This is a genomic window from Aliivibrio sp. 1S175 (genome assembly GCF_001690985.1).
In the GTDB taxonomy this organism is placed as follows: domain Bacteria; phylum Pseudomonadota; class Gammaproteobacteria; order Enterobacterales; family Vibrionaceae; genus Aliivibrio.
Window position 1 is genome coordinate 576,715 of record NZ_MAJS01000079.1, and the last position, 57,671, is coordinate 634,385.

Annotated in this window: 51 protein-coding genes, 1 tRNA gene and 1 pseudogene (1 of these 53 running past the window's edge); 29 read left to right on the forward strand and 24 right to left on the reverse strand. The window is 38.8% G+C overall.

Annotated elements, in window-relative coordinates; genetic code table 11:
- Window positions 1-200: the 3' end of an acetyl-CoA C-acyltransferase FadI gene (gene fadI / locus A6E06_RS17910; RefSeq protein ID WP_065593760.1), read on the forward strand. Its footprint begins 1,129 nt before the window's first position; 200 of the gene's 1,329 nt are visible here — the last part of the coding sequence; its start codon lies beyond the left edge, outside the window; the stop codon is at window positions 198-200.
- Entirely contained in the window at window positions 200-2,299 is a 2,100-nt protein-coding gene (gene fadJ, locus A6E06_RS17915; protein WP_065593759.1) for a fatty acid oxidation complex subunit alpha FadJ, read from the forward strand. The genes fadI and fadJ overlap by 1 nt, the downstream gene beginning before the upstream one ends.
- Window positions 2,300-2,411: 112 nt before the next feature.
- Here the strand turns inward: fadJ and A6E06_RS17920 are convergent, their stop codons facing one another.
- Window positions 2,412-5,189 (reverse strand): insulinase family protein, encoded by a 2,778-nt coding sequence (locus tag A6E06_RS17920; RefSeq protein ID WP_065593758.1) that lies wholly within the window; start codon window positions 5,187-5,189, stop codon window positions 2,412-2,414.
- Between the two features lie 167 nt (window positions 5,190-5,356).
- On the opposite strand from A6E06_RS17920, the gene sixA reads away from it, so the two are divergent.
- The gene (sixA, locus tag A6E06_RS17925) at window positions 5,357-5,827 is read left to right on the forward strand and encodes a phosphohistidine phosphatase SixA (RefSeq protein ID WP_065593757.1); all 471 of its coding nucleotides are present in this window, start codon (window positions 5,357-5,359) and stop codon (window positions 5,825-5,827) included.
- Window positions 5,828-5,903: 76 nt separating this feature from the next.
- Here sixA and smrB read toward each other — a convergent pair whose 3' ends face one another.
- Entirely contained in the window at window positions 5,904-6,437 is a 534-nt protein-coding gene (gene smrB, locus A6E06_RS17930) for an endonuclease SmrB (RefSeq protein ID WP_065593756.1), read from the reverse strand.
- Window positions 6,438-6,489: 52 nt separating this feature from the next.
- Between smrB and prmB the strand changes: the two genes are divergently transcribed.
- Window positions 6,490-7,422: a 50S ribosomal protein L3 N(5)-glutamine methyltransferase gene (gene prmB, locus A6E06_RS17935; RefSeq protein WP_065593755.1), complete on the forward strand. Its 933-nt coding sequence runs from the start codon at window positions 6,490-6,492 to the stop codon at window positions 7,420-7,422.
- 568 nt (window positions 7,423-7,990) lie between these two features.
- A complete protein-coding gene (aroC, locus tag A6E06_RS17940; RefSeq protein WP_065593754.1) occupies window positions 7,991-9,076 on the forward strand; it encodes a chorismate synthase in 1,086 nt (361 codons plus the stop codon).
- A gap of 184 nt (window positions 9,077-9,260) precedes the next feature.
- On the opposite strand, the gene A6E06_RS17945 is transcribed toward aroC, so the two are convergent.
- Window positions 9,261-9,899, reverse strand: a complete 639-nt coding sequence (locus A6E06_RS17945) for a trimeric intracellular cation channel family protein (protein WP_065593753.1) — start codon at window positions 9,897-9,899, stop codon at window positions 9,261-9,263.
- Window positions 9,900-10,167: 268 nt separating this feature from the next.
- On the opposite strand from A6E06_RS17945, the gene A6E06_RS17950 reads away from it, so the two are divergent.
- Together A6E06_RS17950 and A6E06_RS17955 are read left to right on the forward strand one after the other, a co-directional pair.
- Window positions 10,168-10,698 carry an elongation factor P hydroxylase gene (locus A6E06_RS17950; RefSeq protein ID WP_065593752.1) on the forward strand — a complete coding sequence of 177 codons (531 nt, stop codon included), beginning with the start codon at window positions 10,168-10,170 and terminating at the stop codon, window positions 10,696-10,698.
- Window positions 10,699-10,705: 7 nt separating this feature from the next.
- On the forward strand, window positions 10,706-10,966 hold the full coding sequence (locus tag A6E06_RS17955) for a YfcL family protein (RefSeq protein WP_065593751.1): 261 nt from the start codon (window positions 10,706-10,708) through the stop codon (window positions 10,964-10,966).
- Between the two features lie 82 nt (window positions 10,967-11,048).
- Here the strand turns inward: A6E06_RS17955 and A6E06_RS17960 are convergent, their stop codons facing one another.
- Window positions 11,049-11,474: an HIT domain-containing protein gene (locus A6E06_RS17960; RefSeq protein ID WP_065593750.1), complete on the reverse strand. Its 426-nt coding sequence runs from the start codon at window positions 11,472-11,474 to the stop codon at window positions 11,049-11,051.
- 78 nt (window positions 11,475-11,552) lie between these two features.
- On the opposite strand from A6E06_RS17960, the gene lpxM reads away from it, so the two are divergent.
- Together lpxM and clcA are read left to right on the forward strand one after the other, a co-directional pair.
- Window positions 11,553-12,494: a lauroyl-Kdo(2)-lipid IV(A) myristoyltransferase gene (gene lpxM, locus A6E06_RS17965; RefSeq protein ID WP_065593749.1), complete on the forward strand. Its 942-nt coding sequence runs from the start codon at window positions 11,553-11,555 to the stop codon at window positions 12,492-12,494.
- Between the two features lie 238 nt (window positions 12,495-12,732).
- Entirely contained in the window at window positions 12,733-14,169 is a 1,437-nt protein-coding gene (clcA, locus tag A6E06_RS17970; RefSeq protein WP_065593748.1) for a H(+)/Cl(-) exchange transporter ClcA, read from the forward strand.
- Window positions 14,170-14,210: 41 nt separating this feature from the next.
- Here clcA and rlmA read toward each other — a convergent pair whose 3' ends face one another.
- A complete protein-coding gene (rlmA, locus tag A6E06_RS17975; protein ID WP_065593747.1) occupies window positions 14,211-15,023 on the reverse strand; it encodes a 23S rRNA (guanine(745)-N(1))-methyltransferase in 813 nt (270 codons plus the stop codon).
- Between the two features lie 498 nt (window positions 15,024-15,521).
- Between rlmA and A6E06_RS17980 the strand changes: the two genes are divergently transcribed.
- Complete coding sequence (locus A6E06_RS17980; RefSeq protein ID WP_065593746.1) at window positions 15,522-16,583, forward strand: porin; 1,062 nt, start codon at window positions 15,522-15,524, stop codon at window positions 16,581-16,583.
- A gap of 201 nt (window positions 16,584-16,784) precedes the next feature.
- On the opposite strand, the gene A6E06_RS17985 is transcribed toward A6E06_RS17980, so the two are convergent.
- The gene (locus tag A6E06_RS17985; protein WP_065593745.1) at window positions 16,785-17,285 is read right to left on the reverse strand and encodes a YfbU family protein; all 501 of its coding nucleotides are present in this window, start codon (window positions 17,283-17,285) and stop codon (window positions 16,785-16,787) included.
- A 103-nt stretch (window positions 17,286-17,388) separates the two neighbouring features.
- A complete protein-coding gene (locus tag A6E06_RS17990; protein ID WP_065593744.1) occupies window positions 17,389-19,143 on the reverse strand; it encodes a formate--tetrahydrofolate ligase in 1,755 nt (584 codons plus the stop codon).
- Between the two features lie 554 nt (window positions 19,144-19,697).
- On the opposite strand from A6E06_RS17990, the pseudogene A6E06_RS17995 reads away from it, so the two are divergent.
- From A6E06_RS17995 to A6E06_RS18005, 3 genes and pseudogenes are all read left to right on the forward strand, one after another.
- Window positions 19,698-20,294: pseudogene (locus tag A6E06_RS17995) on the forward strand (response regulator); the annotation flags it as partial.
- A gap of 41 nt (window positions 20,295-20,335) precedes the next feature.
- Entirely contained in the window at window positions 20,336-20,806 is a 471-nt protein-coding gene (ybaK, locus tag A6E06_RS18000) for a Cys-tRNA(Pro) deacylase (RefSeq protein WP_065593743.1), read from the forward strand.
- A 41-nt stretch (window positions 20,807-20,847) separates the two neighbouring features.
- The gene (locus tag A6E06_RS18005) at window positions 20,848-21,732 is read left to right on the forward strand and encodes a patatin-like phospholipase family protein (RefSeq protein WP_065593742.1); all 885 of its coding nucleotides are present in this window, start codon (window positions 20,848-20,850) and stop codon (window positions 21,730-21,732) included.
- A 91-nt stretch (window positions 21,733-21,823) separates the two neighbouring features.
- On the opposite strand, the gene A6E06_RS18010 is transcribed toward A6E06_RS18005, so the two are convergent.
- Window positions 21,824-23,020: a DEAD/DEAH box helicase gene (locus tag A6E06_RS18010; protein WP_065593741.1), complete on the reverse strand. Its 1,197-nt coding sequence runs from the start codon at window positions 23,018-23,020 to the stop codon at window positions 21,824-21,826.
- 736 nt (window positions 23,021-23,756) lie between these two features.
- Window positions 23,757-25,850: a methyl-accepting chemotaxis protein gene (locus A6E06_RS18015; protein WP_065593740.1), complete on the reverse strand. Its 2,094-nt coding sequence runs from the start codon at window positions 25,848-25,850 to the stop codon at window positions 23,757-23,759.
- Between the two features lie 234 nt (window positions 25,851-26,084).
- Between A6E06_RS18015 and A6E06_RS18020 the strand changes: the two genes are divergently transcribed.
- A complete protein-coding gene (locus tag A6E06_RS18020) occupies window positions 26,085-26,513 on the forward strand; it encodes a hypothetical protein (protein ID WP_065593739.1) in 429 nt (142 codons plus the stop codon).
- Between the two features lie 122 nt (window positions 26,514-26,635).
- On the opposite strand, the gene purB is transcribed toward A6E06_RS18020, so the two are convergent.
- From purB to norR, 4 genes are all read right to left on the reverse strand, one after another.
- On the reverse strand, window positions 26,636-28,006 hold the full coding sequence (purB, locus tag A6E06_RS18025) for an adenylosuccinate lyase (RefSeq protein ID WP_065593738.1): 1,371 nt from the start codon (window positions 28,004-28,006) through the stop codon (window positions 26,636-26,638).
- Window positions 28,007-28,076: 70 nt separating this feature from the next.
- The gene (gene hflD / locus A6E06_RS18030; protein WP_065593737.1) at window positions 28,077-28,694 is read right to left on the reverse strand and encodes a high frequency lysogenization protein HflD; all 618 of its coding nucleotides are present in this window, start codon (window positions 28,692-28,694) and stop codon (window positions 28,077-28,079) included.
- A 12-nt stretch (window positions 28,695-28,706) separates the two neighbouring features.
- Entirely contained in the window at window positions 28,707-29,831 is a 1,125-nt protein-coding gene (gene mnmA, locus A6E06_RS18035; RefSeq protein WP_065593736.1) for a tRNA 2-thiouridine(34) synthase MnmA, read from the reverse strand.
- 117 nt (window positions 29,832-29,948) lie between these two features.
- Entirely contained in the window at window positions 29,949-31,487 is a 1,539-nt protein-coding gene (norR, locus tag A6E06_RS18040; protein ID WP_065593735.1) for a nitric oxide reductase transcriptional regulator NorR, read from the reverse strand.
- 186 nt (window positions 31,488-31,673) lie between these two features.
- On the opposite strand from norR, the gene norV reads away from it, so the two are divergent.
- The 5 genes from norV (at window position 31,674) to A6E06_RS18065 (ending at window position 35,827) form a co-directional block, all read left to right on the forward strand.
- The gene (norV, locus tag A6E06_RS18045) at window positions 31,674-33,164 is read left to right on the forward strand and encodes an anaerobic nitric oxide reductase flavorubredoxin (protein ID WP_065593734.1); all 1,491 of its coding nucleotides are present in this window, start codon (window positions 31,674-31,676) and stop codon (window positions 33,162-33,164) included.
- Window positions 33,165-33,175: 11 nt separating this feature from the next.
- Window positions 33,176-34,321: an NADH:flavorubredoxin reductase NorW gene (norW, locus tag A6E06_RS18050; RefSeq protein ID WP_065593733.1), complete on the forward strand. Its 1,146-nt coding sequence runs from the start codon at window positions 33,176-33,178 to the stop codon at window positions 34,319-34,321.
- Between the two features lie 12 nt (window positions 34,322-34,333).
- On the forward strand, window positions 34,334-35,107 hold the full coding sequence (locus A6E06_RS18055; protein WP_065593732.1) for a ferredoxin--NADP reductase: 774 nt from the start codon (window positions 34,334-34,336) through the stop codon (window positions 35,105-35,107).
- Between the two features lie 50 nt (window positions 35,108-35,157).
- Complete coding sequence (locus A6E06_RS18060; RefSeq protein ID WP_065593731.1) at window positions 35,158-35,493, forward strand: DUF1971 domain-containing protein; 336 nt, start codon at window positions 35,158-35,160, stop codon at window positions 35,491-35,493.
- 61 nt (window positions 35,494-35,554) lie between these two features.
- A complete protein-coding gene (locus tag A6E06_RS18065) occupies window positions 35,555-35,827 on the forward strand; it encodes a hypothetical protein (RefSeq protein ID WP_065593730.1) in 273 nt (90 codons plus the stop codon).
- A gap of 92 nt (window positions 35,828-35,919) precedes the next feature.
- Here the strand turns inward: A6E06_RS18065 and A6E06_RS19910 are convergent, their stop codons facing one another.
- Complete coding sequence (locus tag A6E06_RS19910) at window positions 35,920-36,093, reverse strand: hypothetical protein (RefSeq protein WP_141676999.1); 174 nt, start codon at window positions 36,091-36,093, stop codon at window positions 35,920-35,922.
- Window positions 36,094-36,193: 100 nt separating this feature from the next.
- Window positions 36,194-36,814, reverse strand: a complete 621-nt coding sequence (locus A6E06_RS18070; RefSeq protein WP_065593729.1) for a pseudouridine synthase — start codon at window positions 36,812-36,814, stop codon at window positions 36,194-36,196.
- Window positions 36,815-36,984: 170 nt separating this feature from the next.
- On the opposite strand from A6E06_RS18070, the gene A6E06_RS18075 reads away from it, so the two are divergent.
- Window positions 36,985-39,213 (forward strand): NADP-dependent isocitrate dehydrogenase, encoded by a 2,229-nt coding sequence (locus A6E06_RS18075; protein WP_065593728.1) that lies wholly within the window; start codon window positions 36,985-36,987, stop codon window positions 39,211-39,213.
- 112 nt (window positions 39,214-39,325) lie between these two features.
- Here A6E06_RS18075 and A6E06_RS18080 read toward each other — a convergent pair whose 3' ends face one another.
- From A6E06_RS18080 to folD, 4 genes are all read right to left on the reverse strand, one after another.
- On the reverse strand, window positions 39,326-40,843 hold the full coding sequence (locus A6E06_RS18080; RefSeq protein ID WP_065593727.1) for a SpoVR family protein: 1,518 nt from the start codon (window positions 40,841-40,843) through the stop codon (window positions 39,326-39,328).
- A gap of 8 nt (window positions 40,844-40,851) precedes the next feature.
- Window positions 40,852-42,120, reverse strand: coding sequence for a YeaH/YhbH family protein (locus tag A6E06_RS18085; protein WP_065593726.1), 1,269 nt, complete (start codon window positions 42,118-42,120; stop codon window positions 40,852-40,854).
- A 77-nt stretch (window positions 42,121-42,197) separates the two neighbouring features.
- Window positions 42,198-44,132, reverse strand: coding sequence for a PrkA family serine protein kinase (locus tag A6E06_RS18090; RefSeq protein ID WP_065593725.1), 1,935 nt, complete (start codon window positions 44,130-44,132; stop codon window positions 42,198-42,200).
- A gap of 188 nt (window positions 44,133-44,320) precedes the next feature.
- Entirely contained in the window at window positions 44,321-45,178 is an 858-nt protein-coding gene (gene folD / locus A6E06_RS18095; protein ID WP_065593724.1) for a bifunctional methylenetetrahydrofolate dehydrogenase/methenyltetrahydrofolate cyclohydrolase FolD, read from the reverse strand.
- A 264-nt stretch (window positions 45,179-45,442) separates the two neighbouring features.
- Between folD and A6E06_RS18100 the strand changes: the two genes are divergently transcribed.
- Both A6E06_RS18100 and A6E06_RS18105 read left to right on the forward strand, forming a co-directional pair.
- Window positions 45,443-45,519 (forward strand) — tRNA-Arg (locus A6E06_RS18100).
- Between the two features lie 110 nt (window positions 45,520-45,629).
- Entirely contained in the window at window positions 45,630-47,087 is a 1,458-nt protein-coding gene (locus A6E06_RS18105) for a protein adenylyltransferase SelO (RefSeq protein ID WP_065593723.1), read from the forward strand.
- A 52-nt stretch (window positions 47,088-47,139) separates the two neighbouring features.
- On the opposite strand, the gene A6E06_RS18110 is transcribed toward A6E06_RS18105, so the two are convergent.
- On the reverse strand, window positions 47,140-47,676 hold the full coding sequence (locus tag A6E06_RS18110; RefSeq protein WP_065593722.1) for a DUF4136 domain-containing protein: 537 nt from the start codon (window positions 47,674-47,676) through the stop codon (window positions 47,140-47,142).
- Between the two features lie 116 nt (window positions 47,677-47,792).
- The gene (gene cspD / locus A6E06_RS18115) at window positions 47,793-48,014 is read right to left on the reverse strand and encodes a cold shock domain-containing protein CspD (protein ID WP_065593721.1); all 222 of its coding nucleotides are present in this window, start codon (window positions 48,012-48,014) and stop codon (window positions 47,793-47,795) included.
- A gap of 394 nt (window positions 48,015-48,408) precedes the next feature.
- Between cspD and clpS the strand changes: the two genes are divergently transcribed.
- Together clpS and clpA are read left to right on the forward strand one after the other, a co-directional pair.
- Complete coding sequence (gene clpS / locus A6E06_RS18120; protein WP_065593720.1) at window positions 48,409-48,729, forward strand: ATP-dependent Clp protease adapter ClpS; 321 nt, start codon at window positions 48,409-48,411, stop codon at window positions 48,727-48,729.
- A gap of 42 nt (window positions 48,730-48,771) precedes the next feature.
- Window positions 48,772-51,024, forward strand: coding sequence for an ATP-dependent Clp protease ATP-binding subunit ClpA (clpA, locus tag A6E06_RS18125; RefSeq protein WP_065593719.1), 2,253 nt, complete (start codon window positions 48,772-48,774; stop codon window positions 51,022-51,024).
- 90 nt (window positions 51,025-51,114) lie between these two features.
- Here clpA and infA read toward each other — a convergent pair whose 3' ends face one another.
- The 3 genes from infA to aat all read right to left on the reverse strand — a co-directional run bounded on the left by infA (window position 51,115) and on the right by aat (window position 52,831).
- Window positions 51,115-51,333, reverse strand: a complete 219-nt coding sequence (gene infA / locus A6E06_RS18130; RefSeq protein WP_005420180.1) for a translation initiation factor IF-1 — start codon at window positions 51,331-51,333, stop codon at window positions 51,115-51,117.
- A gap of 89 nt (window positions 51,334-51,422) precedes the next feature.
- The gene (locus A6E06_RS18135) at window positions 51,423-52,115 is read right to left on the reverse strand and encodes an arginyltransferase (RefSeq protein ID WP_065593718.1); all 693 of its coding nucleotides are present in this window, start codon (window positions 52,113-52,115) and stop codon (window positions 51,423-51,425) included.
- A 2-nt stretch (window positions 52,116-52,117) separates the two neighbouring features.
- A complete protein-coding gene (aat, locus tag A6E06_RS18140; protein ID WP_065593717.1) occupies window positions 52,118-52,831 on the reverse strand; it encodes a leucyl/phenylalanyl-tRNA--protein transferase in 714 nt (237 codons plus the stop codon).
- A 199-nt stretch (window positions 52,832-53,030) separates the two neighbouring features.
- On the opposite strand from aat, the gene aroA reads away from it, so the two are divergent.
- The 5 genes from aroA to A6E06_RS18165 all read left to right on the forward strand — a co-directional run bounded on the left by aroA (window position 53,031) and on the right by A6E06_RS18165 (window position 57,670).
- A complete protein-coding gene (gene aroA / locus A6E06_RS18145; RefSeq protein ID WP_065593716.1) occupies window positions 53,031-54,311 on the forward strand; it encodes a 3-phosphoshikimate 1-carboxyvinyltransferase in 1,281 nt (426 codons plus the stop codon).
- A gap of 155 nt (window positions 54,312-54,466) precedes the next feature.
- Complete coding sequence (gene cmk, locus A6E06_RS18150; protein ID WP_065593715.1) at window positions 54,467-55,141, forward strand: (d)CMP kinase; 675 nt, start codon at window positions 54,467-54,469, stop codon at window positions 55,139-55,141.
- A 96-nt stretch (window positions 55,142-55,237) separates the two neighbouring features.
- Window positions 55,238-56,911: a 30S ribosomal protein S1 gene (gene rpsA / locus A6E06_RS18155; RefSeq protein ID WP_065593714.1), complete on the forward strand. Its 1,674-nt coding sequence runs from the start codon at window positions 55,238-55,240 to the stop codon at window positions 56,909-56,911.
- A gap of 57 nt (window positions 56,912-56,968) precedes the next feature.
- A complete protein-coding gene (gene ihfB, locus A6E06_RS18160) occupies window positions 56,969-57,250 on the forward strand; it encodes an integration host factor subunit beta (RefSeq protein WP_065593713.1) in 282 nt (93 codons plus the stop codon).
- Window positions 57,251-57,385: 135 nt separating this feature from the next.
- Window positions 57,386-57,670: a LapA family protein gene (locus A6E06_RS18165; protein WP_065593712.1), complete on the forward strand. Its 285-nt coding sequence runs from the start codon at window positions 57,386-57,388 to the stop codon at window positions 57,668-57,670.
- The last annotated feature ends 1 nt before the right edge of the window (window position 57,671 follow it).

The window sequence follows — 57,671 nt, forward strand, 5'->3', positions numbered from 1 at the left end:
AAGCCATTGGTGAGATTGATATGGATAAATTCAACGTCCTTGGTGGATCTATTGCTTATGGTCATCCTTTTGCCGCGACGGGAGCAAGAATGATCATTCAAACATTACGAGAGCTAAAACGTCGTGGTGGTGGATTTGGGCTAAATACAGCGTGTGCCGCTGGTGGTCTAGGTGCGGCAATGGTATTGGAGGTTGAATAATGATCGTAGAAAAAGAAAATAACTCGATTGAGCTTGTTGAAAATACCAGTGCATTTGTCTGGCATAAAAATGATGATGGCATTGCCTGGCTGACGATTAATGTTCTCGATGAAAAAATGAATACGTTAAAAGCAGAGTTCGCAGAGCAAGTATCTCAAGTATTAGATGAAATTGAAGCGCAGAAAAAAGAGATCAAAGGCTTGGTTATTCAATCTGGTAAGCCTGATAATTTTATTGCCGGTGCAGATATCAGCATGATAGCCAATTGCCAAAGTTCAGCAGAGGCTCAAGCATTGGCTGAAAAAGGCCAGCAATTGTTTCAACGAATTGAAGATCTACCATTTGCCACGGTTGCCGCTATTCATGGTCCTTGCCTAGGTGGTGGATTGGAGTTGGCGTTAGCGTGTGATTATCGTATCTGTAGTGATGACAATAAAACCAAATTAGGTTTACCTGAAGTACAGTTAGGTTTACTTCCAGGATCTGGTGGAACACAACGACTGCCTCGATTAATCGGTTTGCTTGCAAGCTTAGATATTATTTTGACTGGCAAGCAATTAAGGCCTAAAAAAGCCCTAAAGCTAGGCGTTGTTAATGCATCAGTACCACAAACTATTTTATCTCGAACTGCCGCGGAGTTTGCGCTAAAGAAAAAATCAAAAACAAAATTAGCCGCGAAAGAATGGGCAGTATCAAGAAACCCCATTGGTCGTAATGTGATTTTTTCTCAGGCTGCAAAACAAGCCCAGAAAAAAGCGCGTGGTAACTATCCGGCCATTGCAGCGATTTTAGATAGCATTGAACATGGATTAGAAAAAGGCATTAAAAAAGGATTACAGCGAGAAGCCGAGCAGTTCGGCAAACTTGCCATGACACCAGAATCCGCCGCATTACGATCGCTATTTTTTGCTATGACAGAGATGAAGAAAGAAAAAGGCAGTGATGCTGAACCTAAGATTATTCATCGAGTCGGTGTACTAGGTGGTGGATTAATGGGGGGCGGTATTGCTCATGTCTCTATTGCTAAGGCTAAAAAGAACGTCACGATAAAAGACATCAGTAACGATGGGCTACTAAACGCTTACCAATATCATTATCAGCGTCTAGATAAATTAAGAAAACGTCGAATAATCAGTAAAGCTAAATTACAGCAACAAATGCTGCAATTAACGGGCGTGACGGATTTTAATGGGTTTAAAAAATTAGATGTTGTGATTGAGGCTGTTTTTGAAGATCTCACTTTAAAACAAGAGATGGTGAAAGCAGTACAAGAACAAGGAAAAGAAGACGTTATTTTTGCTACGAATACCTCTTCACTGCCAATAGGTCAAATAGCCGAAGGGGCTCAAAAGCCTGAAAACATTATTGGTCTGCACTATTTTAGCCCGGTAGAAAAAATGCCGTTGGTCGAAGTGATCCCTCATGAAACCACCAGTGATGAAACGATTTCTACCGTGGTTTCTTTAGCTAAGCAACAAGGTAAAACGCCTATTGTTGTTAAAGATTGCGCTGGTTTTTATGTTAATCGAATTTTAGCGCCATATATGAATGAAGCCGCTCGACTATTGTTAGCAGGTGAACCCATCGAAGTGATTGATGAAGCGTTATTAGATTTTGGTTTCCCTGTTGGTCCTATTTCCTTATTGGACGAAGTTGGGGTCGATATTGGTGCTAAGATCATGCCGATATTAGAAGCTGAATTAGGCGATAGATTTCGTAGCCCTGATGTATTTAAAACCTTAATAGACGATAAACGATTAGGTAAGAAAACTAAGCGTGGTTTCTATGTCTATAAAGGGAAGAAAAAAGAGCCCGATCAAGAAGTCTATTCGTTACTAAACATTAAACCTCAATCGCAACTAACTAAAGATGAAATTGCGATGCGTTGTGTATTGCCAATGTTAGCGGAAGCAAAGCGATGTTTAGATGAGGGCATTATTCGCTCTAAAAGGGATGGAAATATTGGTGCAATTTTCGGTATCGGTTTTCCTCCTTTCTTAGGAGGGCCATTTGCTTACATGGAAATGTTAGGTGAAGAAAAATTAGCGACGTTAATGCGGAAATATGCTGATAAATACGGAGATCGTTTTTCATTGTAAAAAGTGGCTTGATTTTTAATGAGTGACATAAAAAAGCCATCATAATTTAAGGATTATGATGGCTTTTAAGTTTTTATAACATCGACTTAATGACACGGGTATAAATAAAATGTTATCCGAGATTCACATCTTTTGCTCTAAGTTGAAATTCATCAATAGAGTCAATGTCTAACCCGACATCAAGGCGATCATATTGTTGGTGCTCAGTTCCTTGGCAATGCATGATTAATCGATTTGCGGTTCTAGGTTTCAATATTCCCACCACAAAACGTAGCATTTGAGTACGAGTTAAACCTTTAAGATCTTCGGTTACTCGTTCTTTATGATCAAAATTAAGATCTTTATTACCGATACAGGCCCAAAAACGCTGTGCTCGGCCACGTAAATTGGTGTCTGGATCTGATATTTGATCAATTAAGCCTTGTTTACTGCTCTGCCATTGGGCTTCATTTAACTCTAATAGCACCATATAAAAAGCATTTAAAAATTCATCAATTGAATCTAATAAAATAGCAGGAGGTGCCATTGGAGATTGTACGTATAAGATTAATCCGGGATGTTTATTTAGTGGGAGGTTTCCTGTTCCCACCATATAACCAAGTTGTTGCTTTGTTCGTATTTCGTGAAAGAAAGACGCCGACATTAAATGGTTTGCTAAGGTATACAAAGCAAAACTCTGAGGGTCTTCTTTTGGTGATTGGTAATAAACCAGTAAGGCTGAATCTGAGTGGTCACAAAACAACTCTCGTTGGAATGTACCTGAATTACCTAACATAATGAGAGGGCGGAAAGATTCCTCATACGTTTGATTTTGCATGCGTAATGCATTTTTCAGAGAATCTCCTAAATCAATCGCTTGCTCTTTTGACCAATCACCATAAACAAACATCTCAACATGTAATTCAGCAAACATTGATTGAACAAAGCTAGGCAGTTCGTCTACCTCAATACTTTCTAATGCTTCAAGAAGGACAGGATAAGGGGGGTTATTTGGCTGTAAAATTCCTGATAAGGCATTAAATAGCTGCGATATTGGACGTTCTTTTGAAGCGTTATTCCAATGTCTAATTAGTTGATTTTTAATGAACTCAAATCGCTCAGTCTTGAATTCTCGAGTCATAAAGCGAGTTAAAATGACATCAAGTAACAATGGTTGTTTTTGACTGAATCCCGATAGCGTTAATGTTACACCACCTTGATGACAATAAAGGTTATACCCCATTCCTGCAATTTCTGCTTGGTAGGTTTGTTCACTTAACGCATCCATAAGCATTTCCACACATAGACGCGTCTTTACTATTTTTCTAGGGTCAGATATCGAATGTGGGCTATCGATAGCAATGTAAACCATTCCTTTAGGTACGTGAAATTCTTCTTCCTGCTTATGCCACAAGCGAAATCCAGGTAAGTCTTCAACTAAGATTGGAAATTCGGTAACCCCTTCTAGTTCTTGAGGTTCGAGATCGTAACAAATGTATGGGTTTTTTTCTGGTAACTGTAATTCAGGGTGTAACTCTTTCGTATTCCAAGCCGTGATTTGTGTAGGGCTAAGAGGCTGAACAGAATAAGGGGTTTGATACCACTTATCTTCACGATCATACTCTAAGTCTTGCGCGACTAAAGTGACTCGCATTTGCTCTGGAGTGAATAAATCTAATAAATCATGAATTTGTTGTTCATGATAACCGTCCATCATGTAATCAGCGTACATGACATCTTCAGCATTGAAGCGTTGTAAATTCATTACTAAATGGCTAACTAAATCTAAAGGTTTACTTTTTTCTTGGAAGCGAAAAGCAGATTCTAAAACGGCTTTTTTCTCACTGTAGCGCCATTCATCAAGCCCTTGTTGCTTAATTAATTCAATATATTGGAAAGTGAGAGTGATAATTTCATCGGTCTTATCTATCCCTTTTTCCGTTAAATTATATGAAAGTGTGAACTCTCTGAAATTACTGCCACTGACACCGCCCCCAGCGGTTAATGAATTAATATAACCTAACTTTTTTAGGTATAGCATTAGGCTGCCATCACCTTCATAACCCAATAGATGACCAAGATAATTTAAAGGTTTAGTTTTATAGAGACGGTCTTGATTTGGTAAGTGAAAAGCTAAGCTCAGCTTACGTACTTCTTTTAATGGCTCAACATTTATCCAGCAGCCTTGTTCTTTATCGGTGACATAAGGTACATCAACGACTTTATGACCAAGGTTTTGATTTGGAATAGAACCAAAAGATTGAGTTGCAAGCAGTTCTAACTCACAAAGAGGGCGATTACCAAGAACAACAGCCGTCATTAAATCGGCTGAATAATGTTGTTGATAAAACGCGAGCATCTCATCTCGGATAGAAGAATGTTCTGTATCTGCAAGTGTATCAAGGCTGCCAACCGAAAATTTTGAAAAAGGATGGGCTTGATTGACGGTTTCTTTATGAACTTGATAAATTCGACGAACATCGTCTTTCAGTTTTAATTTATATTCTGAATCTACCGCTTTTCTTTCTTTATCTACGGCTTCTTCATTAAATAGAGAAGCGTAAAAAAACTGCCCAAATCGGTCTAAACCTTCCTCAAAAGCATGGTGAGAAATTTCAAAAAAGAAAGTGGTATTTTCGGTTCCAGTCCATGCGTTATTTGAACCGCCTTGTTGATTAATAAAAGAGTGAAATTCACCGACTTTTGGGTATTTTTCAGTACCAAGAAACAACATGTGTTCTAAGAAATGAGCAAGTCCTGGTCGATGTTCAGGATCATCAAAATGACCAACATTTACCGAAAGAGCAGCAGAAGAGCGAGGCGCTGCATCATCTTGAATAAGTAATATTGGCAGCTTGTTATCGAGTTCAATGAATCGATATTTTTTTTTATCATTTGGGCTGATATGCACAGGGTGCTCCTGTTTGAAGGCATAGAGGGGTGGTGTTTTCACCCTTATTTTTATATTTATTTTTTTAATTATGGCGCTGAACCCACAGAGTAGCAAACTCTCTCTTTCCTCTTTTTGGTTTTGCTTGCTACTATTGTGAGGTTAGTAATGATTTTGAGAATGAATAAATGAAAGTATTCATAATGCGTCACGGTGAAGCAGAAGCGTATGCCGCTTCTGATGAAGAACGTAATTTAACCCCACATGGTGAGAGTCAATCAGCAAAAATTGCTCAATGGTTGATGGCGGCGCATGGTGTTACGTTTGATTATGTTTTGGTGAGTCCCTATATTCGAGCTCAACAAACGTGGAATACAATCAAACCGATTTTGAATGTAGCAGATGCTAAGGTTGAGATTTCTGATGAAATAACCCCTTATGGTGATTCGGATGACGTTATCGAATATGTAAAGGCATTAGGCAGCGTAAAAGAGGTTGAGAATATTCTCATTGTTTCACACCTTCCGTTGGTTGGGTATTTAACGGCTGATTTTGTTCCGGGTATTATGCCTCCGATGTTTCCTACTTCAGCTATTTCTTGTGTTGAATTCTCTCATACTACAGGGAAAAGTAACTTTTTGTGGTTGCAGCAACCATAGGTAAAGCGATTGGAAAAGTAATACTCAATAAAAAAGATCCCCAAGTTTTGTGTACTTGTCGGGATCTTTTTTGTTTTTATCGATCGGGGATAGAAAGTAGAACTAAAATGGCTCCAGCACCACCAAACTCTAAAGGCGCTTGATGAAAAGCCATCACATCTGGGTGTTGAGCTAACCAAAGAGGCACTTTCTTTTTAAGAATATGCTTTCCGATGCCATGCATTATACTGGCACAAGAGACGTTCTCTTTTAGGCAATAGGCGATCATGGAACCTAATTCTCGCTTTGCCTCATCTTGCTTCATACCATGCATATCTAAAAAGACATCAGGCACATATACACCACGTCTGAGACGTTTTACTTCATATTTTGATACGCCATCACGGGCATAACGAACAGGGCCTTCTTCATCTAAAAGAGGGACAAATTCGTCAGAAAAGAAAAACTCTTCATTTTTCCCTTCTTTTAATGATTTTCTTTGCTTTTGTTGTTCGCTAAAGTTCTTACTCGGTTGATGGATTATGGTATCCTGTTGCAACTTTTTAGAGCCTTGTACTGCTTCACGGAACAGCGAAAGTTCGTCATCTGATAGGTGGTCGTTTTTGCTCATTTTTAAATTCCAATAATTAACAGCAGTATTATAACTTGTTTTGGGGGCAATTTTGGATAAGATTTTTGTAGAAGAGGCCGTTTCTGAGCTTCATACGTTACAGGATATGTTGCGTTGGACGGTAAGTCGTTTTAATGCTGCGGGCCTTTTTTATGGTCACGGTACTGATAATGCATGGGATGAGGCTGTTCAATTAGTTCTTCCTACTCTTTATTTACCGATTGATGTTCCTGCACACGTACGTGAATCACGTTTAACATCAACAGAACGTTTACGTATTGTTGAGCGTGTGGTTCGTCGTATTAACGAACGTATACCAACCGCTTATTTAACAAATAAAGCATGGTTTTGTGGTCTTGAATTCTTTGTTGATGAACGCGTACTTGTCCCTCGTTCACCAATTGCGGAATTGATTGAAACACAGTTCGAACCGTGGTTAAAAGAAGAACCAACTCGCATTATGGATCTTTGTACGGGCAGTGGTTGTATCGCTATCGCGTGTGCACATGCATTCCCAAATGCAGAAGTTGATGCGATTGATATCTCGACTGACGCGTTGATGGTTGCAGAGCAGAATGTTCAAGATCACGGCATGGAGCAACAAGTGTTCCCTATGCGTTCAGATCTTTTACGTGATATTCCTAAAGATCAGTACAATTTCATTGTGTCTAACCCACCGTATGTGGATGAAGAAGACATGAACAGTTTACCAGAAGAGTTTGAGCACGAACCTGCATTAGGTTTAGCTGCTGGATCTGATGGCTTGAAATTGGTTCGTCGTATTCTTGCAAATGCGCCTGATTACTTAACAGATGAAGGCTTCTTGATCTGTGAAGTTGGGAACTCTATGGTTCATATGATGGAACAATACCCAGAAATTCCATTTACTTGGATTGAGTTTGCTGAAGGTGGACATGGTGTATTCATGTTAACTAAACAACAGCTTCTTGATTGTGCTGAAGAGTTTTCTCTTTACCGAGATTAATGATTAAGCGTTATCGAATAATAATGAGCCTGATAGTGATATCGGGCTTTTTTGTGCCTATATCTTAATATTCTTTTGTTTGTGACATGGCAAAATCTAATCTTTCACGCAACTTAGCTTGCTTTTTTTCACTGCTGTCTTGATTAAACATTCTTTTTATTAAATGAAATAATTTCACAAAATGGCTCCCTTTTTATTTGCTATAAACAAAGCAGGATTAGTGCCAACTTAACTGAGCCTTCCCCTTACTGATAGATTTATCGTGAGCGATACTAAATAAGTGGGAATATAATGATTTAAATTTTCCCCCTCAATATTTTTTAATCGGTCTCATTATTCGATTTATTGTTTTTAGTGTAATCCTTCACATTATTTATATTGTAAAGGTCACATATTGCCGCTTTTTATTATATGGAAGAAAAAGAGGTTAGCTGTAATCGAGAAAGAGTACAGATAAACACAGACTAGGGGTTTACTCTTAAAGCGATTCAAGACAATATGGATTTATTAAGAATTGATTATTAGTCTTGTTGTATATGACTAATCAACAACATTTACAGAGGAAGTAATGGCTGGAAACTCTATTGGACAACATTTTCGAGTAACAACGTTTGGTGAAAGTCATGGCTTAGCATTAGGCTGCATTGTTGATGGCTGTCCTCCTGGTTTGGAATTAACGGAAGCTGATCTGCAGATTGATTTAGATCGCCGTAAACCAGGGACATCAAAATATACGACTCAGCGCCGTGAAGCCGATGAAGTTAAAATTTTATCTGGGGTATTTGAAGGTAAAACAACAGGCACATCAATTGGCTTGTTGATTGAAAATACCGATCAACGCTCTAAAGACTATTCTGAAATTAAAGATAAGTTCCGTCCGGGACATGCAGACTATACCTACCATCAAAAGTATGGACAACGTGATTACCGTGGCGGTGGCCGTTCATCTGCTCGTGAAACCGCAATGCGTGTTGCGGCGGGTGCCGTGGCTAAAAAATACCTACAACAAGAATTTGGTATTGAGATCCGTGCTTATTTATCACAAATGGGGGACGTGTCGATTGATTCTGTGGATTGGAATGAAATCGAGAACAATGCCTTTTTCTGTCCAGATGCAAGCAAAGTTGATGCTTTTGATGAGCTTATCCGTAAGTTGAAAAAAGAAGGTGATTCAATTGGTGCGAAAATCACAGTGGTTGCTCAAGGTGTTCCTGTTGGTTTAGGTGAACCTGTATTTGATCGTTTAGATGCTGATATTGCTCATGCCCTAATGGGGATTAATGCCGTTAAAGGTGTTGAGATTGGTGATGGTTTCGAGGTTGTTCAACAACGTGGCTCTGAACATCGGGATCCATTAACGCCTGAAGGTTTTAGTTCTAATCATGCTGGTGGTGTTTTAGGTGGAATATCATCAGGGCAAGATATTATTGCTCATATTGCATTGAAACCAACATCAAGCATTACGGTTCCGGGTGAAACAATTACACGTAGCGGTGAAAAAACAGAATTAATTACGAAAGGTCGTCATGATCCATGTGTAGGTATTCGTGCCGTTCCTATTGCTGAGGCAATGCTTGCGATTGTTGTCATGGATCATTTAGTTCGTCATCGTGGACAGAACTTCGGTGTACAAACGGAAACGCCTAAGATTTAGTGGTAGGAGATAGGGACTAGTTTTTAGGGACGAGTTAAGAGCGGAAGAATCTTCCTCTACTATTAATAGACATAAATAAAAAGAGCCAGATTGAAGTTACATTAGATCTGGCTCTTTCTGTTTGTATTTGATGTTTAGCTCTTCCTAGCCCCTAAGATCTCGTCCCTAGTTCCTTTAACGTTCATCACTTCTTAATACTTTCTGGCTGATCTTCGGTAATATCCAAATGAAATACCGGTAAACACCAACCAAATTTCACGGCTGCCATACGAGCAGAAAAACCAATAACAATGGTGATTACGGTGGTTATTAACTCATCAACACCAAGGTGTAATAAACCTATGTATAACACAGCAGATAGGAGTGAAATTGACGCGTATAATTCTTTATGTAATACCATCGGCATTTGACGGCAGAAAAGATCACGCAATAAACCACCAAATACGCCAGTGACAATGGCAGAAACAACACAGATCAGCGGGTGAAGTCCCATATCTAATGCGACTTGAGAGCCGATAATACTAAATACAATTAAGCCGATAGCATCTAAAAAAACAAAGAATCGATGGTTTTTTGCAACCCATGGGCCAATCCATGTCGTCAACACACCAGCAATACAGGTAATGACAAGGAATTGTGGGTTTTTCACCCAACCAATAGGGTAATGACCTAATAAAATATCACGTACCGTACCGCCGCCAATAGCCGTTGCACTCGCTACTAGCATCACACCAAACCAATCCATTTTTTTCTTACCAGCAGCTAATGCGCCTGTCATTGCTTCTGCTGTGATCCCTATAATATAAAGAATTGTTAATAACATTTTCTAATACCGTTTCATGTCATGTTGGCGAAATAATAAGGCAAGGATTTTATGGGATTAAACCTATAATGACGAATGAAAAAAACTATTCCGATGTTTTTCGGATTAGATTTACTTATGTGATTTATCCAAGTGCTCTAGCGTGATTAAGTGAATTTACAGATAAAGGATAATTTTGAAACAGAAGATAAAAATAATTTATCTAGATAGGTCTTTATTGGTGCTTAAGGTAGAATAGGCCCCTCTTTATTATTGCTAAGCTTGTCGTATGTCTCATCAATACCAAGATTTAATGTCTATTTTCAACGCTACTTTTCAAGGTTCTTTTAATACACAACTTGTATTGGGTGGCGATGAACCTATTTATTTACCTGCCGATAGCGAATTTGATTATCATCGCATTATCTTTGCTCGTGGTTTTTATCAATCAGGAATGCATGAAATTGCACATTGGTGTGTCGCTGGACCAGAACGTCGATTATTAGAAGATTTTGGTTATTGGTATGAACCTGACGGTCGAACAGAGCAAGTTCAATCTGAGTTTGAAAAAGTTGAAATCCGCCCACAAGCGTATGAATGGATTTTATCATTAAGTGCAGGACTAAAATTTAATGTGAGTTGTGATAACTTAAATGGCGATTTTGAACCAGATCGTTTAGCATTCATGACTAAAGTACATAATGAGGTGATGGGAATTCTAGATACGGGGCTACCATTACGAGTTGAGATGCTCTCTACTGCATTACGTAATTTTTATCAGATTACACCATTAACTAAAGAACAATTTATTGTCCAATAGGAAAAAAATGATCATTGAATTTGAAGAAAAAATGCTTGAACTTATTGATGCTCGTATTGAAACAGCATCAGATGATGAGTTATTTGCGGGTGGTTACTTACGTGGGCATATTTCATTGTCAGTAGCTAAATGTGAAGAGCAAAGCATCAATGATGTTGAAGTATTGAAAGTACATATCAATGACAGTTTAGATGCGGCTAAGTCTGAATTATCTCCAGCAGACCGAATTGTTGTTGCTGATCTATGGGATGAGTTGCAAAACGCATAGTATTGATGATCATCAAAACTGCAAAAGGCAGGCCCATTGAGGTCTGCCTTTTTTATATAATATTTAAATATAGTGATGGAGGTTAGCGCTTAAAGCCTGATAGTGCGTCTAATTTATCTCGAAGTAAATAAACTAAAGAGGTTTGCTCTGATTGTTCTCTAATGACACCATTGGTATTTCCCCATACAGGCCCTGGCCATGCAATATCATGAGTAAAGCGAGCGATATGGTGAATATGTAATTGAGGGACTAAATTCCCTAATGCCCCAATATTAATTTTATCCGGTGTAAACGTATCTTCTAATAATTGAGCAACCGCACTTGATTCTTTAATAAACTGATGTTGTTGCTCTGCGTTCATGTGATGGATTTCTTTTAGATCTTCTAGACGAGGAACTAAAATTAACCAAGGCCCTATGTCTTCTTTAATTAATAAAACCTGGCATAAAGGTAGATTACCTAAAACAATGCAATCTTGTTGTAAACGTGAGTGTAATTGAAAAGCCATTATCATTTCCTTGGTTTCTATCAGCAATGCTTTGTTATATCATAATCAGCTTATAATGAAGAATAAGTGAATCTATTCATGAGTAAAAAAGTCGATAAAAACGTTTATAACCCAACTTTTCAATGGGCATTTCTACACCCAAGATATTGGCCTACGTGGTTAGGGATAGCTTTTGCTATTATTTTAGCGTTTGTTCCTTTTCGATTACGCGATAAGCTCGCGGCAAAAATTGTTAAATTAGTTCTTAAAAAACCAAGTGGCGGCATTAAACGAGCTAAGTTAAATATAGCCACTTGCTTTCCTGAAAAATCAGAGCAAGAACAACGGGAATTACTTGAAAAAACCTACATTACAGGTGCCCAGGTGATGCTTGGTTTTTCTGAGTTGATTGTTAGAAGTCGTAAACATAATGAAAATCGTGGTATTTTTGTTGGGGGAGAGAATCTTTTTCCATTACTTGAACAAAAAGAAAACATCATTATTTTAGCACCACATGCATGGGCTATTGATTTCCCTGCGATCTTATTAGCTTCTCGTGGCTATCATGTAACAACCATGATGAAACCACAAAAGAACCCAATCACTGATTGGTTGATGCACGTTCAACGTATGCAATATGGCGGTAAAATATACGCTCGAAGTGCAGGGATTAAGCCGTTAATCAAAGCGATTAGAGAAGGGTACTTAGCTTACTATTTACCAGATGAAGATCATGGACCTCAGAACAGTGTTTTTGTCCCGTTTTTTGCAACTCAGAAAGCGACTCTTAAAGGGTTTGGTAAGTTAGCTCGTTTGTCTAAGGCAAAAGTAGTTCCAATGTTACCGTCGTATAATGCGGAAACAGGGCAGTTTGAGATCATTACATTACCGGCCATTGCTGATTTTCCTTCTGGTGATGAAGAGCAGGATGCAAGAGCGATGAATATTGCGATTGAACAATTAGTAACAGAGCGTCCTGAGCAATATATGTGGGTTTTAAACTTATTACGTTCTCGTCCAGATGGTAGCCGTCTTTATTAAGTAAGCTTTGCTCTATCTATTCTTGATTAAGCCCATTGCATTAAATAAATGCAGTGGGCTTTTTTATTCTAAGTTTAAATTATTTCTTTGATTTATATCAAAGGTCGATCTTGGTCATTTAATCAATCTAAGTTTTTACAAATGGTTAGGGTCTATTCAATTACGGAGCGTATAATTATTTGTGAGTTCCATCCGATTAATACTGATAATGCTCTTTAGTGCTAAGTTGATTTGATAAATGCCAAAATCGCCAAATTTTCGCTTCTTTCAAGGTGGGATGCTTAAGCATCGTACTACTCCTAAGTTTTTAACAACACAAACTGATTACTATGCATTGCTTTTTTTATCAGCGTTAGTTGGTGGCATTGCTGGTTCTGTCGTTGCATTATTTGAAGCATCAATTCGTTTAATTTCAGAACAACGATTACACTTCATACATACCTTCCCTTATTCTGAATATTTAGCGCCCGTAGCTGCCGTTCTTGCAGGTGCAGCAATGGCTGCCGCAGGGTTTTGGCTTACTTTTAGGTTTGCACCAGAAACCGCGGGTAGTGGTATTCCTCATATTGAAGGAGCATTAGACGGGACGCATGTTATTCGTTGGGCTAGAGTGTTACCGGTTAAGTTTATTGCAGGTACGTTAACCATTGGCTCAGGTATGGTACTTGGCCGCGAAGGACCATCAATTCAAATTGGTGGGGCTGTGGGGCAAATGATTGCAAGTAAAGGTAAGCGATTTAGTCATTCTTCTCATATATTAACAGCGGCAGGGGCTGCCGCTGGTTTGGCTGCGGCATTTAATGCACCGTTAGCGGGGATCCTTTTTGTCGTTGAAGAGATGCGCCCTCAATTTCGTTATAATATTACCTCTATTAAGTGTGTAACGTTAGCGACTGCTGTTGCAACTATTGTTATGCGATCTCTTCATGGTCAAGAAGCATTTCTTACGATACCAAGTTTTGATGTTCCACCCCTTCGTTCTCTACTTCTGTTTGCTATTTTAGGCATTTTATTTGGAATTATTGGTGTTAATTTCAATAAATGGATCTTAAAAGGGACAAGTAAAGTAAAGGCGTATCACCAAAATAAATTGGCTCGCATTGTGTTAATGGGAGCTGCGTTTGGCGGTACATTTGCCTTATTGCATTTGTACATACCAAATTTATCTGGCAGCGGCATGGAAATCATCACTGAGATGTTTTATAGCCCTATGGCATGGATGGTAATGGTTGGCTTCTTTGCACTACGAATTATAGTTACGGTAGCGTGTTTCTCGTCAGGAGCTCCCGGTGGGATCTTTGCGCCTATGCTAGCGTTAGGAACACTACTTGGTTTATCTTTTGGTGTTGTGATGGCGGCATGGTTCCCTGAATGGGTTTCAGATCCAGGTGTTTATGCTATTGCGGGTATGGGGGCCTTATTTGCTGCGACAGTGAGAGCTCCAGTGACTGGCGTTATTCTTGTGGTAGAGATGACGAATAATTACCAACTAATATTACCTTTACTCGTCACAACGTTAGGTGCCACTTTTATTGCTCAAGCACTTGGTGGTCAGCCTTTGTACTCTGCACTATTGAAACAGTCTTTACTTAAAGATAAAGAATTGAGAGCAGAAGACAGTGGGTTACAAAAAGTTGATCAAGCTGTTGCTAACGCAAATACTGAAAACAAATAAACCATCTGAATCAACATTATTCAGATGGCCTTATTGTGGCGTTATATTTTCTTATAAACTCTGATCATGAAATCAGCTTTGCAATCAAAAAAGGCTTTTTCTTTTAGCTCTGATTTGTACTCTGCTGTTGCTTTCCAAGCAAAAGGCGTCATATCTAATAAATGTAACGCCTCAAGTCCGTTCAACTGCATATTGTAAGTTAATTTTTTCTCTTCAATAAGTTCAAAGCCAGTTATTTCTTCTGATGCTTCATCGTGTAAGCGAACATCACCATAAACACCTTCACGTAGTTGGTATAAATGGTGGCTTGCTGGTGTGACTGTAAATAAATGCCCAGAATTTTTAATCGTACGACTCAGTTCTTCGGCTTTACATGGCGCATAAATTCTAACTATGCCATTTAAACTTTGATCTGAAAAAGGTAAACGGTGGCTAGAAGCAACACTGAATTGGCAATTGAGATAGCGTTTAGCTGCGTACTTAATCGCTACTTTTGAAATGTCTAATCCAAAGACGGCTGTATTTTTATCGTTCAACTGCTCAGCAATCTTTGAGGTGTAATAACCTTCACCACAGCCTATATCTAACAGGCTTGAATTGTCCTCAGTGATATAACTTTCACATAAGTCAGCAACTTGTTGTTGCATTGGTTGGTAATGGCCTGCTTCAAGAAATGCACGTCTTGCTTGCATCATTTCTTTATTATCGCCCGGATTTTTAGAACGCTTATGATGAACTGGCATCAAGTTTACATAACCTTCTTTTGCGTTATCAAACTGATGGTTGTTTTCACAACGGTATTGGTTGTTGGCAAAGAACAATTCGTGTTGGCATAAAGGGCATTGATACGACATAACCAGACCTGAAATTAGATGAGGGAAGCAGTGTACTTCTTCATTTCTAGAATAAAAAGACCCTCTAATAAAAAATCTATCCGTCTATTAATTTTTCATCTCGAAATAAATAATGTGACACCCTTCAAATTTAGCCTCTAATAGAACATAACAAGACCTTTTTTGTTATCAAGCGATAGTGATCAATATCACTTTTATTGTTAATAATAGTCTAGAAAAATGTGATCTAACATGTTTCTATATGTGAAAAGGTAAATTTTAATATTGATATTTACATCTTAACCTTTTGAAAATTATGTATTTATATTTTTTTATAAAGGCTGTTTTTGAACTTGGTCAAACTATGAATACGCTTTATTTTTCAAAGCGAATTAATAGGGCATGATTTGTCTCAACGGATTCAGATAAACATGTATGGATTACAAGTATTCTTGAGTTTGGCGTCTAAACAGTAGAACAGCTAAACCAAAATAAGTTCAAAAATATAGGGCGTATAACATGAAAAAGACACTTTTAGCACTAGCAGTACCAGCACTTCTAATGGCCGGTTCAGCATCTGCAGCAACAGTACATACAGCAGAAGATGGTTCGACAATCGATGTATACAGCCGTTTAGGTTTTAATATTACAGACCGTGCTGGTATGGGTGAAGATGGCGATGCGGTAGGTAATTTCGATGCACGTATTGGTTTAGGTGGCTCTCAAGTCGTTAACGATAAAGTATCAGTTATTGGTTGGGCTGAGTATTCAGTAGGTGCAGCTGAACAACGTGGTACAGATAATAGCTTTACTCCTCGTTATGTATGGGCAGGTATCGATGGTTCTGAATACGGTAAAGTAACCTTTGGTCGTGTTGCTTCAGGCATCATTATGCTTTCTGATGTAGGTGATGTATTTGCGGCATCTGATGTTCTTATTGGTCGTCAACTTGAGCTTATTGATAATTCAGCAGCACAAACTTTCCGTCAAGATGGCACTGTTCAATATCAAAACAGCTTTGGTTCGTTTGATATGTCGGTTGCGTATATTTTAGGTAACTCAGATTCAGATCAAGATGGTTCTTATAATGCGGTAGGTCGTTATACCTTTGATATGGGTGATGCGGGTCAGTTAATTCCTATTGTTGCATATCAAGCAAACAGTACGGGTGAAAATGCGACTAATCCAGATGCAGATTACACTTTCTGGGGTGCAGGTCTTCAATATAAGTTAAATGCATTAACACTTGGAGCTATGTATAACCAAGATGAAATTGAAGGTGTTTATGCAGGTAAATCAACGGATAAGAGCTACGAATTAACAGCGGTATATAACATTAATGATGATTGGACAGCTCGTGCTGGTTACCGTGCTCTAGAAAACAGCGGTGGCGATGAAAGTGAATATAAAGATACAACATTAGAACTTCAGTATCACTTAACGGCTCGTTCTTCTATCTACACAAGTTATGTAATGCGTAATGGCGAAAATGGAAACGCAGCATTACCTAGCAACAATGTGATGAGCTGGAACGATGCAGAAGAAGATTACTACCACTTAGGTCTTCGTTATGAATTCTAATCTGACCAACAATGTTGATATTACTGTTAATCTATAAGGGTGGATTCTTAGTTAATTATCAATCAGGTTAGAAAACTAAAATCCTCACTGATCTGTCAGTGAGGATTTTTTCTATTTAATCATAATGAAAAAACATTGAATTGTAGGTATAAAAAATCCCCGCAAGTGCGAGGATTCAAATGATTATTTATGCCGTTTGGATTATGCGTTAAAAATTTGCGCCATTTCCGTTGAGCATAGGTGGTATTGACGTGGGCAGTTACGCCATGTTGTCAGCATACGACGGTATTTGTCCATCATAGGCATTTGGCTATTAAAGTGGTGGTCTGCTTTATCAAATTGAAGATATAAACCTTCAGAGCTTGTTAAGAAGCGAACGTAATGTACTTGTTGTGCTTCAGTTGCAATATCAAAACCTAAAAATTGAAGACGACGCGCATCTACTTTAGCTTGGCACTCAGGTATAAGCATGTTGTAAGATTCTTGCATTGCATGGTACATCTCCATGAAGTCGATAATTTCACGACATTCAGTTTCTGTAATGCTACCAAAATCTTTATCTAATTCACGAATTTGCAGTTCATAGCCACGTTCAACGATTAGTTGTTGGCGTTTGTATTTCTCTGCATTTTCAGGATCCATTTGCGACATTAAGTAGTACTGGTTTGAAAGGATTAGGCGTTGAGCATTAGTCATATCCATTAGGATAACCTCAAAATTATTATTTAAATTTATATAAAAAGTTGAAGCTAGATTAACAGTAAATGTAACACATAGAACATGATCTACATTAAGTAATGTGATCTTAGCTTAATCCTGTGATGTTACCCTCATTATCAATGTCTAAATTCATGAATGCGGGTTTTTCTGGTAAGCCTGGCATCGTCATAACATTGCCACATAAAGCGTAAATAAAGCCTGCCCCTGCGCATAATTTAAGTTCACGAATGGGTACAACAAAATCAGACGGTGCACCTTTAATATTGCCATCAGTAGAAATTGAGGCTGGCGTTTTAGCCATGCATACTGATAAGTTTTTATAGCCTAATTGCTCGAATTTTTCTAATTGTCGTTGTGCCTTTTTTGATAATTCAATGCATTCTGCACCATAACCTTCGATAGCGACTGCATTTAATTTATCAAATAGACTCATTTCAGACGTATATAAAGGTGTAAATTTTGTGGTTTTTTGACAGGCTAAGACCACTTTTTTAGCTAGGTCGATTGCACCTTCACCACCTTTAACAAACGCTTCGCTGATGGCGACATTAACATTTACATGGCTTGATAATGTTGAGACCCAATCTCTTAAGAAATCTAACTCTTCTTGAGTATCTTCAGGGAATCGATTTATAGCAACGACAACAGGTAAGCCATATTTAGCACAGTTAGCAATATGCCATTGTAAATTAGTTAATCCTGCATTTAATGCATCTTGATTTGGTACAAATAACTCTTTTGGTAACGCTTGCCCAGGTGATAATGGGAATAAGCCAGAGTTGGCTTTAATACCACGCAATGTCGCAACTAGGACGGCACAGTCTGGTGCTTTTTTAGAGACTGCTGCTTTTATATTACACGCTTTTTCTAACCCCATATCTGAACCAAATCCACCTTCAGTCACGGTGTAATCAGTCAGTTTTAAGGCAATATTATCAGCGATAATAGAAGAGTTACCGTGAGCGATGTTAGCAAAAGGACCTGAGTGAACAAAAGTCGGAACACCTTCTAATGTCTGCATTAAGGTTGGATTAATCGCAAACTTCATGGTGACCGTCATTGCGCCAGCCACTTGTAGATCTTCGGTTGTTACTGGTTCACCATCAAGATTATATGCGACAACAATGCGACCTATGCGTTGACGTAAATCTTGAAGATCGCTCGCCAAAGCCAGTATTGCCATTAATTCCGAAGCGGCGGTAATATCAAAACCGTCTTCACGTTCATAACCATTAATGGTTTTATCGTCTTCATTTTTACCAATCGTCACCATACGCAGTGCTCGATCGTTATGATCCATTACTCGTTTCCAAACCACTTGTGTTGGATCAATTCGTAATGCTGGGAGGTCATTTTTTTTAGCGAAGACTTCATAGCCTAGGCGTTGCTCATGGTAAATTCGAGCATCAATAGCTGCAGAGGCTAAGTTGTGAGCGGCAGTAATCGCATGAATGTCACCAGTTAGGTGCAAGTTTAACTCTTCCATTGGAGCGACTTGGCTATAACCACCACCCGCGGCACCGCCTTTTACTCCAAATACGGGGCCCATTGAAGGCTGACGAATACAAGCGCTGACCGATTCCCCTAATTTAGCTAAGCCTTGAGCAAGGCCAATGGTTGTTACCGTTTTTCCTTCACCAAGAGGGGTTGGAGTGATTGCGGTAACCAAAATCAGTTTTCCACTTGGTTTATCTTCAAGGTGTTTTAAGGCATCAATATTGACTTTCGCTTTATAGCGACCTTGTGGCGTAATGTCATCATCATGCAGGCCTAAGTTGGACGCAATCGTTTTCATTCTTATAAGTGTCGCAGTTTGGCAGATATCAATATCGCTTTTCATAATAACGGGAACCTTTAGGAAAGAGTTAAAACATCAGAAAAGAAGCGTTTGCTTTATACCACATAAATAGGTCTATATTGAATCAATTCCCCTAATTTACTATGGAATTGATGAAAATATTTATAAGGTGTGATCAAGAGTATGAACAAGGTTTAAGAATAGGTTAATGGCTTGTGATGGTTTTTATTTGTGGGCTTTATAAGAAAAATGAGGAATTTATGTCTTGGCGTGATTTAAGTTTTCGACGTCGATTGTTAGCAGTGATGACCATCTCTGGGATCGTAAAATTTCTCCTTTTATCTATCTGTGCGTTTTTATATGTTAAGTGCTGGGAGTCGCAAGACTGTGGGGATAAAGCATTAGGGATTGCTCGGTTTCTTGCTCAATCGCCAATAGTCATGGAAGCAGTAGAGAAAAACTCCCCACGTTTGATTGAAGATAAAATAGAACGATTACGCTCTTTCATTGGCGCCGCGTTTATCGTTGTGGGAAACAAAGAGGGCATTCGTATTACAGATCCCATCAAAGATCGCATTGTTATTGTAGAAGATGACATCGGAATTTCGGCGAGTAAAGAAGAGGCAATGATCTTATTTGATGTATTAAATCCTGATTTAGTGTTGTTAGATATTTATCTTCCTGATGGCAATGGCCTTGATATATTACGACAATTACGTCAAAAAGAATCATCACCCGATGTGATCTTAATTACGGCAGACAGAAATGTGAATACGCTGCAAGAAGCGATGCGTGGTGGTGTGATAGATTATTTATTGAAGCCTGTGATTTTTAGTCGATTAGAAGAATCAATAAATAAATACTTAAGTCAAAAACAACAATTTACAAATTGAGTTGATATTGATCAATCCATGGTAGATGCTATGTTGAATTCCACTAGCTCAGCAACCATATCAAGGTTACCGAAAGGCATTGATGACGTAACTCTTGAAAAGGTGCGTCAGTTATTTGTTAATAAAAATCAGTTAACGGCGGATCAAGCAGGTGAGTTAATTGGCGCAAGTCGAACCACCGCTCGTCGTTATTTAGAATCTCTTATCAGCTCTGGAGAATTGAGTGCAGACTTGTCTTATGGCAGTGTTGGACGACCAGAGCGCACCTATTTTAAAACGCAGAATAGTATTAAAGTATAAAGCAGTTAAATGATAGGTTTGTTTTTAAAGGTAACACATTAATGACACCAGCAACGAAACTATTAAAAAAAGCAAAAATAGAACATCAGGTGCTTGAGTACCATCATGATCCGAAAGCGCAAGCGTATGGGTTAGAAGCGGCAGAAAAATTAGGTTTACCTCATGAAGAGGTATTTAAAACGTTAGTCGTTCAAGTTGATGAAAAAGAATTGGTCGTCGGGATTATTCCTGTCGCGGCTCATTTGAGTATGAAATTAATTGCTAAAGCTGCGGGTGGTAAAAAAGCCAAGATGGCGGATCCTACACTAGTACAAAAAACAACAGGGTATGTGATGGGCGGAGTTAGCCCTATAGGGCAAAAGAAACGCTTAAAAACGGTGATTGATATTAGTGCTGAATTGCATCAAACCATGTATGTCAGTGGTGGTAAAAGAGGTCTAGATATAGGTCTTGCACCCAAAGAGTTACAACAAGTGTTAAACGCTCAATTTATGGATATTAAAGCGGAATAATATTTAGGACGTATGGATATTATTTGGCAGGGAGAGGGATTGTGAGTAAAAAGACAGTATCATTGGTTTTAGGCAGTGGTGGAGCAAGAGGGCTTGCTCATATTGGTGTCATTCGTTGGTTAGAAGAACATGATTTTGAGATTGTCTCTGTATCCAGTTGTTCAATTGGTACTGTTATTGGTGGGGTGTATGCGGCAGGAAAGCTAGATGAATTTGAAGCTTGGATGCGAACGGTAACTAAACTCGACATTGTCTCTTTAATGGATTTTAACTGGGGTAAAGGTGGATTAATTAAAGGTGAGAAAGTCATGAATCGTTTAGGACATATTCTAGGTGATTTAAACATTGAAGATCTTGCTATCCCTTACACTGCTGTCGCTGCTGATATCAGTAATGAGAAAGAAGTTTGGTTACAAAAAGGTCCCTTATTACAAGCGATACGAGCGTCTATTTCATTACCCTTATATTTAATGCCCATTGAATTGAATGGAAAAACATTAATTGATGGTGGAGTACTAAATCCAGTGCCTATTGCCCCAACTTTTGGAGACCATTCAGATATTACTTTAGCGGTAAATCTTGCGGGTGAACTTACTTATAAGCTCGATGGCTTTAACGAAGTTCAAACTTATATTTCAGATGATGAATCAGAAGAAGAAATGCCTTTTCATCGAAAAGTCAGTGATTATTTTGGTTCTTTAACCGCAAAAACATCAAGAATTGATTTAGGTATGTACGACATTGCAAATCAAGCATTTGATGCGATGCAGAGTACCATTGCAAGACAAAAGCTCGCAGCTTATCCGCCGGATATTACGGTTGAAATAGCAAGAGATGCGTGTGGAACCTTTGAGTTTGAACGTACTGCTGAGATGATCGACTTAGGGTACGAAAGAGCAGAGAAAGCATTAAAACATCTGTTATAAATCTTCTTAATCAACAGATAGATATAAAACGCCCATACTTTTCACTTCTCTTTCTAGTAAAAGTATGGGCGTTTTTTAACGAAAGCTGTGGTTAGAACTTTGGTGCTGGCTTTCTTTCTGGCTTAAAGTTCAAAATTGAAATTGGCACGTCTTTCTTTGGTTCAAATCCTAGGATTTCTTTACGCACAATTAAGTGTCCAAGACGTTTTTCAATCATGCACAAGTTTTTAAAATCATCTCGAGAAACAAATGAGATCGCTTCACCTTTAGCTCCTGCACGACCAGTACGACCAATACGGTGAACATAATCGTCAGCAGGGAAAGGTAAATCGTAGTTTATAACACGGGTTAGATCATCAATATCAATACCACGAGCAGCAATGCCAGTGGCAACTAAATATTTTAGTTTGCCTTCTTTAAAGTCATTCAGTACCTTGGCGCGAGCGTCTTGGCTGCGACCACTGTGGAATGCTTCTGCTGTAATACCACGTTTTTCTAATTGGCCTACTAATTTAGCTGCACCGTGTTTAGTCTCAATAAAGATAAGCGCTTGGTCCCACTCATTATCTGTAATTAAGTGACTAAGCAGTGCCGATTTTTTATCTTTATCTACCGTAATTAACCATTGATCAATTTGTGGTGCAGATGTCGTTTTTGGTGAAATCGAAATCTCAATCGGATTATTTACCGCCGTTTTCGCTAAGAAACGAACTTGATCAGACAAGGTTGCTGAGAACAGCATGTTTTGACGATCTAATGGTAAACGCTCGATGATTTTATTGATGTCTTCAATGAAACCCATGTCTAGCATTCTATCTGCTTCATCTAAGACTAGGATTTCAATTTCATCAAAATGAATAGCACGTTGAGTGTACATATCCAAAAGACGACCAGGTGTAGCAACCAGAACATCAACGCCTTCGATTAGACGTTCTTTTTGGTTCTTGTAATCAACACCACCATACATAGCAAGAGAGCTGATATCGATATACTTGCTGTATTGTTGAATGTTTTCTTCAACTTGGATCGCTAATTCGCGAGTGGGTGTCAAAATAAGTGCGCGAATACGTTTTGCTCGCACTTTAGTTGGGTTTTCGCTGAGTATTTCTAAAATTGGTAATACAAAGCTGGCGGTTTTACCTGTACCAGTTTGCGCAGCAGCAATTAAGTTTTTTCCGGTAAGCGCAACGGGAATCGCTTTTTGTTGAATTGGCGTAGGCGCTTGGTAACCCAATTCGTCGATGGCTTTTAAAATTGGATCGCTTAACCCAAGTTTGGAAAATGGCATGTGAAATCTCAGATATATGAATAGAAGGGGATTGTAGCATGAAAAAAAGAAATGGCAGCAGGGGAAAAACACCAACGCCATTTCAGCATCGGTGTATGTTTATAACCGTTTGTTAATTGGTGTGTATTTATAGTGACTATGATTTTATTGCCATCCTAGGGCGTATCACCTTGTTGATGAAGGTAAGTACCATTGGGAGCAGGACAACGACAACGGCGATAACGGTGAAGGAAAAGGTGATGGACGTACCCATAAGAAACTCAGTTCACCATCACTGATCATCAAAGCTCTACGTAAGTTCTCTGGTTCTGTCGCATCTTGGTGCTCAATAAATAGCAATTCTTACCATTATCACCCGTTTTGACGAACTCCTTTATCTATTTTGAGATCCCCGATGTCCCTGAATTTCGCCAACAAACAGTTTCCTTCCGCCACTATTCTAATGGCGGTCCGTTGGTATGGAGCTATGGCAGATACTTCGCAAAGGTCAGATGAAAAATGCTGGAGATATGCCGATTTGGGAGCAATTTTACTCCCTAGCGGTCTAACACCTATCTGGGGATAGGTGTTTCTACATTCTAATTCCAAGATGCGACAGAACCACATAATGGGTATTTAGAACATAAAGTTTTTTTTGTTCATAAAGTTCATGGCAATATTCATAAGTCAAAAAAAACCATGCAATAAGATATTGCATGGCTTGAGGTTATTAGATGTTATGTTATTTCACTTTGGATTATTGAGTTTTAAATTCACTCAACTTTTTAGTTAATGAATGACTCTCTTGGGTAAGTGCCTCTGTGTCTTTTAATGAAATATGCATATCTGCAAGAACATCATTAGCCGCTTCATTTATGCTGGTTACGTTGCGATTAATCTCTTCTGAAACCGAGCTTTGTTCTTCTGCCGCAGAAGCGATTTGATTATTCATATCATTGGCAACCAAAATAGCAGAACTGATCTCTTTCAGGTTTTCTTGTGCAATTTCAGTCTCTTCTTTGGTTGATAATGCTTGTTTCTGGCTATTATCCATTACCGTCACAATACTTTGAGTATTTTGTTGCAGTATTACAAGCATGTTATTTATTTCTTGAGTTGAGCTTTGTGTTCGGCTTGCTAGGTTACGAACTTCATCGGCAACAACTGCAAAACCACGTCCTTGCTCACCAGCACGAGCCGCTTCAATTGCCGCGTTTAATGCTAATAAATTTGTTTGTTCTGCAATGCCACCAATTTCAGTCAGAATTTTTTGAATGTCATTACTTGATGCCGCTAGGTTCACCACTTGTTCTTGAGCTTCATTAATGAATTGCGCCAATTCTTCAACAGAAGCCGCCGCATTGTTCATTATTTTTTGACCTTCTTCACTGCTTACTTGAATTTGACTTGCAGCAGTTGCTGCTTGTAATGCAGAAGAAGCAACCTCTTGAGCTGTTGCACTCATTTCATTAATAGCCGTCGCTAATTGAGTGACTTCATTTACTTGATTTTGTAGCTTAATTTGTGATTTCTCAGTTTCAGCCATGGTATTCATTGATGATTGAGAGACTAATTCGGCGGTATCTTTTGCATTATGAAGCGTATTTTGCACCTTTTCGATAAAGGTATTGAACCAGAAAGCCAGTTGACCAATTTCATCTTTAGAGGTGACTTCAATACGTTGAGTTAAGTCACCATCGCCTTGAGCGATATTTTCAAAACGAGACGTTAGATTGCTTAAAGAGGCGCCAATCTGTTTTGCTAAAATAAAGATAATAACAATCCCGATAATTGACGATATTAAGCCACTCAACAAGCCATTAGAAAGTGCATTATCACTTAGCTGAGAGCTTAATGAATTAAAATCAGTAATTTCTTTTTGTAATGTTTCTGCGGGAATAGATACCATGACAATCCAAGGCTTTGAACCTGTATTAATGGTTGCGATGGCTGTTTTGAATCGACCAATGTCTTTTAAGAATGGCTTGTTTGTTTTTGCTTCTTTTTGGATTTGAGTCCAGTTTTGAGCAAAATCATCTTTTACTTTTTGGCCGACGACACTTTCATCTTGACTGAAAGATAATAAGGTCCCGTTCCATGACGCGATAGAAACAACAGCATTAGGTACGCCAATGGCTTGAGCGGCTTGCTGGCTAATTTGTTGAAAGCTTTTGATTGACCAGTCATAGCCAAGAGAACCAATAATTTCTTTATTTGCTACTAATGGCAAACTAATCGTAGTAATCAGCTCTTGGTTACCTCTTACATTGTAATAGTAAGGTTCCATTACAAAGCTTTTACCAGACTCGAACGGTGCTAAGTGCCATTCATCAATACGTTCCCCATTATTGTTTAGAGCAGTATTACTGAAGCTGGCCATGCCTAACGCTTCAAAACTAGAGTCTGTTGGTGAAAAGAATGGAGATAAAATACCGTCTTTATTTAATGCTTTTTGAGTAAGCTCAGAATCATCTTTAATGAATTGGCCTTGTTCCCATACCATGTAGCCAGCAAACACACTGTCATTTTGAATTTTCAATGAAGACGTGAATTGTTCAATAAGAAGACTGGAATTTGCTTTATGTTGGTTTGATAGTTCTAGTAATGATTTTAGTTGTTTTAAATTACTAATAACCGGAGAAAAAAGTCCGTTTAGCTCTGCACTTTGCTGGTTAGCAATAGACAATAGTTTGTAATCAATGTTATCGGCAAGCTGGTCTGATACATGTTGAGTTATCTCATCATTTACATTGTTATAAGAGATAGTGGTAAACAACATGGCCGTACTTAATGTAATAAATATGGCAAGGCCTGCACTAACTGCTATACGTGTTTTTATAGATTTAAACATAATGTCTCTGATTTGATGAACGTAATTTTATAGAATTACTTATCGACTGAAGTCAGCTAATCCTTAATTAAATATGGATATTAATCGTATTATTTAATCGCCTTGTTCACATTGGCTTCACAAGCGATGATTTATACTTGTATATTCATACTTAGATACATGCTAACTCTCTTATTTTATTCGTTTTCTGTTAGTCTGTTTTGGTGATATTTATAATTTTATAGTGAGAAAAAAATGAACAAAAAACTATTTGTGCCTTTGCTATTTACTGTTGCTTTGGTTGGTTGTGATGATGCAAGTGAAGCGATTGATAAAGCACAAGATGCGGCCAATAAAGCAGTAGATATGGCTCAATCGAAATTAGAATCAGTAGATCTGAGTGTGTTGAATATTGAACAATTTGGTGATGCCGCAGATTCGGCTTCTGAATTTGCAGAATCAATTGATGAAGCACTTAATGCTGATTATAGTAATCCTGAAGCTTTAGTTGAAATCAAAGAGCACATCTCTAATGCGTATAGTTGCTTAGTTGAAGCCTCATCTGAATCTACGGCAGACAAACTTTTAGATAAAGTATTATCAAGTATTTCAAATGAAGAAGCGCAATCTTTGATTGAGAAAGGCGTAGAACGTGCACAAGAAATGCAAGAATGTGTAATGTAATTCTATCTATTTAATGAGTAGTAAATTACGCATAAAAAAGCCCTGTAATCTCACTGTTTATAAGTGTGATACAGGGCTTTTTAGTGCTTGTTAATCTATCTGGTTAACAATAACCGTGAAGATTACAGCTTGTCAGTTAACTCGATAGCTTGACCTATGTAGTTTGCTGGCGTCATCTCTTTTAGACGAACTTTCTCATCTGCAGGGATGTCTAAACCGTCGATGAATGCACGCATGCCTTCGCCGTCGATACGCTTACCACGAGTCAGTTCTTTTAGTTTCTCGTATGGCTTCTCGATGCCGTAACGACGCATAACAGTTTGTACTGGTTCTGCAAGAACTTCCCAGTTTTTATCTAGTTCAGCTTCAAGTGCTGCACGGTTGATCTCTAATTTGCTAATGCCTTTTAGAGTCGACGTGTATGCAATGATAGCGTAGCCACAACCAACACCTAGGTTACGAAGAACCGTTGAGTCAGTTAGGTCACGCTGCCAGCGAGATACAGGCAGTTTTTGAGATAGGTGATTAAAGATTGCGTTAGCAAGACCTAGGTTACCTTCTGAGTTTTCAAAATCGATTGGGTTAACTTTATGCGGCATCGTTGAAGAGCCGATTTCACCCGCAATCGTTTTTTGTTTGAAGTGACCAAGAGCAATGTAGCCCCAAACGTCACGGTCAAAATCAAGAAGGATAGTATTGAAACGTGCAATCGCATCAAATAGTTCTGCAATGTAATCATGCGGTTCGATTTGAGTTGTGTACGGGTTCCAGTTAACGCCTAGAGATTCAGTGATGAACTCTTCGCTGAATGCATGCCAATCAACCTCTGGGTAAGCAGAAAGGTGAGCGTTATAGTTACCTACAGCGCCGTTGATTTTTGCTAGGATTTCAACGTTTTCGATTTGCTTGTATTGACGTTCCATACGGTACGCAACGTTCGCCATTTCTTTACCCATTGTTGATGGAGAAGCTGGCTGACCGTGTGTACGAGAAAGAAGAGGAATGTCACGGTATTCGTTCGCTAATGCTTTGATTGCATCGATAACGTTACGGATTTCAGGAAGAACGATAGTGTCACGTGCTTCTTTAAGCATAAGAGCGTGAGACGTATTGTTGATGTCTTCTGAAGTACAAGCAAAGTGAATAAATTCATTGATAGCGTGAAGCTCAGGAACATCAGCAACTTTTTCTTTTAAGAAGTATTCAACTGCTTTTACGTCGTGGTTTGTAGTGCGCTCAATGTCTTTGATGCGCATAGCGTCTTCTTCGCTGAAGTTTGCAGCGATGTTATCTAAGAATTGATTCGCTTCTGCGCTTAATGTAGCCACTTCCGCAATCGATTGCGTAGCTGCTAATTTTTGAAGCCAACGAACTTCAACAACAGTGCGGTACTTCAGTAAGCCGTACTCACTAAAGATGCTGCGTAAAGAAATTGTTTTACTTCCGTAGCGACCGTCTACAGGTGAAACAGCAGTTAATGCTGACAATTCCATGTGAATCTCCTAGATATGTGTAAAGGTTAAAGGATAAAGCCTACCTGTAAATCAAGTAGGCTTTAATTTTTTAAATTCGAGCTAAAATAATTTTTGCTTGCTCTACCATTTTCTTACGGCCAAAAATTAAGTGACGACGTTTGCCACCCGTTTGACGCCATAATACAGCAGAGCGAATACCTGAAAGTAACAAAGAACGCACTTTATGCTGTGTCATTGATTGCTGTAAGATTGCAGGTGTGCCAGTGACTTGAATGCGAGGTCCCATAGGACTGATTACATCTAAATAAATACTGGCAATGTTACTAAGCATTTGTTCGTCATGAATGTCAAAATGTTCAAGTTGGCGTTCAATCGTACTGATACGTTCACCAAGCTTACTCATGCCATCGCGATGGCCAGCAAGCTTGCGTTCTAACGCCATTAAACTGATTAAGTAACGAGTTAATTCACTGCCTGCCGGCGTGTTATCAAAATCTCGAACTAGACATTCTAAACCAATGCGCAAATTGGCTTCGCTGCCATAGACTGCAACGGTATTATTTGGATTGGTTTCTAAAATAGATTGAATCGCAGTATCAAACGCAGCTTGATCACAGTGTCCATCTTTCGCCATTTTTTGTACTAAGCTTGCCGCTTGGCAAATGCCAGCAAATGCAATGGTTCTGTCAAATAAAGTGTTAGCCACGCTTGTTTACTCCTAAATACGCTCTTCGATAATACCGCCACCTAGGCAAATTTCACCTAAATAGAATACTGCTGATTGACCAGGGGTCACTGCAATTTGTGCTTCATCAAAGATCACTTTAATGTTTTCATCATCGATAGGGATGATAGTACAAGGGATATCGGTTTGACGGTAACGTGTTTTTACTGTGCAACTCAATGGTGCTTTGATCGCAGTGCGATCAACCCAATCAAGTTGAGATGCTAATAAGCCTTGAGATTTCAGTAATGGGTGATCATGACCTTGAACAGCAATTAACACATTACGTTTTAAATCTTTCTCGCCAACAAACCATGGGTCTTCGTTACCGCCGCCGCCTTTAGAACCGCCGATATGTAACCCTTTACGTTGGCCTAGAGTGTGGTACATCAAGCCTTGATGCTGACCAATTACTTTGCCTTCAGGGGTTTCGATATTACCTGGTTGTGCTGGTAAATATTTGCCTAGGAATTCAGTGAATTTACGCTCACCGATAAAGCAAATACCAGTAGAATCTTTTTTCTTTGCTGTGATCAAATCTTGCTCTTCAGCAATGCGGCGTACTTCAGGTTTTTCTAAATCGCCAACAGGGAATAAGCTACGAGATACTTGATCCGAGCTTAATGTGTATAGGAAGTAGCTTTGATCTTTGTTTGAATCTAAACCACGAAGCATTTGAGGCTTAGCGCCATTTGCAATTTCTTCTGCCGTTGGGAATGTACGACGAACGTAATGGCCCATAGCGATGAAATCGGCATCTAGAACTTCATCTGCAAATTCTAAGAATGCTTTAAATTTGATTTCTTTATTACAAAGAATATCTGGATTTGGCGTACGGCCAGCTTTGTATTCCTCTAGGAAATACTCAAAAACGTTGTCCCAGTATTCAGCAGCAAAGTTAATGGTGTGAAGGTGAATACCTAATTTGTCACACACGGCTTGTGCATCGGCTAAATCTTCGGCAGCGGTACAATATTCCTCGTTGTCATCTTCTTCCCAGTTTTTCATGAAAAGACCTTCAACTTGGTATCCTTGTTGCTGAAGTAGATAGGCTGATACTGAAGAATCCACACCACCGGACATACCGACGATGACTTTCTTTTGGCTGTTGTCTGACATTCTTTAACACCACTAATAAAACTTGAAGCAGATTCTAACAGAAAGAATATGCGTGGGACAGATCCGAGAACAAAATCACATAATTATATCTGTGAAATTAAGGTTATTTATGTTGATTTAGCCTTTCAGATTTAAGCGTTTCGCTAAACGATGTAAATTTCCTGTATCAAGCTGCAAAGCTCTGGCGGTTGCTGCCCAGTTTTGTTGGTTTTCGTGATAGGTTTTTTTTATTAACATTGTTTGAAATTCATCAGTTGCAGAGCGTAAGTTTTTTGCATTCACCTTACTGATTGCATCTTCTTGTTGAGTTGGATTATTTTCAATTTGAGTGTCTTTTTTTATCGAAAAATGCAACGGATTTAGTGTTAAATCAGAGTCATTACTTTGGGCTCTAGAAAGAACAGCAGCTCGGCTAATTACATGTTCTAGCTCTCGAATATTTCCCGGCCATGAGTAACTATTTAATAAGGCGATAGCTTCTGGAGTGATACGAATGCTTGATGCATTTAATTTAATGCGGTTTTTTTCTGCAAAATAGCCCACAAGAAGCGTGATGTCATTTTCTCTGTCGCGCAGTGGAGGGACAAAAATAGGAAACACACTAAGACGGTGATATAAGTCTGCTCTAAAATCCCCCGTTTTTACTTCATCACTTAATATTTTATTGGTTGCTGCAATAATACGAGTATTCACTTTGATATGATTGTCGCTACCAATCCGCTGAATATCTCCATATTGTAACACGCGCAGTAATTTGGCTTGAAGAGCCAGAGACAGTTCGCCAATTTCATCTAAAAATAAGGTGCCATTATCAGCAGATTCAAACTTCCCCTTTCGATTACTGATAGCCCCAGTAAATGCGCCTTTTACGTGACCAAAGAGTTCACTTTCAGCAACAGATTCAGGCAAAGCCGCACAGTTTAAGTACACCAAAACGTGTTCTGAACGTGTAGATCTATGATGTAAAGCACTGGCAACGAGCTCTTTACCTACGCCCGTTTCACCGGTAATTAATACTGACAGTTCTGTATTAGCAACCGCATTAATGTTGGTTTGAAGTTCTTGTATAGCGGAAGATTCACCAATCATTTCAACCGTATTATTTTGTGAATTTTCAAATGATGAGGTTGTTAAGGTATGACTTGATTGGCTTTCCAGTTTTTCCATCAATAATGCAGTATTTAAGCTCGTTGCGGCGAGTGCACTAATTATCCGCAGTTCTTTATTGGTGAATTTGTCAAATTGTTCAGGATCAAACGCATCAATAGTGACGGCTCCGATTAAGCGTTCATTCACAATCAAAGGTAAGCCAATGCAAGAGTGCACGTGCAATTCACTTTTTATATTAGCAATGAGTCCATCATAAGGGTCAGGCAGATCGCTATTAGAAGGAAACCGAACTATATCCCCAGCTCTGGCAATGGCTTCTAGGCGAGGATGTTGTGAAATAGCAAAGCGACGGCCAATAACATCACTATCAAGACCATTTGTCGCTAAAGGAGAAAAGTATTGGTTTTTAAACAACAATAATGCAGAGGCATCACATTGCAATGCGTTTCTGATGGTTGATAACAAGCGTTCAAAACGGTCTTTATTTGATAGCCCAGAGGTTAAATCTAACGCAATTTGAACCCATTCTTCTTTGATGCTATTCATCGTTACCTCACATTACATTTACTGTTAATTTGACAATTGTACTGTCATTTTAACAAATGTAAATAATTGTCATTATGACACCCATTGTTTGTTAGTTATTTATTTTCTTTAAAAATCAATGAGATGAAAGTTGGCACGCTCAATGCAATATGTGTTGTAACGCTAATGATTAAATGAGAAAAAACAATGACTATTCATATTAAAAACAATGTTAACTGGGTTGGCCAACGTGATTGGGAAGTATCAGACTTCCATGGTACTGAATTTAAAATGACCAAAGGCACAAGCTATAACAGTTATCTTATTCAAGAAGAGAAAACGGTATTGATTGATACGGTTGATCATCGTTTTAGTCATCAATTTATTCAAAATTTGGAAATGGAAATTGACCTAGCGAGTATTGATTACATTGTGATTAATCACGCAGAAGAAGATCATGCCGGTGCGCTTGCAGCATTAATGGAGAAAATTCCAGGTACCCCAATTTATTGTACTGAAAACGCAATTGATTCAATTGTAGGTCATCATCACCATCCTGAATGGAATTTTAATCCAATTAAAACGGGTGACGCATTAGATATTGGTAATGGCAAACAATTGGTGTTTGTTGAAGCACCAATGTTGCATTGGCCAGACAGTATGATGACGTACTTAACAGGTGATGCAATTTTGTTTAGTAATGATGCATTTGGTCAGCACTATTGTGATGAACGCTTATTTAATGACGAAGTTGATCAAACTGAATTGATGGATCAATGTTTGCGTTATTACGCCAATATCCTTACGCCATTCAGTGCGTTAGTGACAGCAAAAATTAAAGAAGTATTAAGCTTTAATTTACCCGTAGACATGATTGCAACTTCTCATGGTTGTGTATGGAGAGACAATCCAACTCAAATCATTCATCAATATTTAGAGTGGGCTGACAACTACCAAGAAGATCGAATTACTATTTTTTATGATTCTATGTCAAACAACACTCGAATGATGGCGGATGCGATTGCTCAGGGTATTCACGATGTGGACCCAGCAGTGGCGGTAAAAGTATTTAATGTCTCTCGCCAAGATAAAAATGACATTTTAACCAGTGTGTTCCGCTCAAAAGGGATCCTTGTTGGCTCATCAACCATGAATAATGTGATGATGCCTAAAATTGCAGGCATGTTAGAAGAGATCACGGGTCTTCGATTCAGCGCAAAAAAGGCAGGGGCTTTTGGTAGCTACGGTTGGAATGGCGGTGCGGTAGACAGAATACATTCTCGTTTAACCGATGCTGGTTTTGAAACTGCGGTAGGCTTAAAAGCAAAATGGCGTCCAGATGGTAAAGCGATGCAATTGTGCCGCGAACACGGTCAATTTCTTGCTAAACAATGGGCATTAAAGCCATTAACCACTACGTTCAATACCATTAATGTCGAAAAAAAAGCAGAAGAGAAAAAAGAAGTAATAGCGATTGATCTTTCTACTGAATCCTCAGTAGAAAAAGAGGTGGCGTTAAGCTCTACAAATGACGTTAAACAATGCATGTTATGTACCGTGTGTAATTGGGTATATAACCCTGAAATAGGTGAGCCAAACCAAGGCGTCGAACCTAATACTGTATGGGCTGATGTACCTGACTATTTCTTATGTCCTGAATGTAATTTAGGCAAAGATGTTTTTGTTGAAGTTAAGTAAGGAGTTAAATAATGAGTTTACCAATCGTTATTATTGGCAGTGGTTTTGCTTCTTATCAGTTAATTAAAACAATTCGTCGAACGAACAGTGATTGCGTTATTCATGTCTTTACTAACGATGCAGGTGATGACTATAACAAGCCAGATTTAAGCCATGTGTTTTCAAAAAAACAGAACCTTGAAGATGTAATTACGTTATCCGCAGGGAACTTTGCGGAGCAATATAATGTGGTTTTACATCCGTATACCTTGGTGGAATCGATTGATCCAGAGAATCAAACAGTCACTGCAAATTGCGAAATATTGTTATATGAGAAATTAGTGTTAGCGACTGGCTCACAAACATTTATACCGCCTTTTCATGGGGATGGATGTGAAGATATTCTTACTTTGAATAGCTTAAGAGAATTTGAAGTTATTCAACAGAAAGTATTGGATGCACAGAAATTGCTTGTTGTTGGTGGTGGTTTAATAGGTACAGAGCTCGCAATGGATTTAGCTAGTGCTGGAAAGTCGGTAATACTGGTTGAGCCAAATACACATTTACTTGCCAATATGATCCCTGATTTTATTTCATTACCGCTTGAGAATACATGCAGAGAGGAAGGCGTTACGGTGAATTTATCTGATTGCGTACAATCGGTAAATAAACAAGATGATGGGTATAGAGTTACAACAACTAATGGTCAATCCTATCAAGTTGATTGTGTGATATCTGCGGCAGGGCTGAAGGCAAATACACGGTTAGCGACAAAAGCAGATATCGCGGTTAATCGTGGGATTATCGTTGACTCTACATTGCAAACATCCGCTAGAAATGTCTATGCATTAGGTGATTGTGCTGAAATTGAAGGTAAGGTTATGGGCTATCTTCAACCGATATTATTGAGTGCCAATGCGTTAGCTAAAACGTTATTGGGAGTCGATACAGCATTAACCTTGCCTAATATGATGGTGAAGGTAAAAACACCCGCTTACCCAATTCAACTCGCGGGTAATACATCAGCCAATATACATCGTTGGTCTATTGATCTTGATGTACAAGGGATATGTGCTAAAGCTTATGATGTAGATAATAATCTGACAGGATTTGTTGTGACTAAAGATCATATGAAGAAAGCATTTCCTTTATTTAGAGAGATACATAATACGAATTAGTAGAGGTGGACAATGACAGAAATTCCTCATGGCTTAATTAAAGGCGTTGTGCTTAGTCGTTATGATTGGACTGACCATTTATTTAGTTTATTTGTGGAAGCGCCAATTGAAACGTATCAGGCTGGGCAATTTACCAAATTAGCATTACCTGATGGGAATGGTGGTTGGGTGAGAAGGGCGTATTCGATTGTGAATAACCCAAAACAGGCTGAAGGGCATCAACAAATGGAATTTCTGATCATCGCTGATGACAATGGAGAATTATCTCCCCGGCTTCAATCGCTTAATTCTGGAGATGAAATTTTTGTTGGAAAAGAGGCTGCTGGCTTCATGACAATGAATGAAGTTCCAAAAAGTGTGGATGATTTATGGCTATTATCGACAGGAACCGCTATCGGGCCATTTATTTCAATACTAGAAACCCCGTTATTAGACATACGGTTTAAGAATATCGTGCTAGTTCATGCTGTGAGAACAGAGTCTGAATTAATTTATCAAGAACGTATTCAATTATTACTTAATCGATATGAGAAGAGGTTCCATTATGTCCCAATTATTTCTAGAGAACATGTCACCGGAACTTTATGTGGACGAATCCCGTCTTTATTACTCAATGGAGAGATCGAAAATTACGCTAAATGTCAGCTTAATAAAGCAGATAGTTTCTTATATCTCTGCGGTAATCCCAGCATGGTTAAAGACACCGCAAGCACATTGAATGAACTAGGGTTTGAAAAGCATCTTCGTAAGAAAGCAGGGCAGTTTAGCTCTGAGAATTATTGGTAATCACACATAGAAGTATTACATTTTTATTTGGAGAGTCATTATGAGTCATTATGAGTCATTTACGTATTCCCGCAAATTGGACGATTCAACGCTCAACGCCATTTTTTACTAAAGACAATGTCCCTGAGGCGTTGTTAACTCACCACAATACGGCTGCTGAAGTGTTTGGCCAACTATGTGTGATGGAAGGTGTTGTTACTTATTATGGTTTTGCCGATTCAGAGGCGACAGAGCCCGAGCTCAAAGTGGTTATTAATGCAGGGCAATTTGCCACGAGTCCTCCCCAGTACTGGCACCGTATTGAATTGAGTGATGATGCTCAATTCAACATTAATTTCTGGTCTGATCAAGACAAAAGCGGCAAGAAAATGTTTAACACGAAATAATTATGAACACTCTTTTTTTCATTTATGGCATAGTAGGCGAAATTATTGAGTGAGAAGTAAAATGACAGACCAACAAGACGATTTCATGACGGAAGAAACACTGATTGAGACTGTAAAAAATCAAATTGAAGATGGCAGCCCAGTTGCAGTAAAAGAGACACTAATGCGCTTGGTAATGACGGGTAACCCACGTGAAGATGCGATTGAAATGATGGCTTGCGCGTTGGCAATTGAAGTCGTTGATGTGATGAAGAATGGCGCTGAATTCAATCAAAAGCGTTATAAAGAAAATCTAGAATCATTACCAGACATGAGTTTCATGGGTGATGAATAATAGTAATAACGATTGTTTTTAATCGGTATTAAAGATAAATAAAAAGGGCTAATAGTATTGATACTATTAGCCCTTTTCCATATTGAGTACGTTTAATTTGCGCAGCCAATTTCACCAGTCAACATGCAGTTTTGTTGCTGTTTTTCTTGATTGTCATAGTGCTCATTAGTGAGTTCGGTAGAGTTAATGTCTTCTCTATCTGCTGGAGCACAAGCACTTAAAAATAATACGCTAGCAATCCCTGCTACCTTGATGATTATGTTCATTTTTATTCCTTTATTCTTATAGTGTTTTCTTAATGTTAAGTTAAAAAACCTCAAACGGGTAGTTGTTTTTAACTTATTTTTTACATTTGTAATTGTTGTTCTAAAGTGAGACTTCCTTCCATTCGCCATGAGGGACATCTTGAATAGTCCAATCGCCCATTGAGTAACGGATTAAACGCAAAGTTGGAAATCCAATATGAGCGGTCATACGGCGAACTTGTCGATTGCGACCTTCAATAATAGTGAGAGCAATCCATGTTGTTGGAATGGCAGCTCGGAATCTGACAGGAGGGTTACGCTCCCATAAGTCAGGTTCTTCCAGAATTTCTACTTTCGCTGGTAAAGTCATGCCATCTTTCAGCTCAACACCTTGACGAAGCTTTTCTAAGTCTTCTTCTGTCGGTGCGCCTTCCACTTGTACCCAGTATGTTTTTGGTGATTTCGATTCAGGCTGAGTTAAACGGGCTTGCAATACACCATCATTGGTTAAAATTAATAAGCCTTCACTGTCACGGTCAAGACGACCTGCCGCATAAACGTCTTTAACTGTAATAAAATCTGCGAGCGTCTGGCGATGCTGATCATCGGTAAATTGACTCAATACATCAAAAGGTTTATTAAAGATAAGGACTTTACGATCTTCTGGTGCAGGGCGTGGCTTTTGTGTGGTTTTTTTCTTAAATGCCGGTTTTTTCCAATTTGGAGAACGCTTGAATGTCATGTTAACTACCTTGCAAAATTGTAAAGCTTTTGTGGTGTTTAGTTTTAAAGTTCGCCGCTTTTCGCTATAGTACGCGCGTGAAACTAAAGACTAATAAAAATAAAGTCGGTAAATTACAAAGCCTATTATACGTTTTGTTATTGGTTTTGTAGATTAAATAGGGAAATTAAATGACAACGCAAAAATCTAAGATTATCTATACCATCACTGATGAAGCGCCAGCATTGGCGACGCATTCACTTCTTCCAATTATTCAAGCATTTGCAGCATCATCTAACATTGATGTTGATACTCGCGATATCTCACTTGCGGGTCGTGTCATTGCAAATTTTTCTGAATACTTAACAGAAGACCAACGTATTAGTGATGCATTGGTAGAGCTTGGCGAACTCGCTAAAACGCCTGAAGCAAACATCATTAAACTTCCGAACATCAGTGCGTCAATTCCTCAGCTTCATGCGGTAATTAAAGAGCTTCAAGCAAAAGGCTATGCTCTACCTAATTACCCGGAAGAAGCAAAAACGGACGAAGAGAAAGCCGTTAAAGCGGTTTACGATAAAATCAAAGGTTCAGCAGTTAACCCTGTCCTTCGCGAAGGTAACTCTGATCGTCGTGCGCCGGGTGCAGTTAAGCAATACGCGCGTAATAATCCACACTCAATGGGGGCGTGGGCGAAGGATTCAAAATCACACGTTGCGAGCATGAGTGAAGGTGACTTTTACGCCAGCGAAAAATCAGTGACGATTGATGGTGCAACAAACGTTAATATTGAATTTGTTGCAACTAATGGCGATGTAACAGTACTGAAAGAAGGACTGGCACTGAAAGACAAAGAAATTATTGATGGTTCTTGTCTAAGCAAAAAAGCGTTGGTTGAATTCTTTGACGCTGAAATCAAAAAAGCAAAAGAAGAAGACGTGTTGCTTTCTTTACACATGAAAGCAACCATGATGAAAGTATCAGATCCTGTTATTTTTGGTCATGCCGTTAAAGTGTTCTATAAAGAAGTATTTGAAAAACACGCAGCAACTTTTGAAAAGCTAGGTGTCGATGCTAATAATGGCGTAGGTGATGTTTATACTAAAATAGTATCATTGCCAGACGCTGAAAAAGCGGCGATTGAAGCGGATCTTGCAGCGGTTTACGAATATCAGCCAGAGCTTGCAATGGTCGATTCAGACCGTGGTATCACGAATCTTCATGTACCAAGTGATGTGATCATTGATGCGTCTATGCCTGCTGCATTACGTACCTCTGGTCGTATGTGGGGACCAGATGGTCAACTAAAAGATACGAAAGCGATGATCCCAGATCGTTGTTATGCAGGTGTGTACCAATCGGTGATTGAGTTCTGTAAAGTGAATGGCGCATTTGACCCAACCACAATGGGCTCAGTGCCTAACGTAGGCCTAATGGCTCAAAAAGCAGAAGAATATGGTTCTCATGATAAGACGTTTATTCTTCCTGAAGCCGGCACCGTACGAGTGATTGATGGCGCAGGAACTGCGCTAATTGAGCACGCAGTGGGTGAAGGCGATATCTGGCGTATGTGTCAGGCAAAAGACGCACCAATCCAAGATTGGGTTAAATTGGCCGTAAACCGTGCTCGTGCAACAGGCACTCCGGCTATTTTCTGGCTTGATAGTAATCGTCAACATGATGCTGAACTGATTAAGAAAGTGAATACCTACCTTGCTGATCATGATACGTCAGGTCTTGATATTCAAATTTTATCGCCAGTAGAAGCGACTGAATATACGTTAGCGCGCATTATCAAAGGTGAAGATACTATCTCTGTAACGGGTAATGTATTACGTGATTACCTAACGGATTTATTCCCAATTCTAGAGCTAGGTACATCAGCGAAGATGTTGTCTATTGTGCCTCTTATGAATGGTGGTGGTTTGTTTGAAACTGGAGCGGGTGGTTCTGCACCAAAACACGTTCAACAATTTGAAAAAGAAAACCATTTACGTTGGGATTCTTTAGGTGAGTTCTTAGCTTTAGCGGCATCGTTTGAACACTTAAGTGTAACGACGGGCAATGCAAAAGCACAAATACTTGCTGATACACTTGATGCAGCAACGTCTAAGTTCCTTGAAACCAACAAATCACCATCACGTCGTGTTGGTGAGTTAGATAACCGTGGTAGCCACTTCTATCTAGCAATGTACTGGGCACAAGAACTTGCGGCACAAACGAAAGATGCTGAACTTCAAGCTTACTTTGGTTCATTGGCTGAAACATTAACATCGAATGAAGAAAAAATTGTGGATGAGTTAAATGCGGCACAAGGTGCTGCAGGTAATGTTGGTGGTTATTTCCAACCCGTTGCTGAACTTGCTGCAAAAGAGATGCGTCCAAGTGCTACATTAAATGCAGCGCTAGCATCTATTTAATATTCAACAACTTTTTTATATAAAAAGCAGTTTAAATATATAAAAAGTGGTTAAAATGAAAAGCCTTGAGGTAGTGATACTTCAAGGCTTTTTTTTATCATTAAGATAACTATTAAATACTCGTATTGTAGTAATTACGTTTTGGGCAGGAAGAAATAATTTCTGCTCGGTTAAATGAAATGACCTCTTCAAGCACTACATCAAATCCCCATAAACGGTGTAAATGCTTCATTACCTCTGTATGGCTCTTATCAAGTGGGATCCTATTATGTGGTATATGTCTTAGGGTTAAAGAACGATCGCCCCTCACATCCACATTCCACACTTGAATATTAGGCTCTAAATTACTTAAATTATATTGAGCTGCTAACTTTTCTCTTATTTCTCGATAGCCTGTTTCATCGTGAATCGCATTGACCTCAATGTGTTTGTTTTTATCATTGTCTAGAATTGAAAATAATTTAAATTCACGGATAAGTTTTGGCGATAAATACTGACTAATGAAGCTTTCATCTTTGAAGTTATGCATTGCAAAATGAGCAGCATCAAGCCAATCCGTTCCGGCTAAATCAGGAAACCATTCTCTGTCTTCATCTGTTGGTTCTTCACAGATCCGACGGATATCTTGGAACATAGCAAACCCTAGGGCGTAAGGATTAATCCCACTAAAGTAAGGGCTATTGTAAGCAGGTTGTGCAACTACGTTAGTATGGCTATGTAGGAACTCTAATATGAATTTTTCTGAGACTAAGCCATCATCATAAAGATGATTCAAAATAGTGTAATGCCAGAAGGTGGCCCATCCTTCATTCATGACTTGAGTTTGTTTTTGAGGATAAAAATACTGGCTGATTTTTCTTATAATCCTAACTACTTCTCGTTGCCATGATTCAAGTAATGGGGCGTGCTTCTCAATGAAATAGAGAATGTTTTCTTGTGGCTCGGAAGGGAAGCGTATTTTTTCTTCGCTGCTTTCTTCTTTTGATTTTGGTACGGTTCGCCATAGATCATTTACTTGCGATTGAAGATACGCTTCTCTGTCTTCTTGGCGAATTTTTTCTTCTGCGATAGAAATTTTCTCAGGACGCTTATAGCGATCAACGCCATAGTTCATAAGAGCATGGCAAGAATCGAGAATTTTTTCTACCTCATCTGCCCCATATTTTTCTTCACATTGGGTTAAGTATTGTTGAGCAAATAATAGATAATCAACAATAGAACTGGCGTCTGTCCATGTTTGGAAAAGATAGTTGCCTTTAAAAAAAGAATTATGTCCATAACACGCATGAGCCATTACTAAGGCTTGCATTGTGATGGTGTTCTCTTCCATTAGATAGGCAATACACGGCGATGAATTAATAACAATCTCATACGCTAAGCCCATTTGACCGTGTTTATAATTTTGCTCTGTCTGGATAAATTTTTTACCAAAAGACCAATGATGATAGTTTATAGGCATACCTACGCTAGAGTAGGCATCCATCATTTGCTCAGCCGTGATTATTTCAATCTGATTAGGATAAGTATCAAGGCGATAGTGTTGCGCGACCTTTTTTATTTCCACATGATATTGTTCTAATATTTGAAAGGTCCAATCTGGCCCATCAGGTAGCATTGCTTTCCTTTTCATAGTGCCTCCTAAGCCAATTGTTTTTGAAATAACTCTCTGAAAATAGGATAAATATCTTCAACCGAACGAATGTTTTTCATCGCAAAATTATCAAATCCTTGAGTGAGTTTTTCATATTCTGTCCACAAGGTTTGATGGTGGCGTTTGGTTATTTCAATGTAAGAGTAATACTGACAATAAGGGAGAATCGATGCGGTAAGCAACTCTTTACATTTTGGTGAATCATCTGCCCAATTATCCCCATCAGACGCTTGTGCGGCATAGATATTCCATTCATTTACAGGGAATCGCTCAGCAATCACTTCTTTCATTAGCCTTAATGCACTGGATACCATCGTTCCCCCAGTTTCTTGGGAGTAGAAAAAATCGTGTTCATTAACTTCTTTCGCTTGAGTATGATGACGTATAAAGACCACTTCGACATTTTCATAGGTACGAGTAAGGAAAAGATAAAGCAGAACATAAAAACGTTTTGCGATGTCTTTCGTTGCTTGATCCATTGATCCTGAAACGTCCATTAAACAGAACATGACCGCCTGACTTGATGGGATAGGGGTTCGTTCATAATTTTTATAACGTAAATCAAAAGAATCAATATAGGGTACGTGTTTAATCTTTTCTCGTAATGTGTCGATTTCTTCTTTCATTTTTCGTACTGAGAGAGGTTGAGCAGGTTCGCTGTTTTTAATTTCTTCTAACTCTATTTCTAATTCAGCAAGCAGGCGTTTTTTACCTGCTGTCATAGCGGTTCTACGAGCAAGGGATTGTTGTAGTGAACGTACAATATCAATGTTAGAAGGAATGCCAGCAGTTTGGAACCCTGCGCGATGGGTTTCCCATTCAGTGATCTTTTGAACCTGATTTTTTTCTAAATTAGGCAGTTCAAGTTCTTCAAATAGAATATCTAAATATTCATCTTTTGAGATTTGAAAGCTAAATTCATCTTCGCCTTCACCGTCGGGACTCGCATCGCCATCTCCAGAACCCCCACCATTTCCTCCTTGTGGGCGTTCAATCTTATCTCCTCTTATGAATTGATCATTACCAGGAAGCACTCGTTCACGAATCCCTCCTTGGCCTTGATGAAAAACAGGTTCGGAAATATCTCCCTTAGGTATAGAGATACTTTCACCGTCGTCAATATTAGTGACAGAGCGTTGGTTAACGGCATCAGATACAGCTCGTTTAATCTGATCTTGATGACGGCGAATAAAGCGCTGTCTGTTAACGGTACTTTTCTTTTTCCCGTTTAATCTTCTATCAATAAATTGAGCCATCATTTACCCCTTATTTTGCTAGGGACAGCTCATTGAATAATGAGCTGCAACATAATCTTGAAAATAAAAGCATTTTATTATGAAGATTTACGAACTCGCAGATACCATTCTGCCAGCAGGCGAACTTGTTTTTTGGTGTACCCTTTTTCCATCATACGAGCGACAAAATCATCGTGTTTTTTCTGATCATCTGTTGATGTTTTTCCATTAAAAGAAATGACTGGCAGAAGGTCTTCGGTATTGGAGAACATTTTCTTCTCAATAACGACGCGTAGTTTTTCATAACTAGTCCACATTGGATTTTGGCCGTTATTATTGGCTTTAGCTCGAAGAACAAAGTTTACAATTTCGTTTCTAAAGTCTTTTGGATTGCTAATACCAGCCGTTTTTTCAATTTTTTCTAGTTCATCGTTAAGTGCAGAACGATCAAATAATTGGCCTGTATCTGGATCTCTATATTCTTGATCTTGAATCCAGAAGTCAGCATAAATAACATAACGGTCAAAAATGTTTTGACCATACTCAGAATAAGATTCTAGGTAGGCGGTTTGAATTTCTTTACCAATAAATTCTACGTATTTAGGTACCAAGAAACCTTTAACAAACTCGGTGTATTTATCGGCAACATCTTGGGCAAATTGTTCGCGCTCAATTTGTTGTTCAATGACATAGAAAAGGTGCACAGGGTTCGCAGCCACTTCTGTTTGGTCAAAGTTAAATACACGCGAAAGGATCTTAAAGGCAAATCGAGTTGATAAGCCTGACATTCCTTCATCAACCCCCGCGAAGTCTTTATATTCTTGATAGCTTTTTGCTTTTGGATCCGTATCTTTTAATGTTTCACCGTCATAAACACGCATTTTAGAAAAAAGAGATGAATTTTCAGGATCTTTAAGGCGAGACAGTATTGAAAACTGAGCCAAAATATCTAACGTGCTTGGAGAGCAAGGTGCGTGAGACAGTTCACTGTGCTCAAGTAGTTTTTGGTAAATTTTTACTTCTTCAGAAACACGTAAACAATAAGGAACTTTTACAATATAAACCCTATCTAAAAAGGCCTCATTATTTTTGTTATTTCTAAAGGTTTGCCATTCAGATTCATTAGAGTGAGCTAAAATCATTCCATCAAAAGGCAGAGCTGATAGACCTTCAGTACCATTAAAGTTACCTTCTTGAGTCGCAGTAAGAAGAGGGTGGAGAACTTTAATGGGTGCTTTAAACATTTCCACAAATTCCATTAAGCCTTGGTTCGCTTTACATAGGGATCCTGAATAGCTGTAGGCATCAGGGTCATCTTGTGCAAAATGTTCTAATTGACGAATATCAACCTTACCTACAAGAGTTGAGATATCTTGATTGTTTTCATCACCAGGTTCTGTTTTTGCTATACCGACTTGGTCAAGAATTGATGGATGTACTTTTATGACTTTAAATTGCGTAATGTCACCACCAAACTCATGCAATCTTTTTGCTGCCCAAGGAGACATTATGGATCTAAGGTTGCGAGATTCAATACCATACTCTTTTCTTAAGAGCTCTCCGTCTTCTGCAATATCAAACAAACAGAAAGGATGGTCGTTAACAGGGCTTCGTACTCCATTCGCACTTAATATGTAAATAGGCATTTTTTGCATTAAGCTTTTTAATTTTTCGGCAAGTGATGATTTACCTCCGCCTACAGGACCTAGTAAATAAAGGATTTGTTTGCGTTCTTCAAGTCCTTGAGCTGCGTGTTTTAAGTAAGATACGATTTGCTCAATAGGTTCTTCCATACCATAAAAGTCTTTGAAGGTTTCATAGCGAGAGATCACTCTATTAGAAAAAATACGACTAAGCAGTGGATCAAGTGCAGTATCTATTACTTCTGGTTCACCAATTGCGATTAGAAGCCTTTCTGCTGCATTGGCATAAGCACTTTTGTCGTTACTACATAATGACAAGAAATCTTGCAGTGATAATTCTTCATCTTTTGCTGCTTCATAACGGGCTTGATAGTGGTCAAAAATACTCATATCCATTTCCTCTTGTCATCCATAGTTCTAAATCGTTCTTATCTAAGGTTAGTAACTAAACCCTTATTTTGTCCAAGAAAAAGCTGAAAATAGAATGAAAATTAATTGAGAAATGTGGCAGCGCGCAGGTATAAAAAAGGCGGAGCTTAAAAAAGTCCGCCTATTGATATTTTTGTTATTCGTTTGAATTATTTGCGGTGGTACTGTTCGCAAGCAAGTAATGTATTTTCGATTAGGCTTGCGACAGTCATAGGGCCGACACCACCAGGAACAGGCGTGATATAACTTGCTTTTGTTTTCGCTACATCGTATTCAACATCACCAATGAGCTTGCCGTTGTCTAATCGATTAATACCTACATCGACCACAACAGCCCCTTCTTTTATCCATTCGCCAGGAATGAAATTTGGTTTGCCTACAGCAACAACAACAAGATCTGCTTGGCGGATATGATGCTCAAGATCTTTTGTGAATCGATGACACGTTGTTGTTGTACAGCCAGCAAGAAGTAGTTCAAGCGTCATAGGTCGACCTACGATGTTTGATGCCCCAACAACGACAGCGTGCATACCACGAACTTCAATATTATAACGATCAAGAAGTGTGATAATGCCTTTGGGTGTGCATGAACGTAGTTTAGGAATACGTTGAGATAATCGACCTACGTTATATGGGTGAAAACCATCGACATCTTTTTCTGGGTCAATACGTTCTAGAATCTTGGTGCTATCCATACCTGCAGGAAGAGGAAGTTGAACCAAGATACCATCAATGTCAGAGTCTTGATTTAAGGTATCAATAATAGACAATAATTCTGCTTCGGTTGTCGTTGTTGGTAAATCGTAAGATTTTGAAATAAAACCAACTTCTTCGCAGGCACGACGTTTGCTACCAACATAAACTTGAGATGCAGGATCTTGTCCAACAAGTACTACTGCTAAGCCTGGAGCACGAAGTCCGGCTTCAACTCGAGCTTTAACGCGAGCGCCTACTTCTGAGCGAACAGTTTGAGAAATTAGTTTTCCATCGATAATTTGAGCGGTCATGGTCTTCCTTTAGCGGTCTAATACTGATTGACCTGTGCATTGTCGCAGAAACGCTAAGTAATTACCATAATGCAAACGTTTGCTTTTTTAGTGTTTAATATACTTATAATCGATATTGATATTTCTTTATGTTTAAAAAGTAGGTTTTATGCGCACTTTAGATCAAACAACGCACGATCTGCCTTTTTTTTCAGCATTCAGTAAGATAATGATAAGAAAAGGATTGATCTAGTTTCGTATATTCGTATAATCCTACCCCATAGAGCGCCCTTAGCTCAGCTGGATAGAGCACCTCCCTTCTAAGGAGGTGGTCGAAGGTTCGAATCCTTCAGGGCGTACCAAATTTGAAAAAGCCGCATTAACCTTATGGTTAGCGCGGCTTTTTTCATTTCTGTCATATCATTTATCAATATGCTAGCGTTACTCCATTGCTTGTTAATGGAATACACAAATGTCTTTTTGGAACGCTTTTTCGATTACTACTCGTTATGCTGAATTACCTCGTAGTCTTTTTACTCATGTAAATCCTAGTCCGTTAGATAATACACGTTGGGTTATGTGGAATAGTGAGCTAGCGGAGCAATTTGGTCTGCCTCTGATCCCTGAGAATGCACCTGAATTGTTGTCTGCATTTTCAGGTGATAATATTCCTTCTGTTTTTTCTCCTTTAGCAATGAAATATGCAGGGCACCAATTTGGTAGTTACAATCCAGATCTCGGAGATGGACGAGGACTTTTACTGGGTGAACTTGCTGATAAATCAGGAGTCAGTTTCGATCTTCATCTCAAAGGAGCGGGTCGAACTCCGTATTCACGAACTGGCGATGGTCGTGCTGTGCTGCGTTCAACTATCAGGGAATATTTGTGCAGTGAAGCGATGGGAGGGCTCAATATACCAACCACACGAGCTTTAGGTATGATGACGAGTGATACTGCTGTTTTTCGAGAAGGGTATGAAACGGGAGCGCTACTTATTAGAGCAACTGAAACTCATATTCGATTTGGGCATTTTGAACATTTGTTTTATTCGAACTTACTTATAGAACAAAAATTGTTAGCTGATAAGGTGATTGAATGGCATTTTCCAGATTGTGCGCATTCTGCTAAGCCTTACGCAGCTATGTTTAGTGAGATTGTTGATCGTACTGCCTATATGATTGCACAGTGGCAAGCGGTTGGTTTTGCTCATGGTGTTATGAATACGGATAACATGTCGATCATAGGGCAAACGTTTGATTATGGCCCGTTTGGTTTCCTTGATGATTATGAGCCTGGCTATATTTGTAATCATTCTGATTATCAAGGGCGCTATGCATTCAATCAGCAACCTAGAATCGGTTTATGGAATCTGTCAGCTCTAGCGCATTCCCTTTCTCCCCTAATTGATACTTCAGATTTAGAATCTTCTTTGGCTCAATATGAAACACAACTTCATGGCTATTTTAGCCAATTGATGAGAGATAAATTAGGGCTTTATTCTAAACAAGAAGGGGACAGTCGATTATTTGAATCTATGTTTGAACTGCTGTCGCAAAATGCGGTTGATTACACTCGATTTATGCGTTCACTTTCTTATCTGGATAATAAAGATAAACAAACTGTTGTCGATCTATTTGTTGATCGAGAAGCGGCGATATTATGGTTGGATTTGTATTTAACGCGTTGTGAGTTAGAAGACAATGGTTCTGAATTTCGTTGTGAACGGATGAGAAGGGTTAACCCTAAATATATTCTCCGTAATTATTTGGCTCAACAAGCGATTGATAAAGCGCAAGAAGGCGACTTTAGTGAGGTAGAAGTACTGTCGACATTACTGAAAAGTCCGTTTGATGAGCATTTAGAGTTTGAACAATATGCTCAACTACCTCCTGAATGGGGTAAAAAAATGGAGATTAGTTGTTCTTCATAAAAGTAATAAAGCAGCCGATTTGGCTGCTTTATTAGGTTCATATTTTAGGTGTTTATTTTTTTAGGTTATGTAGCATAAACTCAGTCAATTCGTCTAAAGACATTTTATTATCAGAGTTGGTATAACCTTGTGCTAACACTGACCATTGTTGGTATGGTTCGTTTGGTAAAAAGATAGCGATGAAAATACTGGCCTTTTTTGAGTCGTCATTATTAACTCCAATTGGTTGGATCCCGGTTAATAGTCCCGTTTTATCGAGGATATCTTCATCTTGAATGTTTTCCTCTAATCCTAAACCATAGCCTACATAGAAATCAGCATCAGTCCCGTTATCAACAAATTGAAATCCTCTCTTTTCTAATGAAGATTTTAATGATTGAGAGAATCGTTCTTCTGTATCCCTATTGTTTAATTCTTTATTTAAATAATTAGCGCTGATAGTTGGGTGCCAAGAGAACGTACTCTTCCCTTGGAGCGTATTATTAATGTTACCAGTCGTAACTAAGTTTACCGTGCTTTTTTCTTGGTAGGTTTCGGACACGCAGCCCGATAGAGTAAATAATAGAATAAGTGAGATAATATATTTCAAATTAGCTACCTAGATAAATGAATGGAAGTGTTTAGAGCGTTTCTTAATCGATAGGTTCAAAAAAGGTGAGTGTAAATACTCACCTTTAATCTTATTTAGCAATAAGAGCTAAACTATTATTTTACAGCTTCACCTTCGAGTGGTTTTATTTCACTTGCATGAAATCCTTTTGGACCTTCATGGATTTCATAGGTGACAGCTTGTCCTGCCTTTAGTGTGCGGTAGCCATCCATCTCTATTGTGGAATAGTGAGCAAAAATATCCCCATCTTCTCCTTCTGGACAAATGAAGCCAAACCCTTTGGCGTTATTGAACCATTTAACTGTACCTGTTGCCATGCTATACATCCCTCTGCATTTTAATTACCTAGCATAATATCTATCGATTAAGAATGTGCTTAATTGATAACCACTACTAAGTACACTCTATTAAATCTCAAGAGGGAGTCAAGTACAATTTGTTTACCTTTGTAACATTTGTGTTTAATATCATATTTGAGCTTAACATTAATGTCAATAATATCAAATTGATAAATAAAGTGGAGATAAGGAAAAAAAGCCCCTATCCTTTACTTTATATCGGCGTTTTTCTACTCAATTTAAATAAAATTAAGTGATAAAGACGTTAAAATAGCATCTTTTGTTTGCTGTCGTTCCCCGTCTAGATTAGGCTGAATAGTAGGGAGATACATTGAAGTATCAGATAATGTTATTTAACTAATTAGTTGCAGACATGAGTAAATTATATGAATGGATTTCTCCTGATTCAGATGTCTTGGAGCAAGAGAAAACAGAATTAAGACCACCATCAATGTATAAGGTGGTTTTAAATAATGATGATTACACTCCAATGGAGTTTGTTGTCGAAGTTTTAGATAAATTTTTTTCCATGGACTTGGAAAAAGCGACACAATTAATGCTAACAGTGCATTATGAAGGGAAAGCAGTTTGTGGGGTTTTTACTGCTGAAGTTGCTGAAACTAAAGTTGCGCAAGTTAATGCCTATTCGCGTGATAATGAGCACCCACTACTGTGTACAATGGAACAAGCGTAAGTTTGTTCGTTACACCATATTTTGGTGTTTTGGGAGGTTCCTATGCTAAATAAAGAATTAGAAGCGAGTTTAAATAGTGCGTTTGTTCGTGCACGAGAAAAGCGTCATGAATTTATGACAGTAGAGCATCTATTGTTTGCTCTCTTAGATAATCCATCCGCTAATGAAGCTCTTTTAGCTTGCCATGCTGATTTAGGTACTTTGGCAACTGAAATTGATGAATTCATTACACAAACCACACCGCTTATCCCTGCTGACGATGAAAGTCGTGAAACACAGCCAACATTAAGCTTTCAACGTGTCCTTCAACGTGCTGTTTTTCATGTTCAATCATCAGGACGTAATGAAGTCACAGGCGCTAATGTACTTGTTGCTATTTTTAGTGAGCAAGAATCACATGCTGCATACCTCCTTAAAAAGAATGACATTAGTCGATTAGATATTGTTAACTTTATTTCACATGGTGCGCCTGAGCACCGTAATGAAAACACTGAACAGAATAATGTTGAAGCTGCGGTTGAAGCTAATTCAGAAGATAAGCTAGAAAGCTTTGCTATCAACTTAAATCAAGTCGCTAAAAATGGTGGAATTGACCCATTAATTGGGCGTGATGAAGAGCTTGAACGTACGGTTCAAGTATTGTGCCGTCGACGCAAAAATAATCCGTTATTAGTGGGTGAGGCTGGAGTAGGTAAAACGGCGATTGCTGAAGGCCTTGCGTGGCGAATTGTTGAAGGTCAAGTTCCTGATGTTATTAAAGATTGTATTATTTATTCTTTAGACATTGGTTCATTACTTGCTGGAACCAAGTATCGTGGTGATTTTGAGAAGCGATTTAAAGCTATCTTAAAACAGCTTGAAAAAGAAGAGCATGCGATTTTATTTATTGATGAAATCCACACAATTATTGGTGCAGGTGCCGCTTCTGGTGGGCAGGTTGATGCCGCTAATTTAATTAAACCTCTATTAAGTAGTGGTAAATTGCGTTGCATTGGCTCAACGACTTATCAAGAACACAGTACCATTTTTGAAAAAGAACGCGCCTTAGCTCGTCGTTTCCAAAAAATTGATGTTTTAGAACCGTCAATTGATGACACAACTAAAATATTAATTGGTTTAAAAAGTAAGTACGAAGAGCATCATGATGTTCGATATACAAATAAAGCACTTCGTGCTGCGGTAGAGTTATCTGCAAAATACATTAACGAACGTCATTTACCAGATAAAGCGATCGATGTTATTGATGAAGCAGGGGCTCGCTGTCGCTTAACTCCTGTAAGCCGACGTAAAAAGACAATCAATGTCGCTGATATTGAAGCGATGGTTGCAAAAATGGCTCGTATCCCTGAGAAGTCAGTTTCTTCTAGCGATAAAGATGTATTGAAGAAATTAGACTCGAAACTAAAAATGTTGGTATTTGGTCAAGATCATAGTATCGATGCGCTATGTGAAGCTATCAAACTTAGCCGAGCAGGACTAGGTGCTGATAATAAACCCGTAGGTTCTTTCTTGTTTGCTGGCCCAACAGGCGTGGGTAAAACAGAAGTAACGGTTCAATTAGCTAAAGCTCTTGGTATTGAACTTCTTCGTTTTGATATGTCTGAATACGGTGAGCAACATACGGTTAGCCGATTGATTGGTGCACCTCCTGGCTATGTTGGTTATGAGCAAGGTGGATTATTAACAGACGCTGTAATTAAGCATCCTCATTCTGTTGTCTTGCTTGATGAGCTTGAAAAAGCACACCCTGATGTCTTTAATTTGCTTCTTCAAGTTATGGATAACGGGACATTAACAGATAACAATGGTCGTAAAGCTGATTTCCGTAATGTTATCTTCGTTATGACGACGAATGCTGGCGTTCATGAAACGGTGAAAAAATCGATTGGTTTAATTCAGCAAGATCATACAACCGATGCAATGGCTGCAATTAAGAAAGTCTTTACACCGGAGTTCAGAAACCGTTTAGATAATATCATTTGGTTTGAACATCTTAGCAAAGAGGTTATTTCACTTGTTGTTGAGAAATTCATTGTTGAATTGCAAGTACAATTGGATGCTCGCGGAGTATCAATGGAAGTCTCTCAAGAAGTAAAAGAATGGCTTGCTGATAAAGGGTATGACAAATCGATGGGTGCACGACCTATGGCTCGTGTTATTCAAGAGAATCTTAAGAAACCAATGGCAAATGAATTGTTATTTGGAGAACTAGTTGATGGCGGTACTGTTCGCGTTAAATTAACGAAAGGCGAATTGGTATTTGAATTTAGTAGTGAAACAGAAGCAGTGCATTAAATAGTACATAATAAAAAACCCAGTCAATGACTGGGTTTTTTTTTATTATTTTTTAAGCAAATTAAAATTTAACGTGCTAAAAATGACAAATTAACGAGCACGGAAGACGATACGGCCTTTAGATAAATCGTAAGGAGTCATTTCAACTGTTACTTTGTCACCAGTAAGAATACGGATGTAGTTTTTACGCATTTTACCTGAGATATGAGCAGTAACAACGTGACCGTTTTCTAATTCTACGCGAAACATAGTGTTTGGTAGTGTATCTAGAACGGTGCCTTGCAGCTCAATTGCGTCTTCTTTTGCCATTGAATCCTCTTTATATAGATAGCTTTGGCTGATCTTTAAGCGGCCAATAATGCCCTTAAAAATGATGTATGTAAAGTTTGGTGGGCATTTTAACCCTGCCAGACCATATTTACTAGCTTTTGGTTAGGTTTATATCGATCTTTATATTTCATGGCTGGGCAATCGTCTATTTGATAACCAGGGTAAAGCCAGTTTTTTTGCAATTGTTTACATAATTTTAGTTGAATTAGAATAGAAACGGTTCCTAGAGATAACAAATGCTCTGGTTCAAAGAAGGTATACATAGCACTAACAGAATCCATCAATATATCGGTGACTGCGATGGCAATTAACACGTTATTTTCATAAATATGAAGGAAGTGACTAGGCAACCATTCAGCCTGAGAAAATTCAAAAAACTGATCTTCTTTCGCTGGATACATACTTCCTGAACGATGACGAGCAGTGATATATCGTTCGTATAGTTCAAACCACTCTTCATCCATCTCTGTTTTTATTTCCCAAGTAAAAGAAGACAGTTTATTTAAGATCCGTTTCTGGCTTTTACTCGGGGTAAACTCGTTTGCATTAATCCTTAGGGGTTGGCAAGCATTACAATTTTCACACATTGGTTTATAAACGGTCCCACCGCTGCGTCTAAAGCCAAGGCGTATTAATGCTTGATAACCACGAGGAGTATGAAGCTCTTGATCCATCGCTACACCAAGGCGTTCCTTTTGTTCAGGTAAATAGCTACAAGGGCCTTCTGGGGTTAAACCAACTTGAAGAGAAAATTGACTCATAATTAGAAATTATTCCCTATTATTTGTGCGTGATAGCAATGTGGATTGACAGTATGGCTAGCGAACTGATTTAATTTTATTTTAAAATCAGATCGTTTCATTTCGATAGCGCCTAAACTTTCAAGGTGGGGATTCATCATTTGGCAATCAATCAATTGGCCATCAGAAGTCACAAAATGCTCACAAAATTGCCATAATGCTATTTTAGATGCATTTGTTTTTAATGAGAACATAGACTCACCACAAAAAACTTGACCGATTTGAAGGCCATATAACCCACCAACAAGCGCATTATCAGACCATACTTCGACCGAATGACAATGACCTAACTTTGCGAGCTGTTTATAAGCTTGGATCATTTCAGGCATAATCCACGTTTCATCAGCCCCTCGTGTGGAGGCACATAATTCAATAACCTGCTCCGTTGATTTATTGATGGTGATTTCATAATTTGATTTACGGAAGAACTTTCGTAAGCTCTTTGATGGTAAGAATTGAGTAGGTAAAAAAACACCTCTAATACTTGGACTCCACCATAAAATAGGGTCACCAGCACTATACCAAGGAAAAATTCCTTGTTGATAAGCGTTTAATAATCTAGCAGGGGTTAAATCTCCTCCCATTGCTAATAAACCATCAGGATCAGATAACGCACTGTCAATATTAGGAAAGTGGCTTGTTTCATTTGAATCAAGTTGTGGTAAATAAATAGTCATAAGTAAAAGAAATAAGGTTTCGTTATTTTTAGGTACAAAGAGGTAACATTGCCTCTGGTACAACGCTTTGGTTTTCGTTACTCTGAAAGTATGAAGAATAACAAAAAATAACAATGAAAGCTGAAACAGCTATGCAATAACTGAGTTAAATAGCAGGCATAGCATTATTATTTATTTGTATAGGAATTTTTACATAAACATGGAAAGCTTAACTCTTCAACCAATTTCAAAAATTGACGGTCAAATTAACCTACCTGGCTCAAAAAGCGTTTCTAACCGTGCGTTGTTATTAGCTGCGTTAGCGTCTGGAAAAACAACACTAACCAATTTACTTGATAGTGATGATATCCGCCATATGCTTAATGCGTTAAAAGCATTAGGCGTTGAATATGAGTTATCTACAGATAAAACTGTCTGTGAAGTAACTGGTCTAGGTCGTGCTTTTGAACCCAAAGAAACGCTGGAATTATTTCTTGGGAATGCTGGCACCGCGATGCGACCATTAGCTGCAGCATTGTGTTTAGGTAAAGGTGAATTTGTTCTTACTGGTGAGCCTCGTATGAAAGAACGTCCAATTGGGCATCTTGTTACGGCATTAAAAGCCGCAGGTGCCGACGTTAATTATTTAGAGAATGACAATTACCCACCATTAAAGATAAAGGGAACGGGCCTTAAAGGAGGAACTGTTGAGATTGATGGTTCTATTTCAAGCCAGTTTTTAACGGCCTTTTTAATGGCTGCACCGCTATCAACACAAGAGACGACGATTAATATTGTTGGTGATTTGGTTTCAAAGCCTTATATCGATATTACGTTAGACATTATGTCTACGTTTGGTGTTGAGATTGAAAATCAAAATTATCAGACTTTTGTTGTACCTGCGAACCAAACTTATATTGCTCCAGGTGAATTCCTTGTTGAAGGCGACGCTTCTTCAGCGTCTTATTTTCTTGCCGCTGCCGCAATTAAAGGTGGTGAAGTGAAGGTTACGGGGATCGGTAAAAAGAGTATACAAGGAGATGTTCAATTTGCTGACGCATTAGCTGCAATGGGGGCAGATATTGAATGGGGTGATGACTACGTTATTGCCAGAAAAGGAAACTTAAAAGCGGTAGATATGGATTTTAATCATATTCCTGATGCAGCAATGACGATTGCTACAGCCGCACTTTTTGCAGAAGGAACGACTTCCATTCGTAATGTGTATAATTGGCGTGTAAAAGAAACGGATCGTTTAACGGCAATGGCGACTGAATTAAGAAAAGTGGGGGCAGAAGTAGAAGAGGGTGAGGATTATATTACGATTACTCCTCCTAAACAGTTACAACATGCTGAGATCGATACTTATGATGATCACCGTATGGCGATGTGTTTTTCGTTAGTCGCTCTTAGTGATACACCGGTAACGATTAATGACCCAGGTTGCACGTCTAAAACATTCCCTAATTATTTTAAAAAATTGAAAGAACTTAGCGTGTAATTTATTGTATTTAAGTCATTACTTTTAAGTAGATGTAAGCCCTGTGTAAAAAATGCAGGGCTTTTTTAGTTTTTAAGAAACTAGAGTATATAAATAATCTGACTTGGGTATAATGCGGCGGTAGAAACCAATCATAATAATTAATGGAGAACTCCATGACTATTCATTCACCAGTTGTTACTGTTGATGGTCCAAGTGGAGCAGGTAAAGGCACTCTGTGCATGTTACTTGCCGAAAAGCTAGGTTATAATTTATTAGATTCTGGTGCGATTTATCGCGTATTAGCACTGGCTGCAATTCACCATGGTGTTGATTTAGATTCAGAAGAAGGACTTGTTCCTCTTGCGGCTAATCTAGACGTTCAATTTAAAGCTGAAGGTGACTTGGTTAAAGTCATCTTAGAAGGCGAAGACGTATCTTCGGAACTTCGTAAAGAAGAAACGGGTATGGCAGCATCAAAAGTAGCAGCGTTGCCTCAAGTGCGTGAAGCGTTATTGCGTCGCCAGAGAGCGTTTGCTACAGCCCCTGGACTTGTTGCTGATGGTCGAGATATGGGCACTGTTGTATTTATAGGTGCAGAAGTTAAGATATTTTTAGATGCAAGTGCCGAAGAACGTGCGAATCGCCGTATGAAGCAGTTGCAACAGAAGGGGTTAAATGTTAGATTTGACCGTCTTTTAAGCGAAATCCAAGAGCGTGATGATCGTGACCGCAATCGAGCTGTTGCTCCATTACGTCCTGCGGAAGACGCTTTGGTACTAGATTCAACGTCAATGAATATTGATGAAGTAGTTGCTCAGGCTCTTACTTTTATTGAATCTAAGCTATAATTGAAACTTAGTTAGTTGCAAGGATGATAACTAACCTTACTATCAACCCCATGCGGTAGGATACCCATGGACGTTTAATAATTGAAGATCAAATTAATGACTGAATCTTTTGCTCAACTCTTTGAAGAGTTTTTATCTGAAACTGAATTCCAACAAGGCAGCATCGTTAAAGGTGTTGTTGTTGCTATCGAGAACGGTTTCGTTCTTGTTGACGCAGGCCTTAAATCTGAAGCAGCAATCCCAGCTGAACAATTCAAGAACGCTGCTGGCGAACTTGAAGTTGAAGTTGGTTCTGAAGTAGACGTTGCTCTTGACGCTGTTGAAGATGGTTTCGGTGAAACTCAACTTTCTCGTGAGAAAGCGAAGCGTCACGAAGCTTGGATTCAACTTGAAAAAGCATACGAAGATGCTGAAACAGTTATGGGTGTTATTAACGGTAAAGTTAAAGGCGGCTTCACAGTTGAACTTAACGGTATCCGTGCATTCCTACCTGGTTCTCTTGTTGATGTGCGTCCAGTACGTGACACTCTGCACCTTGAAGGCAAAGAGCTAGAGTTCAAAGTAATCAAACTTGACCAAAAGCGTAACAACGTTGTTGTTTCACGTCGTGCTGTTATCGAATCTGAAAACAGTGTTGAACGTGACGAGTTACTTGCTTCTCTACAAGAAGGCATGGAAGTTAAAGGTATCGTTAAGAACCTTACTGACTACGGTGCATTCGTTGATCTAGGTGGCGTTGACGGTCTACTACACATCACAGATATGGCTTGGAAGCGTGTTAAGCACCCATCTGAGATCGTAAATGTTGGTGACGAGATCAATGTTAAAGTTCTTAAGTTCGATCGTGAGCGCACTCGTGTTTCTCTAGGTCTTAAGCAACTTGGCGAAGATCCATGGGTAGCTATCGCTAAGCGTTACCCAGAAGGTCACAAACTTTCTGGTCGTGTTACGAACCTAACTGATTACGGCTGCTTCGTTGAAATCGAAGAAGGCGTTGAAGGTCTAGTACACGTTTCTGAAATGGATTGGACTAACAAGAACATCCACCCTTCTAAAGTTGTCAATGTAGGCGACGAAGTTGAGGTTATGGTTCTTGAGATTGACGAAGAACGTCGTCGTATCTCTCTAGGTCTGAAACAATGTAAAGCTAATCCTTGGCAGACATTTGCTGAAGCGCAAGCTAAAGGCGACCACGTTACTGGTAAGATCAAATCTATCACTGACTTTGGTATCTTCATCGGTCTTGACGGCGGCATCGACGGTCTAGTTCACCTATCTGACATTTCTTGGAATGCTACAGGTGAAGACGCGGTACGTGAGTACAAGAAAGGCGACGAAATCTCTGCTGTTGTTCTAGCTGTTGATGCTGAGCGTGAGCGTATTTCTCTAGGTGTTAAACAAATGGAAGAAGACCCATTTAACAACTACCTAGCAGACAACAAGAAAGGTACTCTAGTAAACGGTACTGTTTCAGCTGTTGACGCTAAAGGCGCTACAATTACTCTTGCAGATAGCGTAGAAGGTTACATCCGTACTTCTGAGCTTTCTCGTGACCGTATTGAAGATGCATCTCTAATCCTAAGCGTTGGCGATAGCGTTGAAGCGAAGTTCACTGGTGTAGACCGTAAGAACCGCGTAGTTAACCTATCTATCAAAGCTAAAGATGAAGCTGATGAGCAAGAAGCAATGGCAACACTGAATACTAAACCAGAAGATGGTGGTTTCGGTAGCGCAATGGCTGACGCTTTCAAAGCAGCTAAAGGCGAATAAGTAAATTTAAAGGGAGCGTAATGCTCCCTTTTCTTTCGATAACGTAGGAGGTCATTTATGACAAAATCTGAACTGATTGAACAACTGTGTAGTAAAAAGCCTCAACTTTCTGCTAAGCAGGTTGAAGATACAGTCAAGGAAATCCTTGAGCAGATGGCAACAACGCTAGAAGGCGGTGATCGTATAGAGATTCGTGGTTTTGGTAGTTTTTCTCTACACTATCGAGAGCCTCGTTTAGGTCGAAATCCGAAAACTGGTGATAAAGTTGAATTAGACGGTAAGTTTGTTCCTCATTTTAAACCAGGTAAAGAACTGCGTGAACGTGTGAATTTCAACTAATGTGAATTAGTATATAAAAGCGGCATACTTTTAAGTATGCCGTTTTTTTATGTTCATTTTCAGTGCATTTAGGTGTATCTTTAGAGCTGTAAAATAAGATCTTGGTAGATATTCATTTAACGGGAGGGAAGACCAGTGAAAATTATAATTGCAGTTTTACTAATTGCACTATTTCTGATTTCACTTGCTGTTGGCGCACAGAATCAGATTGTGGTTAATTTTAATTATTTATTAGCTCAAGGTGATTTCCAATTATCAACCTTACTTGGTATTTTCTTTGCTACGGGCTTTGGTTTGGGTTGGTTGATTTGTGGCAGTATGTATCTAAAAGCCAGTATGATGCAACGTCGTTTACGTAAACGTCTTGAAAAGAAAACCATCGAATTGGATAAATTACGCTTAGACTCAACAAAAGGGTAAT

Excerpts from the sequence above, each read along its gene's own strand:
- A6E06_RS17950 (WP_065593752.1), top strand. The coding sequence starts at position 10,168 with ATGTCTCATCAATACCAAGATTTAATGTCTATTTTCAACGCTACTTTT.
- A6E06_RS18085 (WP_065593726.1), bottom strand. The coding sequence starts at position 42,120 with ATGGCTCAATTTATTGATAGAAGATTAAACGGGAAAAAGAAAAGTACC.
- folD (WP_065593724.1), bottom strand. The coding sequence starts at position 45,178 with ATGACCGCTCAAATTATCGATGGAAAACTAATTTCTCAAACTGTTCGC.
- ybaK (WP_065593743.1), top strand. The coding sequence starts at position 20,336 with ATGACACCAGCAACGAAACTATTAAAAAAAGCAAAAATAGAACATCAG.
- A6E06_RS18105 (WP_065593723.1), top strand. The coding sequence starts at position 45,630 with ATGTCTTTTTGGAACGCTTTTTCGATTACTACTCGTTATGCTGAATTA.
- cmk (WP_065593715.1), top strand. The coding sequence starts at position 54,467 with ATGACTATTCATTCACCAGTTGTTACTGTTGATGGTCCAAGTGGAGCA.
- norR (WP_065593735.1), bottom strand. The coding sequence starts at position 31,487 with ATGAATAGCATCAAAGAAGAATGGGTTCAAATTGCGTTAGATTTAACC.
- norW (WP_065593733.1), top strand. The coding sequence starts at position 33,176 with ATGAGTTTACCAATCGTTATTATTGGCAGTGGTTTTGCTTCTTATCAG.
- norV (WP_065593734.1), top strand. The coding sequence starts at position 31,674 with ATGACTATTCATATTAAAAACAATGTTAACTGGGTTGGCCAACGTGAT.
- A6E06_RS18010 (WP_065593741.1), bottom strand. The coding sequence starts at position 23,020 with ATGCCATTTTCCAAACTTGGGTTAAGCGATCCAATTTTAAAAGCCATC.
- rpsA (WP_065593714.1), top strand. The coding sequence starts at position 55,238 with ATGACTGAATCTTTTGCTCAACTCTTTGAAGAGTTTTTATCTGAAACT.
- purB (WP_065593738.1), bottom strand. The coding sequence starts at position 28,006 with ATGGAATTGTCAGCATTAACTGCTGTTTCACCTGTAGACGGTCGCTAC.
- A6E06_RS18020 (WP_065593739.1), top strand. The coding sequence starts at position 26,085 with ATGAACAAAAAACTATTTGTGCCTTTGCTATTTACTGTTGCTTTGGTT.
- infA (WP_005420180.1), bottom strand. The coding sequence starts at position 51,333 with ATGGCAAAAGAAGACGCAATTGAGCTGCAAGGCACCGTTCTAGATACA.
- A6E06_RS17990 (WP_065593744.1), bottom strand. The coding sequence starts at position 19,143 with ATGAAAAGCGATATTGATATCTGCCAAACTGCGACACTTATAAGAATG.
- A6E06_RS18015 (WP_065593740.1), bottom strand. The coding sequence starts at position 25,850 with ATGTTTAAATCTATAAAAACACGTATAGCAGTTAGTGCAGGCCTTGCC.
- mnmA (WP_065593736.1), bottom strand. The coding sequence starts at position 29,831 with ATGTCAGACAACAGCCAAAAGAAAGTCATCGTCGGTATGTCCGGTGGT.
- ihfB (WP_065593713.1), top strand. The coding sequence starts at position 56,969 with ATGACAAAATCTGAACTGATTGAACAACTGTGTAGTAAAAAGCCTCAA.
- fadJ (WP_065593759.1), top strand. The coding sequence starts at position 200 with ATGATCGTAGAAAAAGAAAATAACTCGATTGAGCTTGTTGAAAATACC.
- A6E06_RS18090 (WP_065593725.1), bottom strand. The coding sequence starts at position 44,132 with ATGAGTATTTTTGACCACTATCAAGCCCGTTATGAAGCAGCAAAAGAT.
- aat (WP_065593717.1), bottom strand. The coding sequence starts at position 52,831 with ATGACTATTTATTTACCACAACTTGATTCAAATGAAACAAGCCACTTT.
- clpS (WP_065593720.1), top strand. The coding sequence starts at position 48,409 with ATGAGTAAATTATATGAATGGATTTCTCCTGATTCAGATGTCTTGGAG.
- A6E06_RS18060 (WP_065593731.1), top strand. The coding sequence starts at position 35,158 with ATGAGTCATTTACGTATTCCCGCAAATTGGACGATTCAACGCTCAACG.
- smrB (WP_065593756.1), bottom strand. The coding sequence starts at position 6,437 with ATGAGCAAAAACGACCACCTATCAGATGACGAACTTTCGCTGTTCCGT.
- A6E06_RS18135 (WP_065593718.1), bottom strand. The coding sequence starts at position 52,115 with ATGAGTCAATTTTCTCTTCAAGTTGGTTTAACCCCAGAAGGCCCTTGT.
- sixA (WP_065593757.1), top strand. The coding sequence starts at position 5,357 with ATGAAAGTATTCATAATGCGTCACGGTGAAGCAGAAGCGTATGCCGCT.
- A6E06_RS18075 (WP_065593728.1), top strand. The coding sequence starts at position 36,985 with ATGACAACGCAAAAATCTAAGATTATCTATACCATCACTGATGAAGCG.
- A6E06_RS17980 (WP_065593746.1), top strand. The coding sequence starts at position 15,522 with ATGAAAAAGACACTTTTAGCACTAGCAGTACCAGCACTTCTAATGGCC.
- A6E06_RS17960 (WP_065593750.1), bottom strand. The coding sequence starts at position 11,474 with ATGGCTTTTCAATTACACTCACGTTTACAACAAGATTGCATTGTTTTA.
- A6E06_RS17985 (WP_065593745.1), bottom strand. The coding sequence starts at position 17,285 with ATGGATATGACTAATGCTCAACGCCTAATCCTTTCAAACCAGTACTAC.
- A6E06_RS18070 (WP_065593729.1), bottom strand. The coding sequence starts at position 36,814 with ATGACATTCAAGCGTTCTCCAAATTGGAAAAAACCGGCATTTAAGAAA.
- aroA (WP_065593716.1), top strand. The coding sequence starts at position 53,031 with ATGGAAAGCTTAACTCTTCAACCAATTTCAAAAATTGACGGTCAAATT.
- A6E06_RS17955 (WP_065593751.1), top strand. The coding sequence starts at position 10,706 with ATGATCATTGAATTTGAAGAAAAAATGCTTGAACTTATTGATGCTCGT.
- A6E06_RS18080 (WP_065593727.1), bottom strand. The coding sequence starts at position 40,843 with ATGAAAAGGAAAGCAATGCTACCTGATGGGCCAGATTGGACCTTTCAA.
- A6E06_RS18055 (WP_065593732.1), top strand. The coding sequence starts at position 34,334 with ATGACAGAAATTCCTCATGGCTTAATTAAAGGCGTTGTGCTTAGTCGT.
- A6E06_RS19910 (WP_141676999.1), bottom strand. The coding sequence starts at position 36,093 with ATGAACATAATCATCAAGGTAGCAGGGATTGCTAGCGTATTATTTTTA.
- rlmA (WP_065593747.1), bottom strand. The coding sequence starts at position 15,023 with ATGTCGTATCAATGCCCTTTATGCCAACACGAATTGTTCTTTGCCAAC.
- A6E06_RS17945 (WP_065593753.1), bottom strand. The coding sequence starts at position 9,899 with ATGTTATTAACAATTCTTTATATTATAGGGATCACAGCAGAAGCAATG.
- clpA (WP_065593719.1), top strand. The coding sequence starts at position 48,772 with ATGCTAAATAAAGAATTAGAAGCGAGTTTAAATAGTGCGTTTGTTCGT.
- cspD (WP_065593721.1), bottom strand. The coding sequence starts at position 48,014 with ATGGCAACAGGTACAGTTAAATGGTTCAATAACGCCAAAGGGTTTGGC.
- aroC (WP_065593754.1), top strand. The coding sequence starts at position 7,991 with ATGGCTGGAAACTCTATTGGACAACATTTTCGAGTAACAACGTTTGGT.
- A6E06_RS18065 (WP_065593730.1), top strand. The coding sequence starts at position 35,555 with ATGACAGACCAACAAGACGATTTCATGACGGAAGAAACACTGATTGAG.
- lpxM (WP_065593749.1), top strand. The coding sequence starts at position 11,553 with ATGAGTAAAAAAGTCGATAAAAACGTTTATAACCCAACTTTTCAATGG.
- clcA (WP_065593748.1), top strand. The coding sequence starts at position 12,733 with ATGCCAAAATCGCCAAATTTTCGCTTCTTTCAAGGTGGGATGCTTAAG.